Here is a 54,711-nt window from a genome sequence, read left to right on the forward strand (position 1 = left end):
GCCGGATATCTGGGGCAAGAAAGCCACTGAAAAATCTGACGCACTGGCCGCATCCATCAGCACCCGCGTCAAAGAGTCGTCCGAAACCCTCAAGAAGCTCGACGTGGGCAACCTGTCGGCCGATGAGGTCAAGGAGTACGACAACGCCGCCAAGTCCCTTGGCGAACACATGGGCGTCAAGGACATTCCCGGCAAAGGCACGCCAGCTTCAAAATCCGACATTGCGATCGCCTCCGGGCGCTCGTTCCTGCGCTTTATGGGCGGCGCTGGCCTGGATTTGACCGGCGGCGTGATGGACATCGTTTCCGGCGCGCGCAAACTGAAAACTGCCAAGACCGCACTGGAAAAAACCGACGCGGCCTTCACGCTGGGCGGTGGTGCGTCCGGCACCGGCATGGCGATCGCCAATACCATCGCGATGTTCGCCCCCAAAGGCGCGCACCTGGCAGGCAAACTGGCCGGTGATGTTGCCGCCACGGTTATACGCGGCCTCGCCATCGGTGCCCGTGTGGCGGGCCCGATTTTCGCCGTGGCCGGTGTGATCTTCGGGGTGGCAGGCACCCTGATCGCGGAGGCGGTCGAGCATGCCAAAATGCAAAAGCTCACCGATTCCCAAGGCACGTTCTTCAAAGACCTCGCCGCCGCCGGCGTGACCAAGGACGACTGGGGCGACAAGCTCGAATACGCGCGTTATGCCACCTATATGTATGGGGGCCGGGACACGCCGGACGACAAATCGATGTTCGAGTACCAGTCGGACGAGTGGAAACACTTCAAGGAAACCCAAGACAAAAAAGGCAGCTCGCTGGCGCGGTTGGCGCCCTATCTGCACAAAGACAGCGACCCCGACAGCAAGAACCTGTGGGAAAAATTCCTGGCGGGCGGGACCAGTTCCAGCGGGCCGCATGGCAGTGAGCGGCACACCGATGACTGGCGGCCTTGGGGCAGCACGGACATGGACACGGGGAGCAAGAACACGGCCTGATGTTGCGTAGGCATTTTTCAAGCAAGCCCCTGCTCTTCTGTTAAGCGCAGATCCCTGCGGGAGTGGGCTTGCTCGCGAAAGCGGTGGTTCAGTCAACCTCAATGTTGGCTGGGCCGACGTCTGCGCGAGCAAGCCCGCTCCCACATTTGATCTTTGCTGCTTTGAGTATTGCGTTCGCTTAACTGACCGGCATTGAGGCAAGCCGGTGGATGTTTGTGCAGCAGCCTGCTGCACAAATACTCCGCAGCACTAGCCCGGCCCTTGACTCTCCCCTATACGGCACACCCTACCCTGAACACCTCGACGTTCAGGACCTCACCCCATGCACCAACGCATCCTGGTCATCCTCGGCCACCCTTCCACCACGAGCCTCTGCTCAGCCTTGGCCGAAGCCTACATCCACAGCGCAAAAGTCGCTGGCCACCCAGTACGCGTCCTATCCCTGGGCGATCTCACTTTCGACCCCGTTCTTCACCACGGCTACACGCAGATCCAGGCGTTGGAGCCCGATTTGCTCAGCGCCCAGTCCGACATCCTCTGGGCCACCCATCTGGCTTTCGTTTTCCCGATTTGGTGGGGCGGTATTCCGGCGTTGTTGAAGGGGTTTATCGACCGTATTTTCCTACCCGGCTTTGCCTTTAAATACCGCGAAGGCAAGTTGTTTCCTGACAAGCTGCTGCTCGGCCGAACCGCGCACTTGTTGGTGACCCTGGACACGCCGCCGTGGTATTACCGCTGGTTCTACCGCATGCCGGGCATTCATCAGCTGCGCAGCGCGACCCTGGCGTTTTGCGGCATCCAGCCGATCAAGACGTTGCTGTTCGGGCCGGTGCTGGGATCTACGCCAGCGCAACGGGCAAAGTGGCTGACACAGGCTGGCGGATTAATGGGAAAAGGGAGTTTTCATGTACATCGGCAAAGCCGCGCAACTGTCGGGCACGACCATCAAGGCGATTCGTCACTATGAGGCGATTGGCCTGTTGCCAGCACCGCAGCGGGAGGGACGTTATCGGGTCTATTCAGCGCAAAGTGTCGAGCTGTTGGCGTTGATCAAGTGCGCCCAGCAGTTGGGTTTCAAGCTCAAGGAGTTGCAGGAGATTTTGCACGGGCACGAGGCTGATGCGTTGCCTTGGGAGCGCGCAGACCAGGCCATCACCAGCAAGAAGCACGAACTGGCCGCGCAGATTGCCGGGTTACAGCAGATGCAGGCGGGGTTGACCGCATTTGAAGCACAGCTTAAGGACGCGCAGGGGCAGTGTTATTTAACCGCTGACAGTGACTGACTTTCCCGGACGACGACGCCTTCTGGCTCGGTGTCTGGTGGACGATGAGCCGAACAGGATGCACAATCGGCTCACAAAATGAGCCGAATAACGTTTTTATTCGGCTCACGCACCCAGGCATGCCCCATGGATCATCCGTACTGGATCTGGCAACACACCGATTGGCCCCACTTTCATTGGCAGCCCGGACAGCTGGCGGTCTTGCTGCGCGAGTGCGGGCAAGCCCAAGGCAAGCTGCTGGGCATGCTTGGCTCCGTCAGCCAGACAGTCAGTGCGCAGAATGAGCTGGATGCGTTGCTGCAAAATATTCTGACCTCCTCGGCAATCGAGGGCGAGCAGCTGAATGTCGGCTCCGTGCGTTCCTCTCTGGCGCGACGCTTGGGCCTGGAGGCGATGCAGGACGGCCAAGTGAGTCGACGCAGTGAAGGCCTCGCCGAACTGATGATGGACGCCACCGAGCAATTCGCGCAGCCGTTCACTCTTACGCGCTTATTGAATTGGCATCACTGGGTGTTCCCCACCCCGGAAGCTGGCGTTGCCCCACGCGCGCTCAATGTCGGCGCACTGAGGGGAGATGAGCCCATGCAGGTGGTGTCGGGGCGACTTGATCGGCCAACGGTCCATTTCGAGGCGCCACCGCGCCGAGGCCTGGAGCAAGGGCTGGGTGATTTTCTCGAATGGTTCGAAACCAGCCGCAACCAGCCAGAGCTGGACCCGCTGATCCGCGCTGGCGTCGCGCACTTCTGGTTTGTCACGCTGCATCCGTTCGATGACGGCAATGGTCGCCTGACCCGCGCAATCACTGATTTGGCATTGGCCCAGGGCGACCATCAGGCCATCCGTTTTTATGCCATGTCAGCCAGCATTCTCGAGGACCGCGCCGGTTACTACCGCGCGCTGGAATCCAGCCAGAAGGCCACACTGGATATCACTGATTGGCTGGCGTGGTTTTTGAAAACCCTGTTGCGCAGCCTGCAGCAGGCGATGGCGCGAATAGAACGCGTCCTGGGCAAGACCCGGTTCTGGCAGCAGCACCGCGACCTCTCGTTGTCCACCGAACAGATCAAGGTACTCAACCGCCTGCTCGACGGCGGTGAAAAGGGCTTCGAACACGACATCGGCGCCGCGCAGTACCAGGCCGTGGCGAAGGTGTCCAAGGCTACTGCAACCCGCCATCTGGCTGATCTGCTGGAAAAAAATTGCCTGGTCCGCTTGCCCGGCGGAGGCCGTAGTACGCGTTATCAAATCAATGGCCGAGACGACTGAAGCGCCCTGCTCATTTGCCCAGAATCCCCATGTCTGCTAGTGTCGCGCCGGTTTACCGTCTACCGGAATAGCCGCCATGGCCCGCAAAAAAGTTGCACTCGATTTCGAACAATCCCTCGCCGACCTGCAAACCCTGGTCGAGCGTCTGGAGAACGGCGAGTTGTCGCTGGAGGACTCGCTGACGGCGTTTGAGCAAGGTATCGGCCTGACCCGCGACTGCCAGAGCGCCTTGGCGCAGGCGGAGCAGAAGGTCCAGGTGCTGCTGGAACGTGACGGGGAGTTGGCCGAAGAACCTTTCGATGCGGAACAGCCGGAATGATCGACGCGTATCAGGCCAGTAGCCAAGCCCGGGTGAATGCGGCGCTCGAGCCCTTGTTTGTTGCGCCAAGCCCGGAAATGAACCGCCTTTATGCTGCCATGCGCTACAGCGTGATGAATGGCGGCAAGCGTGTGCGCCCGTTGCTGGCGTACGCCGCGTGTGAAGCCCTCGGCGCGCCTGCCGAGCAGGCCAATGGCGCGGCGTGTGCAGTCGAGCTGATTCACGCCTACTCCCTGGTGCATGACGATTTGCCGGCAATGGACGACGATGATTTGCGTCGCGGCCAGCCGACCACCCACAAAGCCTTTGACGAAGCCTATGCGATCCTCGCCGGTGACGGCTTGCAGAGCCTGGCGTTCAGCGCATTGCTGGACCCGCGCCTCAACAGCGTGAATGCCGAGATCAGCCTGCGCATGGTCACGGCACTTGCGGTGGCCGCAGGCCCGGCCGGCATGGTCGGCGGGCAAGCGATCGACATGGGTTCGGTCAGCCTCAAGCTGGACCAGAAAGCCCTTGAACACATGCACCGCCACAAGACCGGCGCGCTGATCGAAGCTGCCGTGCACCTCGGCGCCTTGGCCAGTGGCCGTGCAGACGCTGCGCAACTGGCCGCCCTGCAGACCTATTCGCGGGCCATCGGCCTGGCATTCCAGGTGCAGGACGACATTCTCGACGTTGAAAGTGACACCGCGACCCTCGGCAAGCGCCAGGGTGCGGATGCCGCACGCGATAAACCGACGTATCCGGCCCTGCTCGGCCTCGAAGCAGCCAAGGCGTATGCCCTGGAACTGCGTGACCAGGCCCTGGATGCCCTGCGACCTTTCGACGCGGCGGCCGAGCCGTTGCGCGACCTGGCGCGGTATATCGTCGAACGCCGCCACTGATAACGCGGGCTATTAGCGCCGCATATCAGCCAAGTTTGGCGCTCTGCGTGGGCAGTTTGCACGGCTTGAGGTAAACTGCCGCCTCTTCTATACCTATAACGATTCGCCTGATGCCCACGACGTTCCAAGAGATTCCCCGCAAGCGCCCGTCCACGCCCCTGCTCGACCGTGCTGCCACGCCGGACGGCCTGCGTCGACTGGGTGAAGCCGAGCTGGAAACCCTGGCCGATGAGTTGCGCCTGGAATTGCTCTACACGGTCGGTCAGACCGGTGGGCATTTCGGTGCAGGGCTGGGCGTTATCGAGCTGACCATCGCCTTGCATTACGTGTTCGACACGCCGGACGACCGGCTGGTGTGGGACGTGGGCCATCAGGCGTATCCGCATAAAATCCTCACTGGCCGTCGCGAGCGCATGGGCACCCTGCGTCAGAAGGACGGCCTGGCCGCCTTCCCGCGCCGCGCCGAAAGCGAGTACGACACCTTTGGCGTCGGCCACTCCAGCACCTCCATCAGTGCAGCGCTGGGCATGGCGATTGCCGCCCGCCTGCAAGGCAGCGACCGCAAGGCGATTGCCGTGATTGGTGATGGCGCACTGACCGCCGGCATGGCCTTCGAAGCGCTGAACCATGCGCCGGAAGTGAACGCCAACATGCTGGTGATCCTTAACGACAACGACATGTCGATCTCGCGCAACGTCGGTGGCCTGTCCAACTATCTGGCAAAGATCCTCTCCAGCCGCACCTACGCCAGCATGCGCGAAGGCAGCAAGAAGGTGCTCTCGCGCCTGCCCGGCGCGTGGGAAATTGCCCGGCGTACCGAAGAATATGCCAAGGGCATGCTGGTGCCTGGCACCCTGTTCGAAGAGTTGGGCTGGAACTACATTGGCCCGATCGACGGTCATGACCTGCCGACCCTGATCGCCACACTGCGCAACATGCGTGACCTCAAGGGCCCGCAGTTCCTGCACATCGTCACCAAAAAAGGCAAAGGCTTCGCCCCGGCGGAAGTCGACCCAATTGGTTACCACGCCATCACCAAGCTCGAACCTCTGGACGCTCCCGCCGCCGCGCCGAAAAAGGCCAGCGGGCCGAAGTATTCCGGCGTATTTGGCGAATGGCTGTGCGACATGGCCGCTGCCGACCCGCGCCTGGTGGGCATTACCCCGGCGATGAAGGAAGGCTCCGACCTGGTGGCGTTCAGCGAGCGTTTCCCGCTGCGCTATTTCGACGTGGCGATTGCCGAGCAGCACGCCGTTACTTTCGCGGCCGGTATGGCCTGTGAAGGCGCGAAACCGGTGGTGGCGATCTACTCCACGTTCCTGCAACGCGGGTATGACCAGCTGGTTCATGACGTGGCGGTGCAGAACCTCGACGTGCTGTTCGCCATCGACCGCGCAGGTTTAGTCGGCGAAGACGGCCCCACCCACGCCGGCAGTTTTGACTTGTCCTACTTGCGCTGCATTCCCGGCATGCTGGTGATGACGCCGAGCAACGAGAACGAACTGCGCAAGATGCTCAGCACCGGCCACCTGTACAACGGCCCGGCCGCCGTGCGTTACCCACGCGGCAATGGCCCGAATGCCATGATCGAAAAAGACCTTGAGCCGATTGAAATCGGTAAAGGCATTGTTCGCCGCCAGGGCAGCAAAGCCGCGTTCCTGGTGTTTGGCGTGCAACTGGCCGAAGCCCTCAAAGTCGCCGAGAAGATCGACGCCACCGTGGTCGACATGCGCTTCGTCAAACCGCTGGATGAAGCCCTCGTCCGCGAAATCGCCGCGGGCCATGAGCTGCTGGTGACGGTCGAAGAAAACGCCATCATGGGCGGCGCCGGTGCAGCGGTCAGTGAGTTCCTGGCGCGGGAGAATATCCTCAAGTCGGTGCTGCACCTGGGCTTGCCGGACGTGTATGTCGAACATGCCAAGCCGGCGCAGATGCTCGCCGAATGCGGGCTGGACGAAGCCGGGATTGAAGCGTCGGTGCGCGAGCGCATGGCACTGCTCGGCCTGTAAACCGACCTCCCGGTAGAAACCGGGTCAACATGTGGGAGCTGGCTTGCCTGCGATAGCGGTCTATCGGACACATTGAAGTTGAATGTGCCGCCGTCATCGCAGGCAAGCCCGCTCCCACATTGGTTTTGTATTGCTGATGAACGCTAGGGACAGCCCATGACCCGCCTTCGCTTTGCCCTGCCCTTGCTGCTGCTCCCGGCCACTGACCTGCTCGCCGAACCCTTTGAGCGCGACGACGCCCTGAAACTCCCCAACGTAGTGATCAGCGCCAACCGCCAGGTCCAGGCACGCAACGACAGCAGCGCCGCCAACACCGTGTTCACCCGCGATGACATCGACCGCCTGCAACCCACCACCCTAAGCGACTTGCTGAACCGCGTACCCGGCGTGCAGGTGGCACAGAGCGGTGGCCGTGGCAGCGCGACCAATATTTATATTCGCGGCACGTCCACCGCCCAAAGCCTGGTTCTGGTAGATGGCCAGCGCATCAGCAGTTCCACCACCGGCACCAGCAACTTGCAATACTCAACATCGATCAAATCGAGCGAGTAGAAGTGTTACGAGGTTCACGTTCGGTGATCTACGGCAGCGATGCCATTGGTGGAGTGATCCAGATCTTCACTCGGCGTTACACCGAGCCCGGCCTGCAACCGCGCATGCATGTGGGCTTTGGCAGCAACCAGACGTGGGAGCGCAGCGTGGGATTGTCCGGGGGCGACCCCCAAACCCGATTCGACCTCAGCGCCAGCTTGGAAGACACCGCCGGGTTCAATCGCACACGGACCTCCTACCCCAGCGATGGCGACGATGACGCCTACCGCAACCAAGCCATCAGTTTCAGCCTGAGCCATGCCTTCACCGATGATCTCGACGCCGGCATAAACGTGCTGGACAACCATGGCAAGAGCGAATTCGATAACCCTTACGGTCGCTTTGACTCGGTCACCTATCAAGCTTTCCAACAGCAGCCGTACACCCACTTCACCGTAAGTAGCGTCAGCAGCTACGTCGATGCGCGTATCAACGACATTTGGAAGTCTCGCGTAGAACTGGGCCACAGCGAAAATCGTGAAGAGACCCAGGATAAACTTAGCGACGAACGCAGTGTGTTCAACACCTACCGCGACTCGCTGAACTGGCAGAACGACTTAACCCTCAATGAACAGAACAGTCTGATCCTGGGCGCCGACTGGTACGAAGACCGGGTCAACAGCAGCACCGCGCTGGCCGAAGACAGCCGCTGGAACCGTGCTGCGTTTATCCAGCACCGCTTTCAAACCCAGTACTTCTCCACGGAACTGGGCCTGCGTCGCGACCAGAACCAACAGTTCGGCGGTCACAACAGTTGGAGCGGCACCTTAACCCTGCCGGTAAACCCGGATAACGATCTGTTACTGAGTTACAGCGAGGGCTTCCGGGCTCCGACGTTCAATGACCTGTACTACCCGGACGAGTTTGGCTTTAAAAACAGCAACCCGAATTTGAAACCCGAAACCTCCAAAAGCTACGAAGTGCAGTGGCGTAGCCAGCTCAGCGAAACCAGTCGTCTGGAAGCCTCGCTATACCGCACGGATATCCAAGATGCGATTGTGTTCGCCAGTGGCGGCCCGCAAAACGTCAGTTCGGCACGCATCAATGGCGTTGAAGCCGCGCTCAAGCAAGAGTTGTTCGGCTGGCAAGGTAGCCTCGGGCTGGCAATGATAGACCCGCGCGACCGCGATTCCGGCCGCACATTGGCGCGTCGTGCCAGGCGCACCCTGAGCCTGGACGTGGATCGCCAATTCGATCAGTTCGGCGTCGGCGCCAGCTGGCAAGCGATAAGCAGCAGCTACGACGATCCGAAGAACCAGCATCGTTTGGGTGGTTATGGGGTGCTCGGGCTACGCGCCAGTTGGGCCGTGAACCGTGAAATCACGCTGAGCATGAAGCTCGATAACGTGCTGGACAAAGGCTACAACCGGGAGCTGTATCAGTATCAAGGCCAACAGTATGGCTATCGGGAAGAAGGTCGGGCGTTTATGGTCGGGGTGAGCTGGGCGCCGGACATCTGATCGGCACTGGCTGCGATCACCTGGCAGAGCCTGGCCACCGCCTCCAACATTTGCCCGCTGGGCCGCTCCAGGCCTTTGTCCGGCACCAACAGCAATCGCCCCTGCCCCACGGCGGCAATCTGCGGCCAGGCTTTCCAGGCGTCCAGTTGCGGCTGATCCCCGGCCACAATTGCCTCGGGATTACGCTGCAACACAGACTCAATACTGACCTGCGGCGCGGGCAGCTTCAGGTCATCGAATACATTACGCGCGCCGCACACACTCAGCGCATCGCTGATGATTTGCCCACCGCCCACGGTGTACAGCGGCTGGTTCCACACTTGGTAAAATACCCGCAAGGGTTCGGCCCGGTGATAGCGTTGGCGCAGTTCGGTCAGGCGCTGGCGTAACTGCGCAGCCAGTTGTCGACCCGCCTCCTCGCGGCCCACTTGTTGAGCGATGGCTTGGATTTGAGACGTCAGTTGTTCAAGGCTATGGGGTTCGGCGACATACACCGGGATCTTCAGGCGCTGCAATTGCTCACGCTGAGCCGGGCCGACACTGCCGGGCCAGAGCAGGATCAGGTCGGGCTTTAGGCTGAGCAGGCGCTCCATGTTCAGTTGCCCGTAATGCCCCACCGACGGCACGTTCGCCAACGCCGCCGGCCGCTCGCCGCCGTCGAGCACGCCAACCAGCAAGTCGGCAGCGCCCAGTTCAAGCACAATTTCAGAGAGCGACGGCGCCAGGCTGACAACGCGTTCGACTGCCAATGCCTGGGCACTGAAGACCAGCAGCAGGACCGCCAGCCAGTGACGCCTCATCCCAGCTGACGCGGAATGCGATAGAGGTAAAACAGCACCAGCGTCGACAGCGCCAGCAAGCACAGCGGCACTGCTTCCAGGCCGACAAACACCGCCAACGCACCGATCCAGGCTGGCAGGGCAGCCACCAGCAACGCCGTGCGCCGACGTGCCGCGAGGGTGATCCAGGCAGCCGGTTCTTCGGGCGTGTCGAGGGCTTTGGAAGTGGCAATCAGCGCGTGTTTATAGCCATGAAAATAGCGCAGGCTCAGAAACATCGAGGCCACGCCGGCAATGAAGAACGGCATGGCCAGCACGGGAAGCAGGGATTCGGCCTGACCAAATACCAGATTGATGACGAACAACGGGAGCAATGCCAGGGCCAGGTACTGCCACCAGTTGAAGGACAGTCGGCGTTTTACCTGGCCACGGGTCACGCGCGGTCGACCTCGCCTTGATGCTCGTTGCCCATCATGTGGTCGAGCTTGCTGGCTTTGGTGGCCAGGTAGAGTTTGTTATGCGGGTTTTGCCCGGTGTGCAGCGGCACACGCTCGGACACGGTGATGCCCATCTCGGTCAAGGCTTTGACCTTGCGCGGGTTGTTGGTCATCAGGCGCAGGGATTTCACCCCCAAATGTTCCAGCATCGGCAGGCAGATGCCGTAGTCACGCTGGTCGGCGGCGAAGCCCAGGCGCTCGTTGGCTTCGACAGTATCGGCACCGCCGTCCTGCAGCTCATAAGCCCGGATCTTGTTCATCAGGCCAATGCCACGGCCTTCCTGACGCAAGTACAGCAATACGCCACGGCCTTCACGGGCAATGGCCCGCATGGCCGCTTCCAGTTGCGATCCGCAGTCACAGCGCTGGCTGAACAGCGCGTCGCCGGTCAGGCACTCGGAGTGCACGCGGCCAAGCACCGGCGCGCCGTCGGCGATGTCACCCAGGCTGAGCACAACGTGCTCGCGCCCGTTGGCCTCTTCGAGAAAGCCATTCATGGTGAACGTGGCAAAAGGGGTAGGCAGCTTGGAAGCAGCGACGAAAACGACGGGCACCGTGTGCTCCTGATTTCAGATTTCACAGAGGGCGCCATTGTAACAGCAGGTTCCTACAGACGCTTAAGCTGAATTATCGCTGATAAAGATCAATAGGTTCGATTGGCCTTCGTCTAGGTTCTATGCAGGTCAGAATGGATACGGCTGTTTCCAGCGCTCGAAAATCGGCTTCAGCTCGCCATTTTTGACCAGGGCCGCCATGCGCCGGTCATAGACGGCCATCAAGGCCCGCCCGCGCTCAGTGTCGGCAAAGCCTACATAGAGCGGCAGCTCGGCGATATGAGTGAGTTTGAATTGCGACGGTTCATCCGACTGACTCAGCACGTGTTTGGCTTCGGTAAGGGAATCGATGTAGAAGTCGACGCGAGCGTGTTGCAGCATCGGCAGGATGCCGTCACGGCGCTCGATCTGGTTGAAGTGGTGCAGGTTCGGCAAGTACGCCTCATACCGATAGCCGCGCACCCACGCCAAGCGGTAGTTGCCCAGGGTGGCGAGGCTCGGCGTCGGCGCAGTTGCCAGCCCGAGTGCGTAGAGGTGGTCGGCGTCGAAGTGCCAGTGCGGGTACAGCACGCCGCGGGCTTCATCGCGATAGGCGCCGACCCAGCCGTCCACCTCACCGCGCTGGGCCAGCCCGACCGAGCGGGTATAGGGCACGGCGCGGGTTTGCAGGGTGATGCCCGCCGGTTCGAAGACCTGACGCAATACATCCCAGGCCAGACCACTGCCATCTTTGTTGGTGTAGTTGTTCCATTCCTCACTGGCCAGCATGACCTTGCCAGGGACGGGCGCTTCATCTGCCAGCACCAGCGACGAGGCACACATCATGATCAGCAGCCAACGGCGCACAACCATGGTGACAACCTCCTACACCGTGATAACCGTATAGAGGGTAGCGCATGCTCGCAGGCTTACAGCGTCTCGTGAAAATGTTGATAACCGCGCACGGCCGGAGTGATGTCTTGCCCGGTGGCGTCGAGCAGCGTTACGCCCTGCCCTGCCTCGACCCGGCCGATCACATGGATCGGCCACCCGTTCGCCAACAAGGGCGCCAACTCGGCACGCGGCAAGGTGAAGGCCAACACATAGTCGTCGCCCCCGCTCAACGCGGCGACACGGGCTTCATCATCACCGACAAACGCCAACAACGCCTTGGACAGCGGCAACTTCTGACGCTCAACCAGCAGGCTGACAGTCGAAGCCTTGGCGATATGCCCGCAATCGGCCAACAACCCGTCGGAAATATCCATGGCCGATGTCGCCTTGCCCCGTAGCGCCAGGCCCAGCGCCAACTGCGGTTGCGGCGACCAGTAATGGGCGAGCAAGGGCTCAGCGATGGCGGCGTCAGCCGTGCGTTGCCCCAACACCAACGGCAATGCGCCGGCGGCATTGCCAAGTTCACCGCCCACACACAGCAGGTCACCCGGCTGTGCACCGCTGCGCGTCAATGCCTGCCCGGCCGGCACTCGGCCAAACACCGTCAGGGTCAGGCTCAGCGGCCCGCGCGTGGTATCGCCGCCCACCAGGCCCACACCGCAGCTTTGCGCCATGGCATTCAAACCCTGGGCATAGCGTTGCAGCCAATCGGCATCAACCGTCGGGGTGGTAAGGGCAAGGGTAAACGCGAGGGGATGGGCGCCCATGGCGGCCAGGTCGCTCACTGCCACGGCCAGCGAGCGCTGGCCGAGCAGGAACGGGTCACACGGGTCGGCAAAGTGCACGCCGGCCACTAGGGTATCGGTGGAGATTGCCAGCTGCTCCCCGGCGGGGAGCGCCAGCAAGGCGCAATCGTCGCCAATCCCCAGGGCAATGCCTTCGCCGCCTTGCGCACAGGGCGCGGCGGCGAAGTACTTGCGGATCAGCTCAAACTCGCCCATTCAGGACTCAAGCGCAGATTAGCGCTTGTGTTCCTTCACTTCGGCTTCGCGCAGGCGCGGGGCCAGCTTGTCGAGCACGCCGTTGACGAACTTGTGGCCGTCGGTCGAACCGTAGACTTTCGCCAGTTCGATACCTTCGTTGATGACCACGCGGTATGGCACGTCGACGCGCTTGAGCAGCTCCCAGGTAGACAGGCGCATCACGCACAGTTCAACCGGGTCCAGTTCTTCGATGGTCAGGTCCAGGCATGGCGCCAGTGCCGTGTCGATCTCGGTCAGGTTGGCATGCACACCGTGCAGGATGTCGTGGAAGTAGCTCTGATCGGCAAACGTGAAGTCGTTATCGACGCGAAACTGCGCTTCGATTTCGTTCAGCGAAGCGCCCGCCAGCAGACGCTGGTACAGCGCCTGGGTGGCGAGTTGACGCGCTTTACGACGCTTCTCGCTTTTGGATGGCTTGCCGGCATCCGCAGGGCGTGGGTCCTGAGGGTTGAACTGATCGCTCTCGTCAGAAATCACTTGGCCTCCAACTGCGACAGCAGGCTGACCATTTCCAGCGCGGACAGGGCTGCTTCAGCGCCTTTGTTACCGGCCTTGGTGCCGGAACGCTCGATGGCTTGCTCGATGGAATCTACGGTCAGTACGCCGAAAGCGACTGGCACGCCGAACTCCATGGACACCTGGGCCAGGCCTTTGGTGCATTCGCCAGCTACGTATTCGAAATGCGGGGTACCGCCACGAATGACCGCGCCCAGGGCGATGATCGCCGCGTATTCACCCTGCTGTGCAACTTTTTGCGCAACCAGAGGAATTTCGAAGGCGCCAGGGGCGCGGATGAGGGTGATATCGCTCTCGCTCACACCGTGGCGAACCAGGGCGTCAACGGCACCGCTTACCAGGCTTTCAACCACGAAGCTGTTGAAGCGGCCAACCACCAGGGCATAGCGGCCTTTGGGGGCGATGAAGGTACCTTCGATGGTCTTCAGGGTCATTCGACAAATCTCTTAAAGAGCCGGGACGCGAAAAGTGCGTCCCTCAGTGATGATTTAACCGCGAACACGGGGCAAAAATAGCCAGCCGTTATTCGGAGGGCACGTATTCTACAACTTCCAGGTCGAAACCGGATATCGCATTAAATTTCATCGGTGCACTCATCAAGCGCATTTTGCGTACACCCAGGTCACGCAGGATCTGCGAACCGGCACCGACGATGCTGTAGGTAGTCGGCGTTTTGACCTGAGTGTTCTCGGCGGTTTCACGAATATGCGCGAGCAACACGTCGCCATCCACCGGGTTGCCCAACAGCAACACCACACCGCTGCCTGCCTGGGAAACTGCGGCCATGGCAGCGCGCAGGCTCCAGCGGCCGGGCTGCTTGACCATCAGCAGGTCGCGCAGCGGGTCCATGTTGTGCACGCGCACCAGGGTCGGTTCGTCGGCGCAAATGGTGCCCAGGGTCAGGGCCATGTGCACGTCGCCTTCCACTGAATCACGGTAGGTCACCAAATTGAATTGGCCCAGTTCGCTGTCCAGCGGCTGCTCGGCAATCCGCTGAACGGTACGTTCGTGGATCATGCGGTAGTGAATCAGGTCGGCAATGGTGCCGATCTTGAGGTTGTGTTCGGCGGCAAAGGCTTCGAGTTCAGTGCGACGGGCCATGGTGCCGTCGTCGTTCATCACTTCGCAGATCACGCCGCTCGGCTCGAAACCGGCCATGCGCGCCAAATCGCAGGCGGCTTCGGTGTGGCCGGCGCGAGCGAGGGTGCCGCCCGGCTGGGCCATCAGCGGGAAGATGTGGCCCGGGCTGACGATGTCTTCGGCCTTGGCGTCTTTCGCGGCGGCGGCTTGCACCGTGCGTGCACGGTCGGCGGCAGAAATACCGGTGGTGACGCCGGTGGTCGCTTCAATGGACACGGTGAACTTGGTGCCGAAACCCGAACCGTTGCGCGGCGCCATCAATGGCAGCTTGAGCAACTCGCAGCGCTCGCGGCTCATGGGCATGCAGATCAGCCCACGGGCGTGCTTGGCCATGAAGTTGATGTGCTCAGCCTTGCAGGCCTCGGCGGCCATGATGATGTCGCCTTCGTTTTCGCGATCTTCGTCATCCATCAGGATGACCATCTTGCCTTGGCGGATGTCTTCAACCAGTTCTTCGATGCTATTGAGCGCCACGCGGCACCCCCTTGGTCAGGATTTCAGGTAGCCATTAGCGGCCAGAAAGCTTTCAGTGATGTTCCCGGACGGCCCTTGTAGAGAGACAGACTCTGCGGCCTTATCGCCCATCAGCAGGCGCTCCAGGTAACGGGCAAGCAAGTCAACTTCCAGGTTCACCCGGCGACCTGGCTGGTACGACGCCATGATGGTTTCGCTCAGGGTGTGGGGAATGATGGTCAGCTCAAATTCGGCGCCATTGACGGCGTTCACGGTCAGGCTGGTGCCGTCGACGGTGATCGAGCCTTTGTGGGCGATGTACTTGGCCAGCTCTTTCGGCGCACGAATGCGGAATTCCACGGCACGTGCGTTTTCGCTGCGCGCCACCACTTCGCCGACGCCGTCGACGTGGCCGCTGACCAGGTGGCCACCCAGGCGGGTGGTCGGGGTCAGGGCTTTTTCCAGGTTGACCGGGCTGCCAGCTTTGAGGTCGTTCATCGCGGTGCAGTCCAGGGTTTCCCGGCTGACGTCGGCGGCAAAGCCATTGCCCGGCAGCTCGATGACGGTCAGGCACACGCCGCTGACGGCGATACTGTCGCCCAGCTTGACGTCGCCCAAATCGAGCTTGCCGGTTTCAACCAGCAAGCGCACATCACCGCCTTTGGGGGTCATTGCGCGGATGCTGCCGATGGATTCGATAATGCCGGTGAACATGGCCTTCTCCTGGAAAACGGGACGGGCGCTTGAGCGCCCGGTCAGAATTATACGCTCGCTGCTGGAAGAGGGATGGCAGTGACTCGCCAGTCATCGCCTACAGCGCGCATTTCAGTGATCTTGAGTTGGGGGGCGTCGGCGAGTTTATCAAGCGGCCAGTCCAGCAAAGGCCGAGCGGCGGAGCCAAGAAACTTGCCAGCGACGAATATCACGTACTCGTCGACCAACCCCTGCTGGGCAAACGCACCCGCCAGGCTTGGACCGGCCTCTACCAACACTTCGTTGACACCTCTGGCCGCCAGTGCGACCAGCGCCGAGCGCAGGTCCACCTGACCGTCAACGCCTGGCACGACCAGGCATTCGGGCCCACGGGGGAACTGGTTCTCTGGCGTAACGCAGGTGATGACCAGCGCCGGGCCGGCCTTGAAGAACGGCGCGTTGAGCGGCACGCGCAGGCGGCCGTCGATCAACACGCGCAACGGCGGGCGGGACATGGCCAGCGCAGTGGTCGCTTCGTCCAGGCCCAGTTCGGCGGCACGTACGGTCAGGCGGGCGCCGTCGGCCAGCACCGTATCGGCACCGGTCAACACCACGCTGGCCTCGGCGCGCAGGCGCTGTACGGCGGCGCGGGCGGCAGAGCCGGTGATCCATTGGCTTTCGCCACTGGCCATCGCGGTGCGGCCGTCCAAACTCATCGCCAGTTTGACCCGCACGAACGGCAGGCCGTGTTCCATGCGCTTGAGGAAGCCCGGGTTGAGCGCGCGCGCTTCACTTTCCAGTACGCCGCTGTGGGTTTCGATACCGGCCTGGGCCAAACGCTGCAGGCCACGGCCAGCCACTTCCGGGTTGGGGTCCTGCATCCCGGCGACCACTCTCGCGACACCGGCAGTCACCAATGCATCTGCGCAAGGCGGTGTCCGCCCGTGGTGGCTGCATGGTTCAAGGGTCACGTACACCGTGGCGCCACGCGCCTTGTCACCGGCGGCGCGCAACGCATTCGGCTCGGCATGGGGTTCGCCGGTGCGCTCATGCCAGCCTTCGCCGACAATCTGCCCATCCCGCACTATCACGCAGCCCACACGCGGGTTGGGATGGGTGGTGTACACGCCCTTGCGCGCCAATTCGAGGGCGCGAGCCATGTAATGGGCGTCGAGGATGGCCTGTTCTGCAGAAGGTGCGGTCATTTCTTTACCGGCTCACGGGCCAGGCGGTCGATCTCTTCGCGGAACTCATTGAGGTCCTGGAAGCGTCGATACACCGAAGCGAAACGGATATAGGCGACTTCGTCGAGCTTTTGCAGCTCGCCCATCACCAGTTCTCCAACCACCAGGCTCTTGACCTCGCGCTCACCGGTCGCACGCAGCTTGTGCTTGATATGCGCCAGCGCCGCCTCCAGCCGCTCGACACTCACCGGGCGTTTTTCCAGGGCGCGCTGCATACCGGCGCGCAGTTTGTCTTCGTCGAAAGGCTGGCGGCTGCCGTCGGACTTGATCAGACGTGGCAACACCAGTTCGGCGGTTTCGAAGGTGGTGAAACGTTCACCGCAGCCAGAGGCCAGGCATTCGCGCCGGCGACGTACTTGATCGCCCTCGGCGACCAGACGTGAGTCAATGACCTTGGTGTCGTTGGCACCGCAGAAGGGACAGTGCATGGTGGCAGGCAACAAAAAAAGGGAGGGCCATGGTAGCGCATCCCCATGGCAAGACAAGCCATAGCCTTTACGGTATATAGGCTGACTATTATGTTTCATATTTTTTAAGCCACGGATTTTGCCCTTTCTGGAGCCGTACATGCAGTTACGACCACTTGTTTTACTCACCCTGTTCAGTTTCCTGGTCGCCTGCAGCAGCGAAGCCCCGAAACCGTCGGTACCGCAACCGACGCCTGCCCAAGAGAAAAAAGTCCCCGGCATTGACGACTTGGGCCCGCTGCCGGCTTATCAGCGTGAAATCAACGGCACCCTCAACGGCGTGCCGGCCAACGCCGAAGTCGAACTGGCGCTGCTGGTGATCGACGAGCGCAACCGCCCGCAACAACTGCTCGCCAGCAGTGTGCTGACCGGCAACGGCAAGCCCGTGGCTTTCCGCCTGCGCTTCAGCCCAGACGCCTTTCCGGCCGGTGCGCGGGTTGAATTGCGCGGTCGTGCCAGCCAGTCCGGCCAGTTGATCCTGCACCTGCCCGCCGTGCGCATCACCCAAGCCATCACCCAGACCACCGGCCCCCTGCAACTCGTCAAGGCACCATGACGCCACCGCTGGGCCTGCAACGGGCGCTGAGCGAACTGATCGGCGACGCGCAATTGGTGCCCTGCCCGCTGCCGGGCACCGAACTCTCGTTGTGGCTGCTCGACGCGGACAATATGGACCGCGCCTTCAGCCCCGAAGAAACCCGGCGCATCCTGCATGAACCGCCCTACTGGAGTTTTTGCTGGGCCAGCGGCCTGGCACTGGCGCGCTACCTGGCGGCCAACCCTGAGTGGGTCGCCGGCAAGCGTGTGTTGGATTTTGGCGCCGGTTCCGGCGTGGCCGGGATCGCCGCCGTCAAGGCGGGTGCGCTGGAAGTGGTCGCGTGTGATTTAGACCCGCTGGCGCTGGCCGCTTGCCGAGCGAACGCCGAACTCAACAAAGTGGAACTGAGTTATTCAGCAGACTTTTTCGCCGAAGCCGACCGCTTCGACCTGATCCTGGTCGCCGACGTGCTCTACGACCGCGCCAACCTGCCGCTGCTCGACCAGTTCCTCACCCGTGGCCGCGAGGCACTGGTGGCAGATTCGCGGGTACGCGACTTTCAACACCAGGCATATCAACGCCTGGAAATCCTTGATGCGCTGACCCTGCCCGATCTGGCCGAGCCTTGGGAGTTTCGCAAGGTGAGCCTGTACCATTCGCGGCGCTCTTGAGACCATCGCGGGCAAGCCCGCTCCCACAAGGGAATGCGGTCAAGTGTGGGAGCGGGCTTGCCCGCGATAGCGATCTGGACTCCATCACCTTATAGTTGCCCCATTCCCGCTTTATTCGAGACGCACCATGAGTGAGCCCACGCCGTACATCTTCGACGTCACCACCGCTAACTTCGACCAGGCCGTGATTCAGAACTCCTTCGAAAAACCCGTACTCGTGGATTTCTGGGCCGAGTGGTGCGCGCCGTGCAAGGCGTTGATGCCCATGCTGGCGAAAATTGCCGAGAGTTATCAGGGCGAGCTGCTGCTGGCCAAGGTCGATTGCGAGGCCGAGCAGGATATAGTCGCGCGTTTTGGCATTCAAAGCCTGCCCACCGTGGTGCTGTTCAAGGACGGCCAGCCAGTGGACGGGTTTGCCGGGGCGCAGCCGGAGTCGGCGGTAAGGGCGATGCTGGAGCCGCATGTGCAGATGCCACCGCCGGCGGCCGCTGACCCACTGGAACAGGCCCAGGCGCTGTTTGCCGAAGGCCGTATCAGCGACGCCGAAGCGGTACTGGTCGCGCTGCTGGGCGAAGACAACACCAACGCTGCCGCGCTGATCCTGTATGCACGCTGCCTGGCCGAACGCGGTGAGTTGGGCGAAGCCCAGACCGTGCTCGACGCCGTGAAAAGCGACGACCACAAAGCCGCCCTCGCCGGGGCCAAGGCGCAAATAACCTTCCTGCGCCAGGCGGCCGATTTGCCAGACGCCGCCGACTTGAAAAGCCGCCTGGCGCAAAACCCGCAGGACGATGAAGCGGCCTATCAGTTGGCCATTCAGCAACTCGCTCGCCAGCAATACGACGCAGCGCTGGAAGGCCTGCTTAAGCTGTTTATCCGCAATCGCAGCTACAGCGAAGGCTTGCCGCACAAGACCTTGCTGCAAGTATTCGAATTGCTCGGCAATGACCACCCGCTGGTCACCGTGTACCGCCGCAAGTTGTTCGCCGCGCTGTATTAATCGCCGATCCAGCTGTACAGCGGCGTATCCCCGCCGCTGGCTACTTTCACGCTGGCACTGTGGCGCAGGCGCACCAACAGGCGTTTGCCTGACGCCGCATCACCCGACAAGCCTTCCAATTGGTCGAGTAACTCCAGCCCATTGAGTTGCCCGGCCTGGCGCAACAGGTCCTGGGCACTCTGCCACAGATCATCGCTGTGTTTAACCGGTGCATCTGCCGGCGCGCTGGGTACCGGGGTCGCCTGCAACTGTGCGCCCAGCCGTGCCCAATCGTCGTCGTCGAGCTCCACGGTCAAGTCCACCGGCAAGTCGCCGACGGTTCCACGAATTCGTAACATCGTCCTTACTCCCCGCACTTTTCCGACCCGCATGCTCCCACGCGACTTGCGCAACGCCAAGCGGGCGTTCAAACTCCCGGATTATCGTTATAAGATTACATAACAAAACTTTCATGTTCTGGAGCCTTCTCATGCGCCGTCTGCTGCTCGCTTTGCCGTTTGCCCTGTTGCCACTCGCCATTGCTCACGCGGCTGACGAGCACGACCATGATCACGAGCACGGCAGCCTCGGGGCCCACGAGCACGGTGTCGGTCGCCTCAATACGGTACTCGACGGCCAGGCGCTTGAACTGGAATTTGACAGCCCAGCCATGAACCTCGTGGGTTTTGAACACCAGGCCACCTCCCCAGCCGATAAAGCCAAGGTCGCCGCTACCCGCAAACAGCTGGAAAGCCCATTGGTCCTGTTCAATCTGCCAAAAGCCGCCGGTTGCATGATCAGCACCCTGGAACTCAACAGCCCGTTGTTCGGTGACAAACCTGAAGCCGATCATGACGACGACGATGATGACCACGCCACCGACGGCAAAGGCGCAGCCGCCCACGAGCATCATCATGATCACAGCGAAATCCACGCCCACTACCAGTTCACCTGCGCCACGCCGACTGCCCTGAGCAATCTCGACCTGAGCCAAGTGTTCAAGACCTTCCCCGCCACCCAGAAGATCAACGTGCAGTTGATCGGCCCAAGCGGCCAGCAAGGTGTGGAAGCAACGGCACAGGCAGCTACGCTGAAGTTCTGATCTGAAAACCCAATCACTGTGGGAGCTGGCAAGCCGGCTCCTACAGTGGATCGGCGCCACTTCCTACCACCAGGCGACCCTGATTTCCCATGACCCAAGCGTTAATCGAACTGTCTGACCTGGGCTTCAACTGGCCCGGCCACCCACAGTTGCTGGACATCCCCACGTTCCGCCTGGAAGCGGGGGAAACTCTGTTTCTCAAGGGCCCGAGCGGCAGTGGCAAAACCACCCTGCTCGGCCTGCTGGGCGGCGTGCAGAAACCCAGCCAGGGCAGCATCCGCCTGCTCGGCCAGGAATTGACCGAGCTGTCGGCGGGCGCACGCGACCGCTTCCGCGTCGACCACACCGGCTACATTTTCCAGCAGTTCAACCTGCTGCCGTTCCTGTCGGTGCGCGAGAACGTCGAGTTGCCTTGCCACTTTTCCAAGCTGCGCGCGCAACGGGCGATTCAGCGCCACGGCAGCGTCGATCAGGCCGCAGCCACGTTGCTCGCGCATCTGGGTTTGAACGACAAAAGCCTGCTGGAGCGCCGCGCCGACTCGCTGTCCATCGGCCAGCAACAACGGGTGGCCGCTGCCCGTGCGTTGATCGGCCAACCGGAACTGGTGATTGCCGACGAGCCCACCTCGGCCCTGGACTATGACGCTCGCGAAGCATTCATCCGGCTGCTGTTCGCCGAATGCCGCGACGCGGGCGCCAGCCTGTTGTTTGTCAGCCATGACCAGAGCCTGGCGCCGTTGTTCGATCGCAACCTGTCGCTGGCCGAACTCAATCGCGCCGCCACGCCCGCAGAGGTTTGAGATGTATTTGTTTCGTCTAGCCATGGCCAGCCTGGCTAACCGCCGCTTTACCGCGATCCTCACCGCTTTCGCCATCGCCCTGTCGGTGTGCCTGTTGCTGGCGGTGGAGCGCGTGCGCGTTGAGGCGCGCAACAGCTTCGCCAGCACCATCAGCGGCACCGACCTGATCGTCGGCGCCCGCTCCGGCTCGGTCAACCTGCTGCTGTACTCGGTGTTCCGCATCGGCAACGCCACCAACAACATCCGTTGGGACAGCTACGAGCACTTCGCCGCCAACCCGCAAGTGAAATGGGCGATCCCGATTTCCCTTGGCGACTCGCACCGTGGCTACCGGGTGATGGGCACCAACGAATCCTACTTCGAGCACTACCAGTACGGCCGCAAACAGAACCTCGAACTGGCCAGCGGCCGCGCCTTCGCCACCGACCCGTTCGAAGTGGTGCTGGGTGCTGAAGTTGCCGACGCCCTGCATTACAAGCTCGGTGACAAGCTGGTGCTGGCCCACGGCGTGGCAGTGGTCAGCCTGGTCAAACACGATGACAAACCGTTCACCGTGGTCGGCATTCTCAAGCGCACCGGCACGCCGGTAGACCGCACGCTGCACATCAGCCTCGGCGGTATGGAAGCGATTCATATCGACTGGCACAACGGCGTGCCGGCCCAGGGCAAAGGCCGCATCAGCGCCGATCAGGCGCGCAATATGGACCTGACCCCGCAGGCGATCACCGCGTTCATGCTCGGCTTGAACAACAAGATTTCCACCTTTGCCCTGCAACGCGAGATCAACGAATTTCGCGGTGAGCCGATGCTGGCGATCCTGCCCGGCGTGGCGCTGCAAGAGTTGTGGAGCATGATGGGCACCGCCGAAAAAGCGCTGTTCGTGATCTCGCTGTTCGTGGTGCTGACCGGCCTGATCGGCATGCTCACGGCGATCCTCACCAGCCTCAACGAGCGCCGCCGCGAGATGGCGATCCTGCGCTCGGTCGGCGCACGCCCCTGGCACATCGCAACACTGCTGATCTTCGAAGCCTTCGCGCTGGCACTGTCCGGCGTGGTTGCAGGCACAGGCCTGCTGTACGTGTGCATCGCCGCATCGCGCGGGTATTTGCAGGCCAACTACGGCCTGGACCTGCCGATGTCATGGCCCAGCGAATATGAATGGACGTTGCTCGCCGGTATCCTGGCGGCAGCGCTGTTGATGGGCAGCGTGCCCGCGTGGCGCGCCTATCGACAATCCCTGGCCGATGGCCTGTCCATACGTTTATGAGGAAGGCTTCGATGCGCCGTGCCCTGTTTGCCCTGTTGCTGCTGGTGGCACTGCCCGCGTGGGCGGCCGACCAGCCCAAGGACCTGTCCTGGCAGGAGATGATCCCGCCGGACGCGCCGCCGGAAATTCCCAACATGAAGCCGCTGCACGACCTGTCGAACATGGCCGACGCATTGTCGGTCGAGGCGGCGCCTGCGGCCAAGCAGGACCTGCCCAACGCGCCGGTGGTGCAGAGCCTCGACGGCCAGCACATTCGCTTGCCGGGTTATATCGTGCCGCTGGAAGTCAGCGAAGAAGGCCGCACCACCGAGTTCTTGCTGGTGCCGTATTTCGGCGCGTGCATCCACGTACCGCCGCCGCCGTCGAACCAGATCGTGCATGTGAAAAGCGAAGTCGGGGTGAAGCTTGACGAGCTGTACCAGCCGTATTGGATCGAGGGCTCGATGCAGGTCAAACCGTCATCCAGTGAGTTGGCGGATGCCGGCTACCAAATGGATGCCGAGAAGATTTACGTCTACGAGCTGCAGGAATGAGCCGTGCTCAAGAACAGCACAGATCCCACGGTTTTTGAGCCGTGGTTACCTTTTCATTGAGCTGAGTCAAAGGATCGAATGGAACGATCTTTACCATTGGACGTACAACTTTTAACGTCCTTTTGGAGCTCCCATGAACAAGTCCCTGCTCGGCGCGTCCCTCTTCGCGCTCGCCCTCGCCGCCCCTGCCGTCCACGCTCACGAAGCGGGCGATATTCTGATTCGCGCCGGTGCAATCACCGTTAACCCGAAAGCAGACAGCAGCAGCGTGAAGGTTGACCAGGGCCCATTGGCGGGCACCAACCTGGGCGGCAAGGCGACCATGAGCAGCGACACTCAACTGGGCTTGAACTTCGCCTACATGTTCACCAGCCACTGGGGTATCGAACTGCTGGCAGCCACACCGTTCGAGCATGACGTGAAGCTCAAGAACACCGCGCTCGGCGCCGCCAACGGCAAGCTCGGCACCCTGAAACACCTGCCGCCGACCCTGAGCGTCGTGTACTACCCGCTGGACAGCAAGTCGGCATTCCAACCGTACGTGGGCGCCGGCATCAACTACACCTGGATCTACGACGAGCACGTCAGCAGTGACGCCCAGCAAGCCGGTTTCAGCAACTTCAAGGCGGAAAACTCCTGGGGCTGGGCCGCGCAGATCGGCGCCGACTACATGATCAATGACAAGTGGATGATCAACGCCCAGGCGCGATACATCGACATCAGCACCAAGGCCACCGTGGACAACAACGCGCTGGGCCAAGGCACGCGTGCCAAGGTCAATGTGGACGTTGACCCAATGGTTTACATGGTGGGTATCGGCTACAAGTTCTAATCCCGGTTTAACTAACGCTGCATAACCCCTGTGGGAGCGGGCTTGTGTGGGAGTCGGGCTTGCCCGCGATGCAGACGCCTCGGTCTATCAGTTGCACCGAGGCGATGCTATCGCAGGCAAGCCAGCTCCCACACAAGCCCGCTCCCACATTTGGTTTTGTGCGGTGTCAGCTACGCCGGTAGAACCGGTCCAGCAATGCCGGCAACCCGGCCCGCCACGCCCGTGGCTTGATGCCAAAGGTGTGGAGGATTTTCTTGCAGGCCAGCACCGCGTGTTGCGGTTCATCGGCCGCATCCGGCCGTGCCGCGTGGGCCTGGGCGGTAGGGGATTCGATCGCCAGCGGATGGTAGTTGCGCGCTTCGGTGAGAATCGCCTGGCCCAGCGCCAACGGCGTGGTCGCCTCATGGCCGGCGTAGTGATACGTGCCCCACAGCGGCGCCGCGCAATCGAGTTGCTTGAGCACTGAGATGATCACCCGTGCGGCATCATCCACCGGCGTCGGGTTGCCGCGTCGGTCGTCGGCCATCAGCAATTCATCCGGTTTCTCGGCACGGGCCAGGAAGCGCCCCAGGGTGCCGTCGACGCTGTCATCCAGCAGCCAGCCAAAACGCAGCATCACGTGTTGCGGGCAGGTGGCGCGCACGCTTTGCTCAATGCGCCACAACGCCTGGCCGCGCAGGCCCAAGGGCACCGGCTCGTCCTTTTCGCTGTAGGCGGTGGCACGCGAGCCATCGAACACGCGGTAGCTGGACGGTTGCAGCAAGGTGATGTTGTGGTGCTGGCACAGTTCAGCCAGGCGCTCGATCGCGAACTCCTGGGCAGCCAAGCGGGTTTCGCTGACCGCTTCGGCCTGGAACCAGTCGAAATAGTAGGCGAGGTTAATCAACGCATCGGGACGGGTGTCGTCGAGCAATTGGGTGAGGCTCGCGGCATCCCAGCCGTCTTGGGGCGGTTTGGGTGCGAGGAAACCGATGTCTTCCTCTGCACCGAGGCGAATCAGCGCCTGCCCGAGGGCATTCCCGCCGCCCAGTAACATAAGGCGCATTCGCATAGAGTGTGCAGGCCCAGTCTGTTTGGAACGATGGTTATTGTCGGCGGCCTTGTGAGCCATACCGTGGGTGTTTGCCAGAATCGTTGCATTTTGCGGGTTTGTAGCGCAACCGTCACTTATAAAGTGCGGGGTTGCAAGTTGCACCGGCCGGCCGCATAAATTGTGAATGAGCCTTCCCGAATCAACGGACACGGTCTTGGACGGTTTCCACCCCGCCGTCAGCGCCTGGTTCCGCAGCACGTTCCCCTCGGTGACCCGCGCCCAGGCCCAGGCCTGGCCGCTGATCCGTCAGCGCCGCTCGACACTGATCGCCGCGCCCACCGGCTCCGGTAAAACCCTGACGGCGTTCCTGGCTGTGCTGGATGACCTGGTCCATCAAGGCCTGGCCAACGGCGGGCAACTGCCGGATGAGACGTTGGTGGTGTATGTATCGCCGCTCAAGGCGCTCTCAAACGACATCCAGATCAACCTGCAAAACCCGCTAACCGGTATCACCGAGCAGTTGCAGGCCATGGGCTTGCCGCCGCTTGCGATCCGCACCGCCGTGCGCACCGGCGACACCCCGCAAAAAGACCGCGCGCTGATGCGCAAACGGCCGCCGCATATCCTGGTCACCACCCCGGAATCGCTCTATGTGCTGCTCGGCTCGGACTCCGGCCGGCAGATGCTGGCCAGCACACGCACGGTAATCATCGACGAAATCCACGCCATCGCCGCCGGCAAACGCGGCAGCCACCTGGCCCTGAGCCTGGAACGCCTGCAAGGCTTGTGCGCCGAGCCGCTGACCCGTGTAGGCCTGTCGGCCACGCAAAAGCCTATCGAGGCGGTGTCGCGCTTTTTGGTCGGCACTGGCCGTGAATGCGCCGTCGTCGATATCGGCCACGCCCGCCCCCGCGACCTGGATATTGAAGTGCCGCCGGTGCCGCTGTCGGCGGTGATGGCCAATGACGTGTGGGAATTGGTCTACGACCGCCTCGCCGCGTTGGCCCGCGAACACCGCACCACGCTGGTCTTCGTCAACACCCGGCGCCTGGCCGAACGCCTGGCCCGGCACTTGAGCGAGCGCCTGGGCAAGACCTCCGTCGCCGCCCACCATGGCAGCCTGGCCAAAGAAATGCGCCTGGACGCCGAGCAACGGCTCAAGGCCGGCGAGCTGCAAGTGCTGATCGCCACGGCGTCGCTGGAACTGGGGATTGATATTGGCGACGTCGACCTCGTCTGCCAGATCGGCTCGCCCGGCTCGATCAACGGTTTTTTGCAACGCGTCGGCCGCTCCGGCCACCAGGTCGGCGGCACGCCCAAGGGGCGCCTGTTCGCCACCACCCGCGATGACCTGATCGAATGCGCCGCCCTGCTCGACTGCGTGCGCCGGGGCGAGCTGGATACCTTGCACATCCCGGTCGCGCCGTTGGACGTACTCGCCCAACAGATCATCGCCGAAGTCAGCGCCCGTGAATGGACGGAGCAGGCGCTACTGGCGCTGATCCAGCGCGCCGCGCCTTACGCCACACTCGACCCGCGCCACTACCAGGCGCTGTTGCAGATGCTCGCCGACGGCTATAACGGCCGCCAGGGCATCCGCAGCGCCTACCTGCACCGCGACGCCGTGACCCACACCCTGCGCGGCCGCCGTGGTGCCAGGCTGACCGCCGTGACCAGCGGCGGCACCATCCCGGACAACGCTGACTACAGCGTGTTGCTTGAACCTCAGAGCCTGAATATCGGCAGCGTCAACGAAGACTTCGCGGTGGAAAGCATCGCCGGGGATATCTTCCAGCTCGGCAATACGTCCTACCGGATCTTGCGGGTCGAGGCCGGCAAAGTACGCGTCGAGGATGCCCATGGCCAGCCGCCGACCATCCCGTTCTGGCTCGGCGAAGCACCGGGGCGCAGCAATGAATTGTCGGCGGCCGTGGCGCGTTTTCAGGGGCAGTTGGACGCGCTGCTCAGCGCCACACCCGGCAACCTGCAACCCGCCCACGACTGGCTCACTGGCAGCCTCGACCTGAACCGCGCCAGCGCCGAACAAATCCTCGATTACCTGGCACGCGCGCGCCTGGCCCTTGGTGCCCTGCCGTCCCAGGACACGTTGATCATGGAGCGTTTTTTCGACGCCTCCGGCGGCACCCAATTGATCATCCATACGCCGTTCGGCAGCCGCCTCAACCGCGCCTGGGGCCTGGCCCTGCGCAAGCGTTTTTGCCGCACCTTCAATTTCGAATTGCAGGCGGCGGCCAGTGAGAATGCGATCGTGCTGTCGCTGTCCACCAGCCACAGTTTCGAGCTGGATGAGGTGTGGCGCTATCTGAACAGCAACAGCGCCGAGCACATCCTGATCCAGGCGGTGCTGGATGCGCCGCTGTTCGGCGTGCGCTGGCGCTGGAATGCCAGTGTGGCCCTGGCATTGCCGCGTTATACCGGCGGGCGCAAGGTCGCGCCGCAGATCCAGCGCATGAAGAGCGAAGACCTGATTGCCAGTGTGTTTCCCGACCAGATCGCCTGCCTGGAAAACCTCGCCGGCGAGCGTGAGATACCCGAACACCCTCTGGTGGAACAAACCCTCGACGACTGCCTGCACGAAGCCATGGACAGCGAAGGTTGGCTGATCCTGTTGCGGCGCATGGAGCGTGGCGAAGTGCGCCTGATCAGCCGCGACCTACCGGCGCCCTCACCCATGGCCGCCGAAATTCTCAGCGCGCGCCCCTACACCTTTCTCGACGACGCACCGCTGGAAGAACGCCGTACCCAGGCGGTGCTCAACCGGCGCTGGAGCGACCCGCAAAGCACCGACGACCTCGGCGCGCTGGATGCCGAGGCCATCGCCGGCGTGCGCGAGGAGGCGTGGCCGGCACCCAATGGCCTGGACGAAATGCATGAGGCGTTGATGAGCCTGGCGTGCATCGCCATTGATGAGATCACGCCGCAGTGGGCCGAGTGGCTGCACGCCCTGGCCAAGGGCGGGCGCGCCTATCAACTGAATAATGGCCTCTGGGTAGCCGTGGAGCGCTTGAGTTGTGTGCAGGCGATTTATCCCAACAACTTGCCGTTGCTGCCGGGCTTCGATGAACCCTGGACCGTTGAGGAGGCGCTGGCGGAAGTGCTGCGTGCACGCCTTGGCGGGTTTGGCCCGCTGAGCCTGATCGAGATTGCAGCGCCGCTGGCCCTGCCGGTGGCAGACGTCACGCAGGCACTGGCGCGCCTGGAACAGGAAGGCTACGTGCTGCGCGGCCGCTTCAGCCCGGGCGCCCGTGATGAGCAATGGTGTGAGCGGCATCTGCTCGCACGTATTCATCGCTACACGGTCAAGCGCCTGCGCCGGGAAATCGAGCCGGTGGCGTTGCAGGACTTCATGCGCTTTTTGTTCGATTGGCAGCACCTGTCCGACGGCACGCGCGGCCACGGCAGCGCGATGCTGTCGCAGATTGTCGGCCAGTTCGAAGGCTACGCCGCCGCCACGTCGGCCTGGGACAGTGACTTGCTCAGCGCACGACTCAAGGATTACACCTCGACCTGGCTCGACGAGTTGTGCCGCAGCGGCAAGCTGGTGTGGACGCGCTTGAGCAACAAGGCCAGCGCGATTGCGCTGCGCAGTACGCCCGTGGTGCTGCTGCCCCGCAGCCAAGTGCCGCTGTGGAGCGGGCTGACCGAACTCACCGACAGCACCACGCTGTCGCCCAAGGCGCAGAAAGTCCACTTGGCCCTGCGCGAACACGGCGCGCTGTTTTTCGATGAGCTGGTGCACGAGGCCCATCTGCTGCGCAGCGAACTGGAGATCGCACTACAAGAACTGGTGGGCGCGGGGCTGGTGAATGCCGACAGCTTCGCCGGCCTGCGCGCCCTGACCACCCCCGCCAGCAAGCGCCTGGCGCGCAGCAGTCGGCGCGGGCGCGGGGCGTTTGTCGGCGGCATGGACGACGCCGGGCGCTGGGCCTTGGTGCGCCGCTCGCCCAGCGCCGCCGGGCCGCACTCGACTGAGACGTTGGAGCACGTGGCGATGACCTTGCTGCGCCGCTATGGCGTGGTGTTCTGGCGGCTGCTGGAGCGCGAGGCGGATTGGCTGCCGAGCTGGCGCGAACTACTGCGCACCTTCCATCGGCTGGAGGCACGCGGCGAGATTCGTGGCGGGCGGTTTGTCAGCGGGTTGGCGGGCGAGCAGTTTGCGCTGCCGGAAGCGATCCCGTTGCTGCGCGAAGTACGGCGCAGGCCGCATGACGGCAGTTTGATTGCCGTGTGCGGGGCTGATCCGCTGAACCTGGTGGGCACGCTGCTGCCAGGGAGCAAGGTGCCGGCGGTGAGCGGCAATCGGATTGTGTACCGTGACGGAGTGCCGGCGGCGGTGATGGTGGGCGGCAAGCAGCAGATTCTGCTGGAGCAGGATCTGCGGGCGATTCAGGAGAAGTTGATCAGGCATTGAAGTGGGTTGGCTTTGAGGACCTCTTCGCGAGCAAGCCCGCTCCCACATTTTGACCGTATTCCAACCCTGTACTCGGTCGAGTGTGGGAGCCGGGCTTGCCCGCGATGAGGCCCGACCAGCCGTCCCAGAGCTACTGGGTACGCGGCTGCTCCGTCAACACCAGCGACGCCGGCACCTCTTCATCCGGTTCATCCACCCGCGCCGTGCGCTTGGGCAACAGCACCTGCTGTGGATAAGTTTGCGCGAAGTGCACCTCGTCGCAGTTATCCACACGCTTTTTCAGGCGCTGGTTAAACGCGCGACTCACGGCATATTGCCCGCCCGACACGGTTCGGAATTGCGCCGTGAGCACCACGCCATTGAGGTCCATCTTGTCCACGCCAAAGACTTCCAGCGGCCCTTGCAGGTTGTACTTGAGGAACACGTCATCGCTAATCGATTGCCCGGTCTCGCGGATCAGTTCCACGGCTTTGTCCACATCGGTGTCATAGGTGAACTGCACCGAGAAGAACGCATAGGCAAATTGCCGCGACTGGTTGGTGACGGCCTTGATCTGCCCGAAGGGCACCGAATGCACGAACCCCTTGCCATCGCGCAGGCGCAGGGTGCGGATGGTCAGGCCTTCGACGGTGCCGGCGTGGCCGGAGTCGAGCACCACCCAGTCGCCGATGGACAACGTATCTTCGATGATGATGAACAGGCCGGTGATGACGTCCTGCACCAGTTGCTGGGAGCCGAAGCCGATGGCCAGGCCGACCACGCCGGCACCGGCCAGCAGCGGCGCAACGTTGATGCCGAGGTTGGCCATCGTGGTGATCGCGCAAATCACCACCAGCACAATTTTTACTGCGTTACGCAGCAGCGGCAGGATGGTTTTGACCCGTGTGCTCGGCTGGCGGCTGGAGCGTTTGTTCACCGGTGGCTTGAGCGCTTCCTGGATGGCGGTGTCGAGTACCACCCAGAACAACCAGGTCATCAGCAGGATCAGGCCGATACTGCTGAGCGAATCGCTGATCGCCCGGCCGACTGCGTTGCGCTGGGCAAATTCGAACAGCGACACGCCCCAGATGCGCCCAAGGAGTTCGATAAAGGCGATGGCCATCGCAATACGCAGGATCGCGTGTAACAGGCTGAGAAAGCGCTCCTTGTAGGCACTGCTGCGCTGGATCGCCACCTGGCTGCGGGACTTGAACAGGTGCTGTAAAACCGTACTGAGGAACACCGTGCCGATCAGCAGAATCGTGGTGAACAGCGCGCAACGCAGGGCCTTTTGGTTGTCGTCGCCGGCGCCGATCAGGTTGATTGCCGAGACCAGCACCATCAACAGAATCGGCCAGTACCACAGCCCGGAAAACACCCGCAGCGATTGCTGCAACGCCGGGTGTTTGAGGCGCTGGGCCAACGGCCGGTTGCGGATCAAATGCGCGACCGGGCGACGCAGACGCACCACCAGCACGCCGAAAATCACCGTTGCAAACAGGCCGGTAAAGACCGCGATACTGCTGGTGACATTGCCGCCGAGCTGGCGGGCGATTTGCGGGCTGATCAACGCGTCGCTGAGGGCGGCGAGAAAGCCGATCAGGAACAGGGGTTTGGGACAGTAGTCGCGAATGATCTGCACCGCCGGCCGCTTGTGGCCGAGGTTGAACATGACGATGACGCACAACAGCATCGAGGTGGAAAAGATGCCGCTGCTGGTGGCGTAGGCGAAACACAGCGCCAGCGCGCGCCCCACTGACGTGGGTAAGAAGTGACTGACGTAGAGGGTCAGCGGCAGGCAGATCAGCGCCGGGATCGTATACGGCAGCACATACCCAAGCACCGCTTGCAGACGCGCGCGCCGCTCGACGAAACGCCGCCGACTCAAGCGCAGCACGATGAAGCGCCCCAGCAGCGTCAACACCGCAAAGGCCCCCACCCACACGCCGGACAGCAACAGGAAATCCCCTGCCACGCTCCACGGCGAACGTTCGGCGGTCTGGTCGACCAGGCGCCCCACTTCATCCGCCGCACGGTCGGCGCGCAAGCGCCAGGCGTCAATGAGGTTCTGATTGAGGTCGAGTTTGTCCTGCACGTCGTCAATGCTGGTGCTGATGGCCCCCAGCAGGCCGCCTTCCACCAACAGCTCGGGCTTGGCCGGGGCTGCGGCGGTGGCCGGTGCGGCGGCAGGCGCCGGTGTTGCGGCTTGCAACGCGCCATTGCCCAGGAACAGCAGCGCGCCAAACAGTAATGCAGCTTTTAGATTCAGCAAAACACCGGGCTCCATCTGCAGGGTCTGTAAGGAACTGACGGGTTTGAGCCTTGATCGTTCCCCCCGTTCGGCACCTTTGCGCCCAGGGCAAATATCAAATGCCGATCGCTGTCTTTTTCCGCCTCAGCCAAACCCAGACACTGCGCTCCTGATTTACACCCACCGGAGTTGCAGCCATGCCTATTGCGTTGCTCGCGCTGACCCTCAGCGCTTTTGCCATCGGGACGACCGAGTTCGTCATCGTTGGCCTGTTACCCACAATCGGCGCCGACCTCGGCGTTGACCTGCCGTCCGCCGGCCTGTTGGTCAGCCTCTATGCCCTGGGCGTGGCCATCGGCGCGCCGGTGCTCACCGCCCTCACCGGCAAGGTGCCACGTAAGTTACTGCTGCTGTCGTTGATGGTGCTGTTCACCCTCGGCAACCTGCTGGCCTGGCAGGCACCCAGCTATGAATCGCTGGTAGTGGCGCGGATCGTCACCGGCCTGGCACACGGGGTGTTTTTCTCGATTGGCTCGACCATCGCCACCAGCCTGGTGCCGAAGGAAAAAGCCGCCAGTGCGATCGCGATCATGTTTACCGGCTTGACCGTCGCGCTGGTCACCGGCGTGCCACTGGGCACGTTTATCGGCCAGCACTTCGGCTGGCGTGAAACCTTCCTCGCCGTCTCGGCGCTGGGTGTGATCGCGTTTATCGGCAGCCTGATCTACGTGCCAAACACCATCGCCCACAGCAAACCCGCGTCCCTGCTGCAACAACTGCAAGTGCTCAAGCAGCCGCGCTTACTGCTGGTGTACGCCATGACCGCCATCGGCTACGGCGGTTCGTTTATCGCGTTTACCTTCTTTGCCCCCATCCTCCAGGACATCGCAGGCTTCAGCGCCGGCACTGTGAGCCTGGTATTGCTGGTGTATGGCATCTCGGTGGCTGCCGGGAATATCTGGGGCGGCAAACTGGCGGATAAACGCGGCCCCATCAGCGCGTTGAAAATCATCTTTGCGCTGCTCGCGGCGGTGTTGCTCATCCTGACCCTGACCGCCAGCAACCCATGGCTGGCGCTGGCCACCGTATTGGTGTGGGGCGCGGTTGCATTCGGCAATGTGCCGGGCCTGCAGGTGTACGTGGTGCGCCAGGCCGAACATCACACGCCGCAGGCGGTGGATGTGGCCTCGGGCTTGAACATCGCCGCGTTTAACCTGGGAATCGCCGGGGGCGCGTGGGCCGGAGGCCTGATTGTGGCGCATATGGGGTTGATCCATACCGCATGGATCGGCGGCCTGGTGGTGTTGGTCGCCCTGGCGCTGACCGCCTGGAGCGGTCGCCTTGACCGACGGGGACCGGTGTCTGCCGAGCCCTCGACCCGCGTAATAACCGGCCACTGATCCGCCGTGTCTCGAGCGTGCCGTCCGTAGGAAGGTGGAAACTTTCATCGAAACATCGCAGTCAGCCTTAAACGGGGGCCAGGCCCCCACTCTTTCACAGGAGCAATCATGGTTGCGATTCCCGACTGGGTGCCCATTACCCCCAGCGTCGCCATCACGCGCTTCACGGTGCTGACGGTCAATATCCACAAGGGCTTCACCGCATTGAATCGACGCTTCATCCTGCCCGAGCTGCGTGAAGCCGTGCGCAGCGTGGGCGCCGATATCGTGTTCCTGCAGGAAATCCACGGCACTCACGAACGCCATCCTCAGCACTACAGTGACTGGCCGAACATGCCGCAGTACGAATTCCTCGCCGACAGCATCTGGCCGCAATTCGCCTACGGTCGCAACGCGATCTACCCGCATGGCGACCATGGCAATGCGCTGCTGTCGAAATTCCAGATCATCCGCTACGACAACCTCGACATTTCGCAAAGCGGCCACGAAAACCGTGGCCTGCTGCATTGTGTGCTGCGCTTGCCCGGCACCGGCCAGGAAGTGCATGCGATCTGCATGCACCTGGGCCTGCGCGAGGTGCATCGCCAGCAACAGTTGCGCCTGCTGGAACAGCGCATCCGCGAGATCCCCGCCGATACGCCGCTGGTCGTGGCCGGTGATTTCAACGACTGGCGCCAGAAGGTTGACCTGAGCCAGAGCGGCCTCAAGGAAGTGTTCGTCGAAGCCCACGGCAAGCCCGCCCGAACCTTCCCGGCACGCCTGCCGTTGCTGCCGCTGGATCGCATCTATGTGCGTAATGTGAACATCCATAACCCCAAGGTGCTGACGACCCGGCCGTGGTCCCATCTGTCAGACCATGTGCCGTTGTCAGTGGAGATCGAGTTATGAACGTCGCGGTAGAACACATCGCCACCGACCAGCCGCCGGATGAAGCGAAAGCGCGTGATCTCGATTACGGCTGGCAGAGCGACAACCGGGTCGAGCTGCTGGAGAACGGCGAGGCGTACTTTCCGACAGTCTTCGACGCCATGCGCAAGGCGCAACGGGAGATTCTGCTGGAGACCTTTATTCTGTTTGAAGACAAGGTCGGCCATGAGTTGCAAGGCATTCTGATAGAGGCCGCGCAACGTGGCGTGAAGGTGGTGGCCAGCCTCGATGGTTTTGGCTGCGGCGAACTGAGCCCGGCATTTCTCGGCGAGCTGGCTGAGGCGGGTGTGGAGGTGCAGATGTTCGACCCGGCGCCGAAGAGGTTGGGGCTTCGCACCAACTGGTTTCGCCGCCTGCATCGCAAGATTGTGGTGGTGGACGCCACCGTGGCGTTTATCGGCGGGATCAACTTTTCTGCCGACCACCTCGGGGATTTTGGCCCCGAGGCCAAGCAGGATTATGCGCTGCAATTGACCGGCCCGGCGGTGGCCGACCTGCACCATTTCGCCCTTGCACAAAGTGGTCGCCAGGTGCGCACGCGGCGAGGCTGGCGCCGGCGCCAGCAACGGCCCGCACTGTGGACAACCGCTAACGACGACGGCCTGGTGCGCCTGATCTACCGCGACAACGTGCAGCACCGCGACGACATCGAAGAGGCGTATATCCACGCGCTGAGCAAGGCCCGACAACGTGTGGTGATCGCCAACGCCTACTTCTTTCCCGGCTACCGGCTGCTGCGCGAAATTCGCAACGCCGCGCGCCGTGGTGTGCAGGTGCAACTGATCATGCAGGGCCAGCCTGATGTGCTGCTGGCCAAGCTGGCGGCGCGCATGCTCTACGACTATCTGCTCAAGGATGGCGTGGTGATTCACGAGTATTGCCAACGGCCGCTGCATGGCAAAGTCGCGCTGGTGGATGACCATTGGAGCACCGTGGGCTCAAGCAACCTGGACCCGTTGAGCCTGTCACTGAACCTGGAAGCCAACGTGCTGATTCGCGACCGCGCCTTCAACCAGCAGCTGTATGAACGCTTGGAAATACTCGCCAAAGACCATTGCCGGACCATGCCGGAAAACCGCAAGCCACGGCTGTGGCTGTGGCGATTGACCGTAGGTTTCCTGGTATTTCATGTGATGCGCCATTTCCCTGTACTGACGGGCTGGCTACCGGCGCATAAACCCCGCTTGAAACCCTTCCAGAGTCAGGCCCGTGAACGCTGACACCGGCAGCTCGCGATTCAAACGCTGGAAGAAGCCGCTGACCATCGCTTTCTTCCTGCTGCTGATCGTGCTGTTCACCCTGCTGGCGCGGCGCATCGACTGGAGCGAAGTGATGCAGACGCTGGGCGACTTCAAGCTGCACACGTTGTTGATGGCCGGTGGGCTGACCTTGTGCAGTTTCCTCGTCTACGCCAGCTTCGACCTGATCGGTCGCACCTACATTCGCCAGCCATTGCGCTGGAAGCAGATCTTGCCGGTGGGGATCATCAGCTATGCGTTCAACCTCAACCTGAGCGCGTGGGTCGGCGGGATCGCCATGCGTTATCGGCTGTACTCACGGCTCGGGGTGAGCACCGGTAATATCGCGAAGATTCTTGGGCTGAGCCTGGCGACCAATTGGTTTGGCTACATGGCATTGGCCGGCGTGGTGTTCAGCAGCGGCTGGGTGACGATGCCGCCGGGCTGGAAAGTCAGCACCAGCGCTTTGCAGGGCATTGGTGTGTTGCTGGTGCTGGCCAGTCTCGGGTATCTGGCAGCCTGCCGGTTTTCGAAAAAACGTGCGTGGTCGATCAAAGGCATCGAGATCAATTTGCCCTCGCTGCGCATGGCGTGTTTGCAGTTGGCATTGGGCGCGTTGAATTGGTCATTGATGGCGGCGGTGATCTTTACCTTGTTGCCGGCCAAGTTGGATTATCCGCTGGTGTTGGGGGTACTGCTGATCAGCGCGATTGCCGGTGTCATCACCCATATCCCGGCCGGGCTTGGAGTGCTGGAGGCCGTGTTTATCGCGCTGATGCAGCATGAAGCGTCGCGCGGCAGTTTGCTTGCGGGGTTGATTGCCTACCGGGCGATCTACTTTATTTTGCCGCTGCTGATTGCGCTGGTGATGTACCTCGCGGTCGAAGCCAAAGCCAAAGCGTTGCGGGTGAAGAAAGCACCTGTTTGAAGGTGTTGAAGGCGCCCCAAAGCGCCTAATGCCAGTCAGTTAAGCGAACGAAATGCTCAAAGCAGCGAAGATCCAATGTGGGAGCGACGCTTAACTGACTGGCATTACCCCAAAGCGCCGCCGTTATTGGGATTGGATGATGCTCAACCGCTCGCCCACGACCATCTCGGTAATCCAGTCGACCAGGATCGAGGTGTAGGCCTGCTGCGACACCGGATCGCTGAGTGAATGGTCTGCGCCGTCGATGATACGGTGGGTCAAGGAGTGGGTCTGCTGGCAGGCCGCGCGATAGCTCATGATGGTGGCGTGAGGCACATGGTCATCGGTTTGCGATTCGACAATCAGCACATCGCCGGTGAATTGCGCACAGGCATGCAGGGCGCGGTTGGTTTCGGCCTGCACCCGTGTGCTGCGGTAGTCCATCAGGTCGGCTTTATCCAATTCGCGCTTAGGCTTGAGCCATTCCTGGTCACGGTAAAGCGCCGGCACCCGCAGCGCCAGCCAACGCACCGGGCGCAGTGAGGTGAGAATCGCCGCTAGGTAGCCACCATAACTGGTGCCCACCACCGCCACAGCCGAGGTGTCGATGGCCGGGTGTGACAGCAACCGGTCGTACGCAGCCAACAGGTCGCGCAGGTTGTCTTCGCGAGTGACGCGGGACAACGGAATACCGGTGCCCGCATGGCCGCGCAGGTCGAACGTCAGACACACACACCCCAAACCGGCGATGCCTTTGGCCCGCGCAAGATCGCGCTCCTGGCTGCCGCCCCAGCCGTGCACAAACAGCACGCCTGGCACCTTCGATTTTGGGGTCAGGAATGTGCCGCTCATCTGTTCGTCGTCGATATCGATCGCAATGCTTTCGCTTCTAGCCGTCATAAGATTTAACCGTCACATACTTGAGAAGAAAGTCGCTGTTTTCGGCCGGGCCGCGGTACACCTCAATGGCATCCGCTGGCAACGCTTGGTCCACGTAGGTTTCCACCGATGAAACACGAATCGCCCGCAGGCCGGGGTTATTGATGAAGCTTTGCAGCGCCGCGACCTCCGCGCTGCTGGCCCCGCCCATGCGCCAGGATTGTTCAAGCACGCCGCTGCAGCGTTGGCCTTCACTGTCCAGGCCTTGGGCGATGTCGTAGTTGCGTCGCGACGCGTAGAAACCAGGGTAGGCCTCGTCGGCGGCGCTGTCGAAAACCCGGGCCTGTTCGATGGCCTCGCGCACGCCGTCGGGCAGGTCGAGCTTTAGCAAGTCGTCGTAAGCACCGGGAACCACCAGTAAGTCGGAGCCGCCGTAGACGTCTTCGCCCTGCCCGTCCTGAGTGAGGTATTGCTCGCCGCAGTAGCTGAACACGTGATCGCCGATAAAACTTTGGCCCACGCTATGAGTGACCACGTCGTGCAGGTCTTGCTCCAGCACCTCGCCCTCACGGAACAGTTGCGCCGATTCGGGCCGCGCCAGCAGGGCCTCGAATGCGTCGAGACTGTGGATAACTTCCTGGCCGCGCCCGGCGCAGGCATGCACGGGCTTCAGGCGGATCGGCCCACTGCTGAGCAAGCGCCTGGCAGCGGGCAGCGCATCGGGCAGCGCAAAAACGCTGAAGCCATCAAGCACGACGTTGCGCACGCGCTCGCCAAACAATGGCGACCAACCCTCGGGCGCCGTGGCATCCGGGCTTAACAGGCCATGAGTAATGGCTTTGGTGCAGATGAAATCGTGATCGACATAGCCGCCCCACAGGTCTTGCGACCCTTTAACGTTGAGCTGGAGCGCTTGGGCCGAGCCGATCAGGGTTTGCGTGGGCAACAGATACAGGTCACGGCCGCCATGGAGGTGTGGGTCATAGCTGCCGCCGAATTTAAGGCCGAGTATCTGCGCCAGCCAACGCGCCAGGGCGCGGTTGGTGTCGACTTCATGCTGCGGCGCACCTGCTCTCGTGGAGTGAGCGACCACCGTTTTTTTCCGTTGAGTCGGGGTCATGCGTCCTCCTTGGCCATCCTGCCATGTGTGTGCAGAGAGGGTTGCAGGGATCAAGCCAAGGCAAGGCAGAACAGGATGGTTGTTAAATCAATCAGTTACTGAAAAAGTAATGGCAGTAGGCCTGCCTGATTCTGCACGACGTCGCGCTAAACATGCGGCGTTCTGCACGACTCAGCCGCTCCTCTTTCCCGGCGCCAGCTAAGATACTGGGCCTGTCCACCCATCACGAGAACCCTTATGGCCAAGCAAGCGCTCATCCTCATCGACATACAAAACGACTACTTCCCCCAGGGCAAGTGGCCGCTCGACGGCGTAGAAGCCGCGGCGGACAAGGCTGCGCAGGTGCTGCAGGCGTTTCGTCAGGCGGGGAATGCAGTGATTCATGTACGCCATGAGTTCACCTCCGAGGACGCACCTTTCTTCACGCCGGGTTCCGAAGGCGCGCACCTGCATGCCAAGGTGCTGAATGAGGGCAACGAGCCAGTGGTGCTTAAACACTTCGTGAATGCGTTCCGCGGGACCGATCTACAGGCCGTGCTGGAACAACGCGCCATCACCGAAGTAGTGGTGGTCGGGAGCATGAGCCATATGTGCATCGACGGCGTAGTGCGCGCAGCAGCGGACCTGGGCTACAAAGTCACGTTGATTCACGACGCGTGCGCTACGCGGGATCAGGAATTCAACGGGCAGGTGATTCCGGCAGCGCAAGTGCACGGGGCTTTTATGGCGTCGCTGGGCTTTGCCTACGCGAGCGTGCTCTCGACGGATGAGTATCTGGAGAGCCAAGCGGCGGCTGTGTGACCACCGCTTGTTTGCCGGGTTTCAGCGAGTCGCGATGATGAACAGGCGCGGGAATGGCAGTAACACGGTGCCATCGGCCAGGGCTGGGTAGGCCTGGGTAATCCGCGCCTGGTAGTCCTGCAGGAACGCGGTTTTTTCGCTCTCGGCCAATGGCGCAAGAAAAGGCCGTAATGCCGAAGCCTTGAACCACTCCACCACGGCCGCGTGATCCACCAGCGGGTGCTGGTAAGTGGTGCGCCACACGTCGACAGTGCTGCAATGTTTGCTCAGCAGCTCGTAGTAGTAGCTCGCGGTGTGCCGCTCATTGTGTTTAACCGCGCCGATCTTTGCAGACCATGTCCCCTCGGCCGCCACTTCTCGAGCAAGTCGGTGGGCGGGCTCGTCGAGGTTATCCGGGGTCTGCACGGCCAGCGTGCCGCCAAGCGTCAGTTGGTTGACTAGGTGCGGATAGAGCGTGGCGTGGTTCGGCAGCCATTGCAGGGAAGCGTTGGCCAGAATCACGTCGAATGTCTGCCCCGGGTTCCAGGCGCCGATATCTGCCAATTCGAAGTTCAGTGCCGGCAGCCGTTTGCGGGCATCAACCAGCATATCGTCGGAACTGTCCATGCCGGTGACGTGTGCCTTTGGAAAGCGCTCGGCCAATACTTCGGTGGAATTGCCAGGGCCGCAGCCCAGGTCGACGGCGGTGCGCACGTCGGCAGTAGGAATAGCCGCGACCAGGTCACGGACCGGACGGGTACGTTGTTGTTCAAACATCGTGTACTGCTTGGCTGACCAGGTCATCGCGGCATTCCTTCTTTTTGAGGTTGGCGACAGCCTAAATCTTGTGAGCCATGAGAACAAATGCCAGGATTGGCGACTTCCCATACCTTGAAAGTATCCCTATGTTGGAACTTCGCCAGCTTAAAGCCTTCGTGGCGATTGCCGAGGAAGGCTATATCACCCGCGCCGCGGAACGTCTGGGGATGCAACAACCCCCGCTGACGCGCATGCTGCAAAGCCTGGAAGCCGAACTCGGCGTTGTATTGATGGAGCGTTTGCCCAGAGGTGTGCGCCCTACCACGGCCGGATTGGCGTTGCTGGATGAAGCGCGAGCACTCCTGGCGCGTGCCGACGGTGTAGCCGATGTGGTTCGTCGCGCCGCTCGGGGTGAACGGGGTCGGCTGGCTATTGGGTTTACCAGCTCGGCGGCATTGCACCCGTTTGTCCCCAGTGTATTGCGGCTGTTTCGCGAAACCTTTGTCGGCGTCTCGGTGGTGCTGGAAGAAGCGGGCACCGGTGAGCTGTTGGACGCGCTGGTACATGAAAAGCTCGATGCTGCGTTCATCCGCTCACCGCTCAGTGGCACCCAGTCGCTGCAGGACGAACCGATTCTGGTGGAACCCATGTTGCTGGCGCTGCCGACTGATCATCCGCTGGCACTCGACGCTCAATCCCCCCTGCCCTTGGCCGCCCTGGCGACCGAAGCGTTTGTGCTTTACCGCCGCCGCGTAGGGCTGGGTTTGTATGACGCGATTCTGGTGGCCTGCCGTGAAGCCGGGTTCAGCCCGCAGGTGGTCCAGGAGGCACCGCGCATGACCGCGACGCTGAGCCTGGTGGCGGCGGGCCTTGGCGTGTCCATCGTACCGGCGTCGATGCAACGGTTGCGCGGCGACGGCATTGTTTATCGCGAGCTCACGGAGTGCCAGAGCCTGGTAGCGCCGTTGCATTTGGCGACGCGTATCGGTGACGGCTCGGCGGTTTTGCAGCGGTTCAAGGAGATGGTGGTGACAGCGGCTGCGAGGGAGACTTGATCATGGGCAATAAAAAACCCCCGAGGCTTGGCCATCGGGGGTTTTGCGCGTTCCGGGTCTGAGACCTTAGAACGGGATATCGTCATCAAAGCTGTCGAAATCCGGAGCAGGCTGTGGAGCGGCCTGTTGTGGAGGCGGCGCCTGACGCGATTGTTGCGGTGCCGACTGCTGCGGGCGCGGAGCCTGCTGGCGTGGGGCCGGAGCCGACTGCTGGTAGTTGTTGCCCCCACCTTGTTGCTCGCCCTGCTGTGGACGGCCGCCCAGCAGTTGCATGGTGCCTTGCATGTCGACCACGATTTCGGTGGTGTAACGCTTGATGCCGTCTTTTTCCCACTCGCGGGTTTGCAGTTTGCCTTCGATGTAGACCTGCGAACCTTTGCGCAGGTATTCACCGGCGATCTCTGCCACCTTGCCGAACATCGACACGCGGTGCCATTCGGTCTTCTCGACCTTCTGGCCGGTCTGCTTGTCGGTCCACTGTTCGCTGGTCGCCAGACTCAGGTTGGTCACGGCATTACCGTTAGGCAAGTAGCGAACTTCGGGATCCTGGCCGCATGTACCGACCAATATGACTTTGTTAACCCCACGGGCCATAACGTTCTCCTAAGCTGGGCGCGCTGTCGGCACTGGGTTGACCAGTTGCTCGAGCGTCGCGCGATCCAATAATTCGGTGTCCAATTTGATGTAAATGGCCGCCTCTTCAGCGACCACCACTGCATCTGTTACCCCGACGACGGCCTTCAGGCGCTCTACCAGGCCAGCTTCACGAATTGCTTCGGGCGACAGCGGCAGGCGCAGGCTTGTGACGTACGGAGGTTCGCGCATGGTAACAGCAAAGGCCAGCCAAAGTGCAGCCAGCCCGGCGCATCCGAGGAACACAACCGACAAACCGCCATGCTGGAACATCCAGCCACCCATGATGCCGCCCAGCGCCGAACCGAGGAACTGGCTGGTGGAATACACCCCCATCGCCGTGCCCTTGCCACCGGCCGGTGAAACTTTACTGATCAGCGAAGGCAACGAAGCCTCGAGCAGGTTGAACGCGGTGAAGAACACCACCGTGCCGATTACCAGCGCCCGCAGGCTGTCGCCGTACTCCCAGAAGAATAGCTCAGTGAGCATCAATGTCGCGACGGCACCCAGGAGAACTCGTTTCATTTTGCGTTTCTTCTCGCCGTAGATGATGAACGGGATCATGGCGAAGAACGAGATCAACAGCGCGGTCAGGTAGACCCACCAGTGCTGTTCCTTGGGCAGGCCGGCTTTTTCGACCAGTGCCAGGGGCAGCGCGACGAAGCTGCACATCAGCATTGCGTGCAATACGAAGATACCTAAATCCAGGCGCAGCAGGTCCGGGTGCTTGAGCGTCGGCAGTAACGCCTTGCGTGCGACGCCGGATTCGCGGTGCTGCAGCGTGCCGGTGGAGCGCGGCACCATAAACGCTACGATCACGATCCCGAACAGCGCCATACCGCCGGTGGCAAGGAACAGCCCGTGCAAACCAAAGGCACGTGTCAGCAACGGGCCGACGACCATGGCCACTGCGAACGACAGGCCGATGGTCATGCCGATCATGGCCATGGCCTTGGTACGGTGCTGTTCGCGGGTCAGGTCCGAGAGCAGGGCCATGACGGCAGCGGAAATCGCACCGGCGCCTTGCAGGACGCGCCCGGCAATCACGCCCCAGATCGAGTCTGACTGAGCCGCGAGCACACTGCCGAGGGCGAACACGATCAGCCCCAGGTAAATCACCGGCCGCCGGCCGATACGATCGGAAATGATCCCGAACGGAATCTGAAAAAGTGCCTGGGTCAGGCCATAGGCGCCAATCGCCAGGCCGATCAGGGCGGGGGTCGCGCCTGCGAGATCCATTCCATAGGTCGCCAGCACCGGCAACACCATAAACATGCCAAGCATACGGAAGGCGAACACCAGGGCCAGACCGCTTGCTGCTCGGGTCTCGCCGCTACTCATGCGTTCGCTGTGGGGATCGTGCATGGAAAAACCTCGTGTGAACCGGCGGCGATTCTACCAGTCCCATCGATAGAGAGGGTATATGCGGCGCTTTGCCGCGCAGCTTTCATGTAAGGCTGCACCCGGCACTTTGACAGTGTATATTCATCCAGTCTTTAGCCGTATACTCCTGCATTATTTACGCCCGCCGTGCGAGGCCATCTTGGACAAGATCCTGATTCGTGGGGCTAGAACCCACAACCTGAAGAACATCGACCTGACCCTGCCCCGGGACAAACTGATCGTCATCACCGGCTTGTCCGGGTCCGGCAAATCGTCCCTGGCGTTCGACACGCTGTATGCCGAAGGTCAGCGTCGCTATGTAGAGTCGCTGTCAGCCTATGCCCGGCAATTCCTGTCGATGATGGAAAAGCCTGACGTCGACACCATTGAAGGTTTGTCGCCGGCGATTTCCATCGAGCAAAAGTCGACCTCCCATAACCCGCGCTCCACCGTGGGCACCATTACCGAAATCTACGACTACCTGCGCCTGCTGTACGCGCGCGTGGGTATTCCGCGCTGCCCGGACCACGATATTCCCCTGGAAGCCCAGACCGTCAGCCAAATGGTCGACCTGGTGCTGGCCCAGCCTGAGGGCGCCAAGCTGATGCTGCTGGCGCCGGTCATTCGTGAGCGCAAGGGCGAACACCTTTCGGTCTTCGAAGAGCTGCGCGCTCAGGGTTTCGTGCGCGCGCGCATCAACGGCAAGCTCTATGAGCTGGATGAAGCGCCAAAGCTCGACAAGCAGAAGAAGCATTCCATTGATGTCGTGGTCGACCGCTTCAAGGTGCGTGCCGACTTGCAGCAGCGTTTGGCGGAATCGTTCGAAACCGCGCTGAAGCTGGCGGATGGCATTGCGCTGGTTGCGCCGATGGATGACGAGCCGGGTGAAGAAATCATCTTCTCCGCACGTTTTGCCTGTCCGATCTGCGGGCATGCCATCAGCGAGCTGGAACCCAAGCTGTTTTCCTTCAACAACCCGGCAGGCGCCTGCCCGACGTGTGATGGCCTTGGGGTAAAGCAGTTCTTCGACATCAAGCGCCTGGTCAATGGTGACCTGACGTTGGCGGAGGGCGCGATACGCGGCTGGGACAGGCGTAACGTCTATTACTTCCAGATGCTCGGGTCGTTGGCATCCCACTATAAATTCAGCCTGGAAGTGCCGTTCAACCAACTGCCGGCAGAGCAGCAGAAAGTCATCCTGCACGGCAGTGGTTCGCAGAACGTCGACTTCAAGTACCTAAACGACCGTGGCGATATCGTCAAACGCTCGCACCCGTTCGAGGGCATCGTGCCGAACCTGGAGCGGCGCTACCGTGAGACCGAATCGGCGAGCGTGCGCGAAGAGCTGGCGAAGTTCCTCAGCACCCAACCGTGCCCGGACTGCCGGGGCACTCGCCTGCGCCGCGAGGCGCGCCATGTGTGGGTGGGTGAGAAGACGTTGCCAGCGGTGACCAACCTGCCAATTGGCGATGCCTGTGAATATTTCGGCGTGCTCAAGCTGACCGGCCGGCGCGGGGAAATTGCTGACAAGATCCTCAAGGAAATCCGCGAGCGCTTGCAGTTCCTGGTTAACGTCGGCCTGGATTATCTGTCGCTGGATCGCAGCGCAGACACGCTGTCTGGCGGTGAAGCCCAGCGAATTCGGTTGGCCAGCCAGATTGGTGCCGGCCTTGTTGGCGTGTTGTACATCCTTGATGAACCGTCGATTGGCTTGCATCAGCGGGACAATGACCGCCTCTTGGGAACGCTTAAACACCTGCGGGATATCGGTAACACCGTGATCGTGGTCGAGCACGATGAAGACGCGATTCGCCTGGCGGATTATGTGGTCGACATTGGCCCGGGTGCAGGCGTGCACGGTGGGCACATCGTCGCCGAAGGCACACCTGCCGAAGTCATGGCTCACCCGGATTCGCTGACGGGCAAATACCTGTCCGGTCGAGTGAAGATCGAAGTGCCCGCCAAGCGCACGCCGCGTAACAAAAAGATGGCGTTGCACCTCAAGGGCGCGCGCGGCAACAACCTGCGCAATGTGGACCTGGAAATACCTCTCGGCCTGCTGACCTGTGTGACCGGCGTTTCCGGCTCCGGCAAGTCGACGCTCATCAACAACACGCTGTTCCCGCTGAGTGCCACCGCCCTGAACGGCGCCACCACGCTGGAGGCCGCGGCACACGACAGCATCAAAGGTTTGGAGCACTTGGACAAGGTGGTCGATATCGACCAAAGCCCGATTGGCCGCACGCCGCGTTCCAACCCGGCGACCTATACCGGGTTGTTCACGCCGATACGTGAACTGTTTGCGGGCGTGCCGGAGTCTCGCTCACGCGGTTACGGGCCGGGCCGGTTCTCGTTCAACGTCAAGGGCGGGCGCTGCGAGGCGTGCCAGGGCGATGGCCTGATCAAGGTTGAGATGCACTTCCTGCCGGACATCTACGTGCCGTGCGATGTGTGCAAGAGCAAGCGCTACAACCGCGAAACCCTGGAGATCAAATACAAGGGTAAAAACATCCACGAAACCCTGGAGATGACCATCGAGGAAGCGCGGGTGTTCTTCGACGCGGTGCCTGCGTTGGCGCGCAAGCTGCAGACCTTGATGGATGTGGGCCTGTCGTACATCAAGCTGGGGCAGTCGGCGACCACGTTGTCCGGCGGCGAGGCGCAGCGGGTGAAGCTGTCTCGCGAGCTGTCCAAGCGCGATACGGGCAAGACGCTGTACATCCTCGATGAACCGACTACGGGCCTGCACTTTGCAGATATTCAGCAATTGCTGGATGTTCTGCACCGCTTGCGTGATCACGGCAACACAGTGGTGGTGATCGAGCACAACCTTGATGTGATCAAGACCGCCGACTGGCTGGTGGACCTGGGGCCGGAAGGCGGCTCCAAGGGTGGCCAGATCATCGCGGTGGGTACGCCGGAACAGGTCTCGGAGATGCCGCAGTCACATACCGGTTACTACTTAAAGCCGTTATTGGCGCGCGACAAAGCCTGATTTATCGGGCGCATGAAAAAGCCCCTGTCACGTTGCGGTGACAGGGGCTTTTTTGTAGCCGGGAATCAGAACTGCGATTGCAGGTAATTTTCCAGGCCGACCAGCTTGATCAGGCCCAACTGCTTTTCCAGCCAGTAGGTGTGATCTTCTTCGGTGTCATTCAACTGCACCCGCAGAATTTCGCGGGTGACATAGTCGTTGTGCTGCTCGCAGAGTTCGATGCCCTTGCAGAGCGCGGCACGCACCTTGTATTCGAGGCGAAGGTCAGCGGCGAGCATGTCAGGCACCGTGGTGCCCACATCCAGGTCGTCTGGACGCATACGCGGCGTGCCTTCGAGCATCAGGATGCGGCGCATCAGTGCGTCGGCGTGCTGCGCCTCTTCTTCCATTTCGTGGTTGATACGCTCGTAGAGCTCGGTAAAGCCCCAGTCTTCGTACATGCGCGAATGGATGAAATATTGGTCACGAGCTGCCAGTTCGCCCGTCAGCAACGTGTTGAGGTAATCGATTACGTCGGGGTGACCTTGCATCGCCCTACATCTCCCTGCTTGAAAGTCTGTAGTTTGAACCATGATGACCCGGAGGTCACGGGACTAACGGCAGAAAAGTGATGATTTCCGCAGAAAAGTAGCTGAAATAACGCAAAAACCGCCCAAATGAGGGCGGTTCTGCTTATCGTTTAGAGTCAGTTAAGCGATACACCCAGCGCATTTGCAATGCCTTGCCCGTAATCAGGGTCAGCTTTGAAGAAGTGCTGCAGCTGGCGCTGAACCACATCGCTGCTGACCCCGGCCATAGCGCCGGCAATGTTGCTGATCAGCAGGGCTTTCTGCCCGGCATCCATCAAGCGGAACAGCGCACCCGCGTGGCTGTAGTAATCGGTATCTTCGCGATGATCGTAGCGATCAGCTGCACCGGTCAACGCCAGAGCAGGCTCTGCGTATTGTGGCGCTTGCTTGGGCGCATCAGCGTAGCTGTTTGGCTCATAGTTAGGCGTTGCGCCGCCGTTACTGCCGAAGGCCATCGAACCATCACGCTGGTAGCTGTTCACCGGGCTGCGCGGGGCATTCACCGGCAATTGCTGATGGTTGGTGCCAACACGGTAGCGGTGCGCATCCGCGTAAGCGAATACGCGGCCTTGCAGCATGCGGTCCGGCGACAGCCCCACACCCGGAACCATGTTGCTTGGGCCAAAGGCGGCTTGCTCAACTTCAGCGAAGTAATTCTGCGGGTTACGGTTGAGTTCCAGCTCGCCGACTTCGATCAACGGGAATTCTTTCTGCGACCATGTTTTGGTCACGTCAAAAGGGTTCTCGTAATGAGCGTTGGCTTGCGCTTCGGTCATGACCTGGATGTTGACACTCCATTTCGGGAAGTCGCCACGCTCGATCGCACCAAACAAGTCACGCTGCGCGTAATCAGGGTCTGTACCAGCCAGGCGTGCAGCTTCAGCAGGCGCCAGGTTCTTGATCCCTTGCTTGGTCTTGTAGTGCCACTTGACCCAATGACGTTCGCCACGGGCGTTGATCAGGCTGTACGTGTGACTGCCGAAGCCGTGCATGTGACGGTAGCCGTCAGGAATGCCCCGATCCGAAAACAGGATGGTGACCTGGTGCAGTGCTTCTGGAGAGTGCGACCAGAAGTCCCACATCATCTGCGCACTTTTCAGGTTGCTTTGCGGCAGGCGCTTTTGGGTGTGGATAAAGTCCGGAAACTTCAGCGGGTCGCGGATGAAGAATACTGGCGTGTTGTTACCCACGATGTCCCAGTTCCCTTCGTCAGTGTAGAACTTCAAGGCAAAACCGCGTGGATCGCGCTCGGTGTCAGCCGAACCGCGCTCGCCACCTACCGTAGAGAATCGCAGGAAGGTCGGTGTTTGTTTCCCGACGGTCTCGAACAGCTTAGCGCTGGTGTACTGAGTAATGTCACGGGACACAGTGAACGTGCCGTAAGCACCCGAGCCTTTGGCGTGCACACGGCGCTCGGGAATGTTTTCACGGTTGAAATGCGCAAGCTTTTCGATCAGATGGAAATCGTCGAGCAACAAGGGCCCACGAGGACCGGCAGTGCGGGAGTTCTGGTTATCGGCGACAGGCGCACCGCTGGCGGTGGTCAGGATTTTGTTCTGGCTCATGCTCAATCTTCCTCAGGTCAGGCTAGGAACTGCCGGCTAATCGGCTTGGAGGGAGTATTGACCATCAAGATGACACCATCAAATGCATTAAATCATGGACTTTGATAGAAAATAACTAACGAACCGTCCTGGCAAGTAGCTTTGGATGTGCAAGAGCACCGGCAGCGACGTGAGGAATATAGACGGCTTTTATTACGCGCACAAAAAACCGGGCACTAGGCCCGGTTCTTCGTTGCAGACTGTCGTCTTACTCGGCGCTTACAGCTTCGCCGGCAGTAGCACGATCAACCAACTCGACGTACGCCATAGGCGCGTTGTCGCCAGTGCGGAAACCGCACTTGAGGATGCGCAGGTAGCCACCCTCACGGGTAGCATAACGCTTGCCCAGGTCGTTGAAGAGCTTACCAACGATAGCTTTCGAACGAGTACGGTCGAAAGCCAGACGGCGGTTAGCCAGGCTGTCTGTCTTGGCCAAAGTGATCAGCGGCTCAGCAACGCGACGCAGTTCTTTAGCTTTCGGCAGTGTAGTTTTGATCAGCTCGTGCTCGAACAGCGACACCGCCATGTTTTGGAACATGGCCTTGCGGTGCGAGCTGGTACGGCTCAGGTGACGACCACTTTTACGATGACGCATGGTTCATTCCTTACCAAACTCACGTTCGGTGATTACGACGATCAGGCAGTCGCCTTGTCGTCCTTCTTAAGACTTGCAGGCGGCCAGTTGTCGAGGCGCATGCCGAGGGACAGACCGCGGGAGGCCAGAACGTCCTTGATTTCAGTCAAGGATTTCTTGCCCAGGTTCGGAGTCTTCAACAGTTCTACTTCGGTACGCTGAATCAGGTCACCGATGTAGTAAATGTTTTCCGCCTTAAGGCAGTTAGCCGAACGTACAGTCAGTTCCAGATCGTCAACCGGGCGAAGCAGGATCGGATCGATCTCGTCTTCCTGCTCGATTACCACTGGTTCGCTGTCACCTTTGAGGTCGACGAACGCAGCCAACTGCTGTTGCAGAATGGTTGCAGCGCGGCGAATAGCCTCTTCAGGATCCAGAGTACCGTTGGTTTCCAGATCAATAACCAGCTTGTCCAGGTTAGTACGCTGTTCGACACGGGCGTTTTCCACCACGTATGCGATACGGCGAACCGGGCTGAACGAAGAGTCAAGCTGCAAGCGACCAATGCTGCGGCTTTCGTCTTCATCGCTCTGACGCGAGTCGGCCGGTTCATAACCACGACCACGAGCTACAGTGAGCTTCATGTTCAGGGCGCCGTTAGACGCCAGGTTAGCGATTACGTGATCGGGGTTAACGATCTCGACATCATGATCCAGCTGAATATCGGCAGCGGTAACCACCCCCGAACCCTTCTTCGACAAGGTCAGCGTAACTTCGTCACGACCGTGCAGCTTGATAGCCAGACCTTTAAGGTTCAACAGGATTTCAATTACGTCTTCCTGTACACCTTCGATGGCGCTGTACTCGTGGAGCACACCGTCAATCTCGGCCTCGACTACTGCACAGCCGGGCATTGAGGACAACAGGATGCGGCGCAGCGCGTTGCCCAGGGTGTGGCCAAAACCACGCTCGAGAGGCTCGAGAGTGATCTTGGCGCGGGTTGGACTGACAACCTGCACATCAATGTGGCGGGGTGTCAGGAACTCATTTACCGAAATCTGCATGGATGCACCTATTTTCTAGCCCTTACTTGGAGTAGAGCTCGACAATCAGGCTTTCGTTGATGTCGGCGGACAGATCACTGCGAGCAGGAACGTTCTTGAAAACGCCCGACTTCTTCTCAGTGTCTACTTCTACCCATTCTACGCGGCCACGTTGGGCACACAGATCGAGAGCTTGGACAATGCGAAGTTGGTTTTTTGCTTTCTCGCGAATCGCGACCACGTCACCAGCACGAACCTGGTAAGACGGCACGTTAACGGTTTGGCCGTTTACGCTGACGGATTTGTGCGATACCAGCTGACGGGATTCGGCACGAGTCGAACCAAAGCCCATACGGTATACAACGTTGTCCAGACGGCATTCGAGCAGTTGCAGCAGGTTTTCACCGGTTGCACCTTTCTTGCCAGCAGCTTCTTTGTAGTAGCCGCTGAACTGACGCTCGAGAACGCCGTAAATACGACGGACCTTCTGCTTTTCACGCAGTTGGGTGCCGTAATCGGACTGGCGACCGCGGCGTTGGCCGTGGATACCAGGTGCTGCTTCAATGTTGCACTTCGATTCGATCGCGCGCACGCCGCTCTTCAGGAAGAGATCGGTGCCTTCGCGACGAGCGAGTTTGCATTTTGGACCAATGTAACGAGCCATTCTTTACAATCTCCTGGATTACACGCGGCGCTTCTTCGGCGGACGGCACCCGTTGTGCGGGATTGGCGTCACGTCGGTGATGCTGGCGATCTTATAGCCACAGCCGTTCAAAGCACGGACAGCAGACTCACGACCTGGACCTGGACCTTTGACGTTAACGTCGAGGTTTTTCAGGCCGTATTCCAGCGCAGCTTGACCAGCACGTTCAGCAGCTACTTGAGCAGCGAACGGGGTGGACTTGCGGGAACCGCGGAAACCCGAACCACCAGAGGTAGCCCAAGATAGCGCGTTACCTTGACGGTCGGTGATGGTCACGATTGTGTTGTTAAAAGATGCATGGATGTGGGCGATGCCATCAACCACTGTCTTTTTAACTTTTTTACGAGGACGAGCAGCAGGTTTTGCCATGATTAATTTCCTGTCGATTCGCGTGGGCGATTACTTGCGGATCGGCTTACGCGGACCTTTACGGGTACGCGCGTTAGTCTTGGTACGCTGACCGCGTACTGGAAGACCACGACGATGACGCAGACCACGGTAGCAACCGAGGTCCATCAAACGCTTGATTTTCATGTTGATTTCGCGACGCAGGTCACCTTCAGTGGTGAACTTCGCCACTTCGCCACGCAACAGCTCAATCTGCTCGTCGCTCAGATCTTTGATCTTTGCGGCTGGGTTTACCCCAGTATCTGCGCAAATTTTCTGCGCAGTAGTGCGACCAACACCATAGATGTAGGTCAGCGAGATAACAGTGTGCTTGTTATCTGGAATGTTAACGCCTGCAATACGGGCCATTCAGTGGGACTCCAATTGACAGCTACCTACGCCCCGGAAGCCAAGAAATAGGGCGCGAGATAATATCGCTGTAATAACAAATAATCAACCCGGCAGCGCACTAGCTGCCGGGCTTCAAGCGGATCACACTCAGCCTTGGCGCTGTTTGTGACGCGGTTCCGCGCTGCAAATTACTCGAACAACACCTTCGCGGCGAATAATTTTGCAGTTACGGCACAGCTTTTTCACCGATGCACGAACTTTCATCACCAACTCCTCGAACCTTATGGGTACTCAGCGCAACATGCCGCTGCCGTAACCCTTCAGGTTGGCTTTCTTCATCAGGGATTCGTACTGGTGCGAAACGAGGTGCGATTGTACTTGGGACATGAAGTCCATCACAACCACGACCACGATCAGCAACGAGGTCCCGCCAAGGTAGAACGGAACGTTTGCTGCAACCACCAGGAACTGGGGCAACAAGCACACGGCCGTCATATATAGAGCACCGAACAGGGTCAAACGAGTCAGAACGCCATCAATGTAGCGTGCAGACTGCTCACCTGGACGGATGCCCGGAATAAAGGCACCGGACTTCTTCAGGTTTTCCGCTACGTCTTTCGGATTGAACATCAACGCCGTATAGAAGAAGCAGAAGAAAATAATCCCTGCACTAAACAGCAGAATATTCAACGGCTGACCAGGAGCGATCGACTGAGAGAGGTCCTGCAGCCAGCCCATATTTTCAGACTGACCAAACCAGGTACCCAACGAAGCCGGAAACAGCAAAATGCTGCTCGCGAAAATTGCCGGAATTACACCGGCCATATTCACTTTCAGCGGCAAGTGGCTGGTCTGCGCAGCAAAAACCTTGCGGCCCTGCTGACGCTTGGCGTAGTGAACAGCAATACGACGCTGACCACGCTCAATGAACACCACAAAACCGATAATCGCTACTGCCAGCAAACCGATGGCAACCAGAGCGAAGATGTTGATATCACCCTGACGTGCAGACTCGAAAGACTGCCCAATTGCTCTCGGAAGACCGGCGACGATACCTGCGAAAATCAACATCGAGATACCGTTACCAACACCACGTTCAGTAATCTGCTCACCCAGCCACATCATGAACATCGCACCAGCCACAAACGTGGATACTGCGACGAAATAGAAGCCAAAGTCACCAATGAACGCAACGCCCTGCCCCGCCAAGCCAACGGACATGCCGATAGCTTGAACCAGGGCGAGAACGACAGTGCCGTAGCGGGTGTACTGGCTAATCTTGCGACGGCCAGCTTCACCTTCCTTCTTCAACTGCTCCAGCTGCGGGCTGACGGCGGTCATCAGTTGCATGATGATCGATGCCGAAATGTACGGCATGATCCCCAGTGCAAAGATACTCATCCGTTCCAGCGCGCCGCCGGAAAACATGTTGAACAAGCTAAGAATGGTCCCCTCATTCTGTCGAAACAGGTCTGCGAGTCGGTCCGGGTTGATACCTGGAACCGGGATGTGTGCGCCTATTCGGTAGACGATAATCGCCAGGAACAGAAAACGCAGACGAGCCCAAAGTTCAGACATACCGCCTTTGCCGAGCGCTGAGAGAGCACCTTGCTTAGCCATTTATTCCTCGAACTTGCCGCCAGCTGCTTCGATAGCCGAACGCGCACCTTTGGTGGCGCCGATTCCCTTGCCGATAGTGACAGCGCGAGTCACTTCACCGGACAGCATGATTTTCACACGCTGTACGTTGACGTTGATCACGTTGGCATCTTTCAGGGTCTGCACAGTAACGATGTCGCCTTCCACTTTAGCCAGCTCGGACAGACGCACTTCTGCGCGATCCATGGCTTTCAGGGATACGAAACCGAACTTAGGCAGGCGACGATGCAGCGGCTGTTGACCGCCTTCAAAGCCAGGAGCGATGGTGCCACCGGAGCGGGAGGTTTGACCTTTGTGGCCACGGCCACCAGTCTTACCCAAACCGCTACCGATACCACGGCCCGGACGATGCTTTTCGCGACGGGAACCCGGCGCTGGACTCAGATCATTGAGTTTCATCGATTAACCCTCTACACGCAGCATGTAGTAAGCCTTGTTGATCATCCCGCGATTCTCGGGAGTATCCAGGACTTCTACAGTGTGACCGATGCGACGCAGACCCAAACCTTTAACGCACAGTTTGTGGTTAGGGATGCGGCCGGTCATGCTTTTGATCAGCGTTACTTTAACGGTAGCCATGATCAGAAGATCTCCTTGACAGTCAAGCCGCGCTTGGCAGCAATGGACTCAGGAGATTGCATAGCTTTCAAACCCTTGAAAGTGGCGTGAACCACGTTTACCGGGTTAGTCGAGCCGTAGCACTTGGCCAGAACGTTCTGAACGCCAGCAACTTCGAGGACAGCACGCATAGCGCCGCCAGCGATGATACCGGTACCTTCAGAAGCAGGCTGCATGTACACCTTCGAAGCGCCATGGGCAGACTTCATTGCGTACTGCAGCGTGGTGCCGTTCAGATCAACTTGGATCATGTTGCGACGAGCAGCTTCCATTGCCTTCTGGATCGCAGCAGGCACTTCACGTGACTTGCCACGGCCGAAGCCAACACGCCCTTTACCATCACCCACCACGGTCAACGCGGTGAAAGTGAAGATACGGCCGCCTTTAACGGTTTTGGCTACGCGGTTAACTTGAACCAGCTTCTCAATGTAGCCTTCGTCGCGCTTTTGGTCGTTATTTGACATAACTTAGAACTCCAGCCCAGCTTCACGAGCAGCATCAGCCAGCGCTTTCACGCGACCGTGGTACTTGAAGCCAGAGCGGTCGAAAGCCACTTGCGAGACGCCAGCGGCCTTAGCACGCGTAGCGACCAGCTGGCCAACCTTAGTGGCCGCGTCGATGTTGCCAGTGGCACCATCACGCAGTTCTTTATCCAAAGTCGAGGCGCTTGCCAGGACTTTGTTGCCGTCGGCCGAGATGACCTGGGCGTAGATGTGCTGCGACGAGCGGAACACGCAGAGACGCACGACTTCGAGTTCGTGCATTTTCAGGCGTGCTTTGCGAGCGCGACGCAGTCGAGTAACTTTTTTGTCGGTCATTTGCTATGCCCTACTTCTTCTTGGCTTCTTTACGACGGACGACTTCGTCCGCGTAGCGCACACCTTTGCCTTTGTACGGCTCTGGTGGACGGAAGTCGCGGATCTCAGCGGCCACCTGACCTACCAGCTGCTTATCAATACCCTTGATCAGGATATCGGTTTGGCTAGGGGTCTCAGCGGTGATGCCTTCCGGCAGTTCGTAATCCACTGGGTGCGAGAAGCCAAGGGCCAGGTTCAAAACCGTGCCTTTTGCTTGCGCTTTGTAACCAACACCGACCAGCTGGAGCTTACGCTCGAAGCCTTGGCTTACGCCTTGGACCATGTTGTTTACCAACGCACGCGTGGTACCGGCCATTGCGCGAGTTTGTTGATCGCCATTGCGAGCAGCGAAACGCAGCTCACCAGCTTCTTCAACGATCTCAACGGACGAATGGATATTCAGTTCAAGAGTGCCCTTGGCACCCTTCACCGAAAGCTGTTGGCCTGCGAATTTTACTTCGACACCGGCTGGCAGCTTAACGGGGTTCTTAGCGACGCGAGACATGCTTATCCCCCCTTAGAACACAGTGCAAAGAACTTCGCCGCCGACACCGGCAGCGCGCGCAGCACGATCCGTCATCACACCTTTGTTGGTGGAGACGATAGACACGCCCAGACCGCCACGAACTTTCGGCAGATCTTCGGCGGACTTGTACTGACGCAGGCCTGGACGGCTAACGCGCTTCACTTCCTCGATGACCGAACGGCCTTCGAAGTACTTCAGCTCGATGGACAGCAGTGGCTTGGTTTCGCTGCTGATCTGATAACCCGCAATGTAGCCTTCGTCTTTCAGGACT

The 54,711-nt window shown here is 60.8% G+C and carries 58 protein-coding genes and 1 pseudogene (2 of these 59 running past the window's edge); 25 read left to right on the forward strand and 34 right to left on the reverse strand.

Going from position 1 to position 54,711, the window contains the following annotated elements; genetic code table 11:
* The 9 genes and pseudogenes from ACDZ94_RS04650 to ACDZ94_RS04690 all read left to right on the forward strand — a co-directional run.
* Positions 1 to 985 carry the final stretch of a hypothetical protein gene (locus tag ACDZ94_RS04650; protein ID WP_432751145.1) on the forward strand. 2,183 nt of this gene lie to the left of the window's left edge, so the window shows 985 of its 3,168 coding nt (coding positions 2,184–3,168); its start codon lies off the left edge, out of view; it ends in the stop codon at positions 983 to 985.
* A 322-nt stretch (positions 986 to 1,307) separates the two neighbouring features.
* Positions 1,308 to 1,952, forward strand: a complete 645-nt coding sequence (locus ACDZ94_RS04655) for an NAD(P)H-dependent oxidoreductase (RefSeq protein ID WP_262666352.1) — start codon at positions 1,308 to 1,310, stop codon at positions 1,950 to 1,952.
* On the forward strand, positions 1,891 to 2,268 hold the full coding sequence (locus tag ACDZ94_RS04660; protein ID WP_064454319.1) for a MerR family transcriptional regulator: 378 nt from the start codon (positions 1,891 to 1,893) through the stop codon (positions 2,266 to 2,268). The genes ACDZ94_RS04655 and ACDZ94_RS04660 overlap by 62 nt, the downstream gene beginning before the upstream one ends.
* Before the next feature lie 126 nt (positions 2,269 to 2,394).
* The gene (locus tag ACDZ94_RS04665) at positions 2,395 to 3,534 is read left to right on the forward strand and encodes a Fic family protein (protein ID WP_407017658.1); all 1,140 of its coding nucleotides are present in this window, start codon (positions 2,395 to 2,397) and stop codon (positions 3,532 to 3,534) included.
* 76 nt (positions 3,535 to 3,610) lie between these two features.
* Positions 3,611 to 3,853: an exodeoxyribonuclease VII small subunit gene (locus tag ACDZ94_RS04670; RefSeq protein WP_003176346.1), complete on the forward strand. Its 243-nt coding sequence runs from the start codon at positions 3,611 to 3,613 to the stop codon at positions 3,851 to 3,853.
* Complete coding sequence (locus ACDZ94_RS04675; protein ID WP_128587826.1) at positions 3,850 to 4,737, forward strand: farnesyl diphosphate synthase; 888 nt, start codon at positions 3,850 to 3,852, stop codon at positions 4,735 to 4,737. The genes ACDZ94_RS04670 and ACDZ94_RS04675 overlap by 4 nt, the downstream gene beginning before the upstream one ends.
* A gap of 110 nt (positions 4,738 to 4,847) precedes the next feature.
* On the forward strand, positions 4,848 to 6,746 hold the full coding sequence (gene dxs / locus ACDZ94_RS04680; protein WP_064454322.1) for a 1-deoxy-D-xylulose-5-phosphate synthase: 1,899 nt from the start codon (positions 4,848 to 4,850) through the stop codon (positions 6,744 to 6,746).
* Positions 6,747 to 6,902: 156 nt separating this feature from the next.
* Positions 6,903 to 7,294: pseudogene (locus ACDZ94_RS04685) on the forward strand (TonB-dependent receptor); the annotation flags it as partial.
* Between the two features lie 6 nt (positions 7,295 to 7,300).
* Complete coding sequence (locus tag ACDZ94_RS04690; protein WP_432751483.1) at positions 7,301 to 8,797, forward strand: TonB-dependent receptor domain-containing protein; 1,497 nt, start codon at positions 7,301 to 7,303, stop codon at positions 8,795 to 8,797.
* Here the strand turns inward: ACDZ94_RS04690 and ACDZ94_RS04695 are convergent.
* From ACDZ94_RS04695 to nrdR, 11 genes are all read right to left on the reverse strand, one after another.
* Positions 8,740 to 9,597 carry a cobalamin-binding protein gene (locus ACDZ94_RS04695; protein ID WP_432751146.1) on the reverse strand — a complete coding sequence of 286 codons (858 nt, stop codon included), beginning with the start codon at positions 9,595 to 9,597 and terminating at the stop codon, positions 8,740 to 8,742. The two genes, ACDZ94_RS04690 and ACDZ94_RS04695, sit on opposite strands and share 58 nt — an antisense overlap.
* Positions 9,594 to 10,013 carry a nuclear FMR1 interacting 1 family protein gene (locus ACDZ94_RS04700; protein WP_064454324.1) on the reverse strand — a complete coding sequence of 140 codons (420 nt, stop codon included), beginning with the start codon at positions 10,011 to 10,013 and terminating at the stop codon, positions 9,594 to 9,596. The genes ACDZ94_RS04695 and ACDZ94_RS04700 overlap by 4 nt, the downstream gene beginning before the upstream one ends.
* A complete protein-coding gene (gene ribA / locus ACDZ94_RS04705; protein ID WP_432751147.1) occupies positions 10,010 to 10,627 on the reverse strand; it encodes a GTP cyclohydrolase II in 618 nt (205 codons plus the stop codon). Before ribA ends, ACDZ94_RS04700 begins: the two co-directional genes overlap by 4 nt.
* A 129-nt stretch (positions 10,628 to 10,756) precedes the next feature.
* Positions 10,757 to 11,479 carry a substrate-binding periplasmic protein gene (locus tag ACDZ94_RS04710; RefSeq protein ID WP_432751148.1) on the reverse strand — a complete coding sequence of 241 codons (723 nt, stop codon included), beginning with the start codon at positions 11,477 to 11,479 and terminating at the stop codon, positions 10,757 to 10,759.
* A gap of 56 nt (positions 11,480 to 11,535) precedes the next feature.
* Positions 11,536 to 12,501 (reverse strand): thiamine-phosphate kinase, encoded by a 966-nt coding sequence (gene thiL, locus ACDZ94_RS04715; RefSeq protein WP_432751149.1) that lies wholly within the window; start codon positions 12,499 to 12,501, stop codon positions 11,536 to 11,538.
* An 18-nt stretch (positions 12,502 to 12,519) separates the two neighbouring features.
* Positions 12,520 to 13,020, reverse strand: coding sequence for a transcription antitermination factor NusB (gene nusB / locus ACDZ94_RS04720; protein WP_053258233.1), 501 nt, complete (start codon positions 13,018 to 13,020; stop codon positions 12,520 to 12,522).
* The gene (ribH, locus tag ACDZ94_RS04725) at positions 13,017 to 13,493 is read right to left on the reverse strand and encodes a 6,7-dimethyl-8-ribityllumazine synthase (protein ID WP_003194576.1); all 477 of its coding nucleotides are present in this window, start codon (positions 13,491 to 13,493) and stop codon (positions 13,017 to 13,019) included. Before ribH ends, nusB begins: the two co-directional genes overlap by 4 nt.
* 88 nt (positions 13,494 to 13,581) lie before the next feature.
* Complete coding sequence (ribBA, locus tag ACDZ94_RS04730) at positions 13,582 to 14,673, reverse strand: bifunctional 3,4-dihydroxy-2-butanone-4-phosphate synthase/GTP cyclohydrolase II (RefSeq protein WP_221295735.1); 1,092 nt, start codon at positions 14,671 to 14,673, stop codon at positions 13,582 to 13,584.
* A gap of 15 nt (positions 14,674 to 14,688) precedes the next feature.
* Complete coding sequence (locus tag ACDZ94_RS04735; RefSeq protein ID WP_064454330.1) at positions 14,689 to 15,366, reverse strand: riboflavin synthase; 678 nt, start codon at positions 15,364 to 15,366, stop codon at positions 14,689 to 14,691.
* A gap of 47 nt (positions 15,367 to 15,413) precedes the next feature.
* Entirely contained in the window at positions 15,414 to 16,550 is a 1,137-nt protein-coding gene (gene ribD, locus ACDZ94_RS04740; RefSeq protein ID WP_432751150.1) for a bifunctional diaminohydroxyphosphoribosylaminopyrimidine deaminase/5-amino-6-(5-phosphoribosylamino)uracil reductase RibD, read from the reverse strand.
* The gene (nrdR, locus tag ACDZ94_RS04745) at positions 16,547 to 17,017 is read right to left on the reverse strand and encodes a transcriptional regulator NrdR (protein ID WP_064455016.1); all 471 of its coding nucleotides are present in this window, start codon (positions 17,015 to 17,017) and stop codon (positions 16,547 to 16,549) included. Before nrdR ends, ribD begins: the two co-directional genes overlap by 4 nt.
* 139 nt (positions 17,018 to 17,156) lie before the next feature.
* On the opposite strand from nrdR, the gene ACDZ94_RS04750 reads away from it, so the two are divergent.
* The 3 genes from ACDZ94_RS04750 (at position 17,157) to trxA (ending at position 19,265) form a co-directional block, all read left to right on the forward strand.
* Positions 17,157 to 17,612: a YbaY family lipoprotein gene (locus ACDZ94_RS04750; RefSeq protein ID WP_432751151.1), complete on the forward strand. Its 456-nt coding sequence runs from the start codon at positions 17,157 to 17,159 to the stop codon at positions 17,610 to 17,612.
* Entirely contained in the window at positions 17,609 to 18,265 is a 657-nt protein-coding gene (locus tag ACDZ94_RS04755; protein ID WP_432751152.1) for a class I SAM-dependent methyltransferase, read from the forward strand. The genes ACDZ94_RS04750 and ACDZ94_RS04755 overlap by 4 nt, the downstream gene beginning before the upstream one ends.
* 127 nt (positions 18,266 to 18,392) lie before the next feature.
* Positions 18,393 to 19,265: a thioredoxin gene (gene trxA, locus ACDZ94_RS04760; RefSeq protein WP_432751153.1), complete on the forward strand. Its 873-nt coding sequence runs from the start codon at positions 18,393 to 18,395 to the stop codon at positions 19,263 to 19,265.
* On the opposite strand, the gene ACDZ94_RS04765 is transcribed toward trxA, so the two are convergent.
* Positions 19,262 to 19,603 carry a hypothetical protein gene (locus ACDZ94_RS04765; RefSeq protein WP_432751154.1) on the reverse strand — a complete coding sequence of 114 codons (342 nt, stop codon included), beginning with the start codon at positions 19,601 to 19,603 and terminating at the stop codon, positions 19,262 to 19,264. The genes trxA and ACDZ94_RS04765 overlap by 4 nt on opposite strands.
* Before the next feature lie 131 nt (positions 19,604 to 19,734).
* Between ACDZ94_RS04765 and ACDZ94_RS04770 the strand changes: the two genes are divergently transcribed.
* The 5 genes from ACDZ94_RS04770 (at position 19,735) to ACDZ94_RS04790 (ending at position 23,778) form a co-directional block, all read left to right on the forward strand.
* On the forward strand, positions 19,735 to 20,346 hold the full coding sequence (locus tag ACDZ94_RS04770) for a DUF2796 domain-containing protein (protein ID WP_432751155.1): 612 nt from the start codon (positions 19,735 to 19,737) through the stop codon (positions 20,344 to 20,346).
* 89 nt (positions 20,347 to 20,435) lie between these two features.
* Positions 20,436 to 21,146 (forward strand): ABC transporter ATP-binding protein, encoded by a 711-nt coding sequence (locus ACDZ94_RS04775; RefSeq protein ID WP_064454337.1) that lies wholly within the window; start codon positions 20,436 to 20,438, stop codon positions 21,144 to 21,146.
* Position 21,147: 1 nt separating this feature from the next.
* Positions 21,148 to 22,413 (forward strand): ABC transporter permease, encoded by a 1,266-nt coding sequence (locus ACDZ94_RS04780; RefSeq protein ID WP_407017666.1) that lies wholly within the window; start codon positions 21,148 to 21,150, stop codon positions 22,411 to 22,413.
* Positions 22,414 to 22,424: 11 nt separating this feature from the next.
* The gene (locus ACDZ94_RS04785) at positions 22,425 to 22,946 is read left to right on the forward strand and encodes a DUF3299 domain-containing protein (protein ID WP_262666365.1); all 522 of its coding nucleotides are present in this window, start codon (positions 22,425 to 22,427) and stop codon (positions 22,944 to 22,946) included.
* 133 nt (positions 22,947 to 23,079) lie between these two features.
* Positions 23,080 to 23,778, forward strand: coding sequence for an OmpW/AlkL family protein (locus ACDZ94_RS04790; RefSeq protein ID WP_064454340.1), 699 nt, complete (start codon positions 23,080 to 23,082; stop codon positions 23,776 to 23,778).
* A gap of 166 nt (positions 23,779 to 23,944) precedes the next feature.
* Here the strand turns inward: ACDZ94_RS04790 and ACDZ94_RS04795 are convergent, their stop codons facing one another.
* Entirely contained in the window at positions 23,945 to 24,829 is an 885-nt protein-coding gene (locus ACDZ94_RS04795; RefSeq protein WP_064455017.1) for a sugar nucleotide-binding protein, read from the reverse strand.
* 166 nt (positions 24,830 to 24,995) lie between these two features.
* On the opposite strand from ACDZ94_RS04795, the gene ACDZ94_RS04800 reads away from it, so the two are divergent.
* Complete coding sequence (locus ACDZ94_RS04800; protein ID WP_432751156.1) at positions 24,996 to 29,243, forward strand: DEAD/DEAH box helicase; 4,248 nt, start codon at positions 24,996 to 24,998, stop codon at positions 29,241 to 29,243.
* A 130-nt stretch (positions 29,244 to 29,373) separates the two neighbouring features.
* Here the strand turns inward: ACDZ94_RS04800 and ACDZ94_RS04805 are convergent, their stop codons facing one another.
* Positions 29,374 to 31,494, reverse strand: a complete 2,121-nt coding sequence (locus tag ACDZ94_RS04805; RefSeq protein WP_221295739.1) for a mechanosensitive ion channel family protein — start codon at positions 31,492 to 31,494, stop codon at positions 29,374 to 29,376.
* Positions 31,495 to 31,670: 176 nt separating this feature from the next.
* On the opposite strand from ACDZ94_RS04805, the gene ACDZ94_RS04810 reads away from it, so the two are divergent.
* From ACDZ94_RS04810 to ACDZ94_RS04825, 4 genes are all read left to right on the forward strand, one after another.
* Complete coding sequence (locus ACDZ94_RS04810) at positions 31,671 to 32,873, forward strand: MFS transporter (protein ID WP_432751157.1); 1,203 nt, start codon at positions 31,671 to 31,673, stop codon at positions 32,871 to 32,873.
* Between the two features lie 108 nt (positions 32,874 to 32,981).
* A complete protein-coding gene (locus tag ACDZ94_RS04815) occupies positions 32,982 to 33,761 on the forward strand; it encodes an endonuclease/exonuclease/phosphatase family protein (protein ID WP_432751158.1) in 780 nt (259 codons plus the stop codon).
* The gene (gene clsB / locus ACDZ94_RS04820; protein WP_262666367.1) at positions 33,758 to 35,020 is read left to right on the forward strand and encodes a cardiolipin synthase ClsB; all 1,263 of its coding nucleotides are present in this window, start codon (positions 33,758 to 33,760) and stop codon (positions 35,018 to 35,020) included. Before ACDZ94_RS04815 ends, clsB begins: the two co-directional genes overlap by 4 nt.
* A complete protein-coding gene (locus ACDZ94_RS04825; protein ID WP_407017671.1) occupies positions 35,010 to 35,966 on the forward strand; it encodes a lysylphosphatidylglycerol synthase domain-containing protein in 957 nt (318 codons plus the stop codon). The genes clsB and ACDZ94_RS04825 overlap by 11 nt, the downstream gene beginning before the upstream one ends.
* 123 nt (positions 35,967 to 36,089) lie before the next feature.
* Here ACDZ94_RS04825 and ACDZ94_RS04830 read toward each other — a convergent pair whose 3' ends face one another.
* Both ACDZ94_RS04830 and ACDZ94_RS04835 read right to left on the reverse strand, forming a co-directional pair.
* Entirely contained in the window at positions 36,090 to 36,845 is a 756-nt protein-coding gene (locus tag ACDZ94_RS04830; RefSeq protein WP_064454347.1) for an alpha/beta hydrolase family protein, read from the reverse strand.
* Positions 36,835 to 37,944, reverse strand: a complete 1,110-nt coding sequence (locus tag ACDZ94_RS04835; protein WP_432751159.1) for a DUF3182 family protein — start codon at positions 37,942 to 37,944, stop codon at positions 36,835 to 36,837. The genes ACDZ94_RS04830 and ACDZ94_RS04835 overlap by 11 nt, the downstream gene beginning before the upstream one ends.
* A 237-nt stretch (positions 37,945 to 38,181) precedes the next feature.
* Here ACDZ94_RS04835 and ACDZ94_RS04840 point away from each other — a divergent pair, with 237 nt between their 5' ends.
* Positions 38,182 to 38,745 carry a cysteine hydrolase family protein gene (locus ACDZ94_RS04840; RefSeq protein ID WP_064454349.1) on the forward strand — a complete coding sequence of 188 codons (564 nt, stop codon included), beginning with the start codon at positions 38,182 to 38,184 and terminating at the stop codon, positions 38,743 to 38,745.
* Between the two features lie 21 nt (positions 38,746 to 38,766).
* Here the strand turns inward: ACDZ94_RS04840 and tam are convergent, their stop codons facing one another.
* Complete coding sequence (gene tam / locus ACDZ94_RS04845) at positions 38,767 to 39,528, reverse strand: trans-aconitate 2-methyltransferase (RefSeq protein WP_407017674.1); 762 nt, start codon at positions 39,526 to 39,528, stop codon at positions 38,767 to 38,769.
* Positions 39,529 to 39,629: 101 nt separating this feature from the next.
* Between tam and ACDZ94_RS04850 the strand changes: the two genes are divergently transcribed.
* On the forward strand, positions 39,630 to 40,538 hold the full coding sequence (locus ACDZ94_RS04850) for a LysR family transcriptional regulator (protein ID WP_432751160.1): 909 nt from the start codon (positions 39,630 to 39,632) through the stop codon (positions 40,536 to 40,538).
* 66 nt (positions 40,539 to 40,604) lie between these two features.
* Here the strand turns inward: ACDZ94_RS04850 and ACDZ94_RS04855 are convergent, their stop codons facing one another.
* Both ACDZ94_RS04855 and ACDZ94_RS04860 read right to left on the reverse strand, forming a co-directional pair.
* Positions 40,605 to 41,132, reverse strand: a complete 528-nt coding sequence (locus ACDZ94_RS04855; protein WP_049711300.1) for a single-stranded DNA-binding protein — start codon at positions 41,130 to 41,132, stop codon at positions 40,605 to 40,607.
* Between the two features lie 9 nt (positions 41,133 to 41,141).
* Complete coding sequence (locus ACDZ94_RS04860; protein WP_064454352.1) at positions 41,142 to 42,536, reverse strand: MFS transporter; 1,395 nt, start codon at positions 42,534 to 42,536, stop codon at positions 41,142 to 41,144.
* Between the two features lie 178 nt (positions 42,537 to 42,714).
* On the opposite strand from ACDZ94_RS04860, the gene uvrA reads away from it, so the two are divergent.
* Positions 42,715 to 45,549 carry an excinuclease ABC subunit UvrA gene (gene uvrA, locus ACDZ94_RS04865; protein WP_259763377.1) on the forward strand — a complete coding sequence of 945 codons (2,835 nt, stop codon included), beginning with the start codon at positions 42,715 to 42,717 and terminating at the stop codon, positions 45,547 to 45,549.
* 65 nt (positions 45,550 to 45,614) lie between these two features.
* Here uvrA and bfr read toward each other — a convergent pair whose 3' ends face one another.
* From bfr to rpsH, 15 genes are all read right to left on the reverse strand, one after another.
* Complete coding sequence (gene bfr / locus ACDZ94_RS04870; RefSeq protein WP_015886133.1) at positions 45,615 to 46,079, reverse strand: bacterioferritin; 465 nt, start codon at positions 46,077 to 46,079, stop codon at positions 45,615 to 45,617.
* A gap of 155 nt (positions 46,080 to 46,234) precedes the next feature.
* Positions 46,235 to 47,683 (reverse strand): catalase, encoded by a 1,449-nt coding sequence (locus ACDZ94_RS04875; RefSeq protein WP_432751161.1) that lies wholly within the window; start codon positions 47,681 to 47,683, stop codon positions 46,235 to 46,237.
* Between the two features lie 247 nt (positions 47,684 to 47,930).
* Complete coding sequence (gene rplQ, locus ACDZ94_RS04880) at positions 47,931 to 48,317, reverse strand: 50S ribosomal protein L17 (protein ID WP_007918448.1); 387 nt, start codon at positions 48,315 to 48,317, stop codon at positions 47,931 to 47,933.
* A 41-nt stretch (positions 48,318 to 48,358) separates the two neighbouring features.
* Positions 48,359 to 49,360, reverse strand: a complete 1,002-nt coding sequence (locus ACDZ94_RS04885) for a DNA-directed RNA polymerase subunit alpha (RefSeq protein WP_003176403.1) — start codon at positions 49,358 to 49,360, stop codon at positions 48,359 to 48,361.
* 22 nt (positions 49,361 to 49,382) lie between these two features.
* On the reverse strand, positions 49,383 to 50,003 hold the full coding sequence (gene rpsD / locus ACDZ94_RS04890) for a 30S ribosomal protein S4 (RefSeq protein ID WP_003210056.1): 621 nt from the start codon (positions 50,001 to 50,003) through the stop codon (positions 49,383 to 49,385).
* 18 nt (positions 50,004 to 50,021) lie between these two features.
* Entirely contained in the window at positions 50,022 to 50,411 is a 390-nt protein-coding gene (gene rpsK, locus ACDZ94_RS04895; RefSeq protein WP_002555466.1) for a 30S ribosomal protein S11, read from the reverse strand.
* A 30-nt stretch (positions 50,412 to 50,441) separates the two neighbouring features.
* Entirely contained in the window at positions 50,442 to 50,798 is a 357-nt protein-coding gene (rpsM, locus tag ACDZ94_RS04900; RefSeq protein WP_003210063.1) for a 30S ribosomal protein S13, read from the reverse strand.
* Positions 50,799 to 50,927: 129 nt separating this feature from the next.
* Positions 50,928 to 51,044, reverse strand: coding sequence for a 50S ribosomal protein L36 (gene rpmJ / locus ACDZ94_RS04905; protein WP_002555468.1), 117 nt, complete (start codon positions 51,042 to 51,044; stop codon positions 50,928 to 50,930).
* A 27-nt stretch (positions 51,045 to 51,071) separates the two neighbouring features.
* Entirely contained in the window at positions 51,072 to 52,400 is a 1,329-nt protein-coding gene (gene secY / locus ACDZ94_RS04910; RefSeq protein ID WP_432751162.1) for a preprotein translocase subunit SecY, read from the reverse strand.
* A complete protein-coding gene (gene rplO, locus ACDZ94_RS04915) occupies positions 52,401 to 52,838 on the reverse strand; it encodes a 50S ribosomal protein L15 (RefSeq protein WP_003176407.1) in 438 nt (145 codons plus the stop codon).
* A 3-nt stretch (positions 52,839 to 52,841) separates the two neighbouring features.
* Positions 52,842 to 53,018 (reverse strand): 50S ribosomal protein L30, encoded by a 177-nt coding sequence (gene rpmD / locus ACDZ94_RS04920; RefSeq protein WP_003186033.1) that lies wholly within the window; start codon positions 53,016 to 53,018, stop codon positions 52,842 to 52,844.
* Positions 53,019 to 53,020: 2 nt separating this feature from the next.
* Positions 53,021 to 53,521: a 30S ribosomal protein S5 gene (rpsE, locus tag ACDZ94_RS04925; RefSeq protein WP_003176409.1), complete on the reverse strand. Its 501-nt coding sequence runs from the start codon at positions 53,519 to 53,521 to the stop codon at positions 53,021 to 53,023.
* 3 nt (positions 53,522 to 53,524) lie between these two features.
* Positions 53,525 to 53,875, reverse strand: a complete 351-nt coding sequence (rplR, locus tag ACDZ94_RS04930) for a 50S ribosomal protein L18 (protein WP_003186037.1) — start codon at positions 53,873 to 53,875, stop codon at positions 53,525 to 53,527.
* Positions 53,876 to 53,885: 10 nt separating this feature from the next.
* The gene (gene rplF / locus ACDZ94_RS04935) at positions 53,886 to 54,419 is read right to left on the reverse strand and encodes a 50S ribosomal protein L6 (RefSeq protein ID WP_003176412.1); all 534 of its coding nucleotides are present in this window, start codon (positions 54,417 to 54,419) and stop codon (positions 53,886 to 53,888) included.
* 12 nt (positions 54,420 to 54,431) lie between these two features.
* A protein-coding gene (gene rpsH / locus ACDZ94_RS04940; protein WP_010566853.1) for a 30S ribosomal protein S8 crosses the window boundary here: on the reverse strand, positions 54,432 to 54,711 show its 3' portion. Its footprint extends 113 nt past the window's final position; only the last 280 of its 393 coding nucleotides appear in the window; the start codon falls outside the window, past its right edge — the gene reads right to left on this strand; it ends in the stop codon at positions 54,432 to 54,434.

Origin of the sequence: Pseudomonas sp. UBT (assembly GCF_050915955.1) — a bacterium.
Classification (GTDB): domain Bacteria; phylum Pseudomonadota; class Gammaproteobacteria; order Pseudomonadales; family Pseudomonadaceae; genus Aquipseudomonas; species Aquipseudomonas antarctica_A.

Bases quoted from the DNA above. Each gene is read 5' to 3' on its own strand.
- ACDZ94_RS04780 (WP_407017666.1), top strand. From the start codon at position 21,148: ATGTATTTGTTTCGTCTAGCCATGGCCAGCCTGGCTAACCGCCGCTTT.
- ACDZ94_RS04755 (WP_432751152.1), top strand. From the start codon at position 17,609: ATGACGCCACCGCTGGGCCTGCAACGGGCGCTGAGCGAACTGATCGGC.
- ACDZ94_RS04840 (WP_064454349.1), top strand. From the start codon at position 38,182: ATGGCCAAGCAAGCGCTCATCCTCATCGACATACAAAACGACTACTTC.
- ACDZ94_RS04770 (WP_432751155.1), top strand. From the start codon at position 19,735: ATGCGCCGTCTGCTGCTCGCTTTGCCGTTTGCCCTGTTGCCACTCGCC.
- trxA (WP_432751153.1), top strand. From the start codon at position 18,393: ATGAGTGAGCCCACGCCGTACATCTTCGACGTCACCACCGCTAACTTC.
- rplQ (WP_007918448.1), bottom strand. From the start codon at position 48,317: ATGCGTCATCGTAAAAGTGGTCGTCACCTGAGCCGTACCAGCTCGCAC.
- dxs (WP_064454322.1), top strand. From the start codon at position 4,848: ATGCCCACGACGTTCCAAGAGATTCCCCGCAAGCGCCCGTCCACGCCC.
- ACDZ94_RS04835 (WP_432751159.1), bottom strand. From the start codon at position 37,944: ATGACCCCGACTCAACGGAAAAAAACGGTGGTCGCTCACTCCACGAGA.
- ACDZ94_RS04765 (WP_432751154.1), bottom strand. From the start codon at position 19,603: ATGTTACGAATTCGTGGAACCGTCGGCGACTTGCCGGTGGACTTGACC.
- ACDZ94_RS04660 (WP_064454319.1), top strand. From the start codon at position 1,891: ATGTACATCGGCAAAGCCGCGCAACTGTCGGGCACGACCATCAAGGCG.
- ACDZ94_RS04665 (WP_407017658.1), top strand. From the start codon at position 2,395: ATGGATCATCCGTACTGGATCTGGCAACACACCGATTGGCCCCACTTT.
- ribD (WP_432751150.1), bottom strand. From the start codon at position 16,550: ATGACCGCACCTTCTGCAGAACAGGCCATCCTCGACGCCCATTACATG.
- ACDZ94_RS04795 (WP_064455017.1), bottom strand. From the start codon at position 24,829: ATGCGAATGCGCCTTATGTTACTGGGCGGCGGGAATGCCCTCGGGCAG.
- rpsK (WP_002555466.1), bottom strand. From the start codon at position 50,411: ATGGCAAAACCTGCTGCTCGTCCTCGTAAAAAAGTTAAAAAGACAGTG.
- bfr (WP_015886133.1), bottom strand. From the start codon at position 46,079: ATGCAAGGTCACCCCGACGTAATCGATTACCTCAACACGTTGCTGACG.
- ACDZ94_RS04885 (WP_003176403.1), bottom strand. From the start codon at position 49,360: ATGCAGATTTCGGTAAATGAGTTCCTGACACCCCGCCACATTGATGTG.
- clsB (WP_262666367.1), top strand. From the start codon at position 33,758: ATGAACGTCGCGGTAGAACACATCGCCACCGACCAGCCGCCGGATGAA.
- rpmJ (WP_002555468.1), bottom strand. From the start codon at position 51,044: ATGAAAGTTCGTGCATCGGTGAAAAAGCTGTGCCGTAACTGCAAAATT.
- ACDZ94_RS04815 (WP_432751158.1), top strand. From the start codon at position 32,982: ATGGTTGCGATTCCCGACTGGGTGCCCATTACCCCCAGCGTCGCCATC.
- tam (WP_407017674.1), bottom strand. From the start codon at position 39,528: ATGACCTGGTCAGCCAAGCAGTACACGATGTTTGAACAACAACGTACC.
- ACDZ94_RS04655 (WP_262666352.1), top strand. From the start codon at position 1,308: ATGCACCAACGCATCCTGGTCATCCTCGGCCACCCTTCCACCACGAGC.
- rpsD (WP_003210056.1), bottom strand. From the start codon at position 50,003: ATGGCTCGTTACATTGGTCCAAAATGCAAACTCGCTCGTCGCGAAGGC.
- ACDZ94_RS04710 (WP_432751148.1), bottom strand. From the start codon at position 11,479: ATGGTTGTGCGCCGTTGGCTGCTGATCATGATGTGTGCCTCGTCGCTG.
- ACDZ94_RS04670 (WP_003176346.1), top strand. From the start codon at position 3,611: ATGGCCCGCAAAAAAGTTGCACTCGATTTCGAACAATCCCTCGCCGAC.
- rpmD (WP_003186033.1), bottom strand. From the start codon at position 53,018: ATGGCTACCGTTAAAGTAACGCTGATCAAAAGCATGACCGGCCGCATC.
- ACDZ94_RS04695 (WP_432751146.1), bottom strand. From the start codon at position 9,597: ATGAGGCGTCACTGGCTGGCGGTCCTGCTGCTGGTCTTCAGTGCCCAG.
- rpsM (WP_003210063.1), bottom strand. From the start codon at position 50,798: ATGGCCCGTATTGCAGGCGTTAACATTCCAGATAACAAGCACACTGTT.
- ACDZ94_RS04875 (WP_432751161.1), bottom strand. From the start codon at position 47,683: ATGAGCCAGAACAAAATCCTGACCACCGCCAGCGGTGCGCCTGTCGCC.
- ACDZ94_RS04675 (WP_128587826.1), top strand. From the start codon at position 3,850: ATGATCGACGCGTATCAGGCCAGTAGCCAAGCCCGGGTGAATGCGGCG.
- ACDZ94_RS04850 (WP_432751160.1), top strand. From the start codon at position 39,630: ATGTTGGAACTTCGCCAGCTTAAAGCCTTCGTGGCGATTGCCGAGGAA.
- ACDZ94_RS04790 (WP_064454340.1), top strand. From the start codon at position 23,080: ATGAACAAGTCCCTGCTCGGCGCGTCCCTCTTCGCGCTCGCCCTCGCC.
- ACDZ94_RS04750 (WP_432751151.1), top strand. From the start codon at position 17,157: ATGCAGTTACGACCACTTGTTTTACTCACCCTGTTCAGTTTCCTGGTC.
- ACDZ94_RS04735 (WP_064454330.1), bottom strand. From the start codon at position 15,366: ATGTTCACCGGCATTATCGAATCCATCGGCAGCATCCGCGCAATGACC.
- secY (WP_432751162.1), bottom strand. From the start codon at position 52,400: ATGGCTAAGCAAGGTGCTCTCTCAGCGCTCGGCAAAGGCGGTATGTCT.
- thiL (WP_432751149.1), bottom strand. From the start codon at position 12,501: ATGGGCGAGTTTGAGCTGATCCGCAAGTACTTCGCCGCCGCGCCCTGT.
- rpsE (WP_003176409.1), bottom strand. From the start codon at position 53,521: ATGTCAAATAACGACCAAAAGCGCGACGAAGGCTACATTGAGAAGCTG.
- ACDZ94_RS04855 (WP_049711300.1), bottom strand. From the start codon at position 41,132: ATGGCCCGTGGGGTTAACAAAGTCATATTGGTCGGTACATGCGGCCAG.
- ACDZ94_RS04775 (WP_064454337.1), top strand. From the start codon at position 20,436: ATGACCCAAGCGTTAATCGAACTGTCTGACCTGGGCTTCAACTGGCCC.
- rplO (WP_003176407.1), bottom strand. From the start codon at position 52,838: ATGAAACTCAATGATCTGAGTCCAGCGCCGGGTTCCCGTCGCGAAAAG.
- ACDZ94_RS04860 (WP_064454352.1), bottom strand. From the start codon at position 42,536: ATGCACGATCCCCACAGCGAACGCATGAGTAGCGGCGAGACCCGAGCA.
- rplR (WP_003186037.1), bottom strand. From the start codon at position 53,875: ATGACCGACAAAAAAGTTACTCGACTGCGTCGCGCTCGCAAAGCACGC.
- ACDZ94_RS04830 (WP_064454347.1), bottom strand. From the start codon at position 36,845: ATGACGGCTAGAAGCGAAAGCATTGCGATCGATATCGACGACGAACAG.
- rplF (WP_003176412.1), bottom strand. From the start codon at position 54,419: ATGTCTCGCGTCGCTAAGAACCCCGTTAAGCTGCCAGCCGGTGTCGAA.
- ribH (WP_003194576.1), bottom strand. From the start codon at position 13,493: ATGACCCTGAAGACCATCGAAGGTACCTTCATCGCCCCCAAAGGCCGC.
- ACDZ94_RS04785 (WP_262666365.1), top strand. From the start codon at position 22,425: ATGCGCCGTGCCCTGTTTGCCCTGTTGCTGCTGGTGGCACTGCCCGCG.
- ACDZ94_RS04810 (WP_432751157.1), top strand. From the start codon at position 31,671: ATGCCTATTGCGTTGCTCGCGCTGACCCTCAGCGCTTTTGCCATCGGG.
- nrdR (WP_064455016.1), bottom strand. From the start codon at position 17,017: ATGCACTGTCCCTTCTGCGGTGCCAACGACACCAAGGTCATTGACTCA.
- ACDZ94_RS04800 (WP_432751156.1), top strand. From the start codon at position 24,996: ATGAGCCTTCCCGAATCAACGGACACGGTCTTGGACGGTTTCCACCCC.